Origin of the sequence: Micromonospora sp. NPDC048909, from assembly GCF_040649635.1 — a bacterium.
In the GTDB taxonomy this organism is placed as follows: domain Bacteria; phylum Actinomycetota; class Actinomycetes; order Mycobacteriales; family Micromonosporaceae; genus Micromonospora.
In genome coordinates, this window is the sequence record NZ_JBEZFU010000016.1 from 1 (window position 1) to 57,285 (window position 57,285).

Below are 57,285 nucleotides of genomic sequence, written 5' to 3' on the forward strand. Positions count from 1 at the left end.
TCAACCACACCCTCACCCGGGCCGCCCTGCGCGCCACCGAGGCCGGCGACTACGACGTCATCCACGCCCACGACTGGCTGGTCGCGCACACCGCGGTCACCCTCGCCGAGCATCTCGACCTGCCCCTGGTGACCACCATCCACGCCACCGAGGCGGGCCGGCACCAGGGCTGGCTGCCCGAGGAGATGAACCGCACCATCCACGGCGTCGAGCACTGGCTGAGCAACTCCTCCGCCCGGGTGATCACCTGCTCCGGCTACATGCGCGACCAGGTCACCACCCTCTTCGAGGTGCCCGTCGCACAGGTCGACGTGGTGCCCAACGGGGTCGACGACCGGGCGTGGCGGGCCCGCCCACGCGCCGTCGCCTCCGCCCGGGCCCGGTTCGCCGGGAACGGTCCGCTGGTCGGGTACGCCGGCCGGCTGGTCTACGAGAAGGGCGTGCAGCACCTGGTGCACGCCGTGCCGTACCTGCGGCAGCGGCACCCGGGGCTGCGGGTGGTGATCGCCGGGGACGGCCCGTACCGGGGCGAGCTGGAGGAGGAGGCCCGGCGGCTCGCGCTCACCTCGACCGTCCGCTTCGCCGGCTTCCTGGACACCACCCAACTGCCCGCGATGCTCGCCGCCACCGACGCGACCGTGGTGCCCAGCCTCTACGAGCCGTTCGGCATGGTCGCGTTGGAGGCGGCCGCGGCCGGCGCGCCGCTGGCGGTGGCCCGCACCGGTGGCCTCGCGGAGATCGTCGAGCCCGGCGTGACCGGGGTGACGTTCCCGCACAGCGACCCGGACGCGCTCGCCACCGCGGTCGACCAGCTCCTCGGCGACGAGGTCTTCGCCCGACGGGTCGCCCGGCGGGCCCGGACCATGGTCGGCGAGCGGTACGGCTGGGCGACCATCGCGGCGCGCACCGCCGGCAGCTACGCCGTCGCCCGACGGGAACACGGGTCGTTGCAGGCCCGCCGGGCCGCCGCCCGGCTGGCCGGTGGCCGTCCGCACCTCACCATTCCGGACGGAAACCTGCTCGTCCGCGACGGTACGGCCTGTTGACCGAGGCGTACGACCGATAGGTCACCTCCGATCCGCTGGCTAGGGTGTACATCGGACAGCGGCGGGGAGGAGCGTGCGGCAGGTGCTGATCGCCGGCCGGTACCGGCTGCTCGACCTGGTGGGCCGCGGGGGCATGGGACGGGTGTGGCGCGCCCGTGACGAGATGCTGCACCGTGAGGTCGCGGTCAAGCAGGTCGTGCCGCCCGCCTGGCTGGCCGACGACGAGCGGGCCGAGCTGCGGGCGCGCACCCTGCGGGAGGCGCGCACCGCGGCCCGGCTCAACCATCCCCGGGTGGTCCGGCTCTACGACGTGGTCCCGGTCGACGGCGAACCGTGGATCGTCATGGAGTACGTCCCGTCCCGGACCCTGCAGGACGTGCTGGACGCCGAGGGGCCGCTCGATCCGCCCCGGGCGGCCCGGATCGGGCTGGCCGTGCTGGCGGCGTTGCGCGCCGCGCACGCCGCCGGGGTGCTGCACCGCGACGTGAAGCCGCAGAACGTGCTCGTCGCCCACGACGGGCGGGTGATGCTCACCGATTTCGGGCTGGCCGTCTTCGACGGCGGCGACGGGGCGATGACGCGGCCCGGCATGGTGCTCGGATCGCCGCAGTACGTCGCCCCCGAGCGGGCTGCCGAGGGGGTCTCCAGCGTGGAGGCGGACCTCTGGTCGCTGGGTGCCACGCTGCACGCCGCGGTCGAGGGATGTTCCCCGTACGCCCGCAGCACCGCGATGGCCACCCTCAGCGCCCTGGCGAGCGCGCCACCGGATCCGGCGCCGCACGCCGGGGCGCTGGCGCCGGTGCTGGCCGGGCTGCTCCACCGCGACCCACGGCAACGGATCGACCACGACGAGGCCCATCGCCGGCTGACCACCGCCGCCCAGCGGGTCGGGCCGCAGGCGCCGGTGGCGGCCGACCATCCGACCGGCGACCGGCCGGGCTCCGCACCGGCCGACGGCTGGTCCCCGACGGCGCCCGTCGCCGAGCCGGGGGCGCCCGGCGGGGCCGGCGACGGGCGGCGTGCCGATGCTCCGGCGGAGCGGTCGCCGAGCCCGGCTGACACCGCCGACCGGCCGGCGGCGACCGGGGGTGGCGCGTCCGGACCGGCCGGAGGTGGCGCGTCGCCGGCTGGAGAGCTGGCCGGTGGAGACGGTCGGCGGCTGCTGCGTCGCGGCGCGCTGGTCGCCACGGCGCTGCTGGTGGCCGCGGCGGCGGGCATCGGCACCGCGCTGGCGGTCACCGGCGACGGACACCAGGAACCGAACGCCGCCGATCGACGCGACCCCGGCCCACCGCCCTCCGGGCCGTTCGACCGTGGACCGGACCGGCACCGGCCGCCGCCCGGCGGTCCCGGGGTGCCCCCGCCGCCGTTTCCGTGCGTCCGGCCGGACATCGTCGGCCAGCCGGTGCCGGCGGCCGGTCCGGCCGCCGGCGAACGGTTCCGGCCACCGCACGGCTGGCTCTGGCACGCCGACGCCCGCGGATTCCGGGTGGCCGTGCCGAGCGGGTGGCGGTACTCCCAGGACGGCCCGATCGCCTGCTTCCAGGACCCGGCGACCGGCCGGGCGCTCGGCGTCGCCGGGCCCGAGAGCGGCGACCCGGTCCCCCGGCTGCGCGCCGTGCGCGACGAGGCCGCGGAGACGGGCGCGCTGCCCGACTACGACGAGATGCGGCTCGCCCCGAGCGGCGCAGACACCGTGTGGGAGCTGCGCTGGGACACCCCGCACGGCGACCGGCTGCACGCCACCCAGACGGTGCCCGGGACACCGCCGGGCGCCGAAGGCTGGACGCTGGGCTGGATCGCCGGTGACTCGGACTGGGCCGCCGCCGGGGCGGACTGGTCGACGATCCGGGCCAGCTTCCGCCCGCCACCTTGACCGTCCACGGCGGATGAGAAAACCATGACCGGTGGCTATCGTGTAACCGGGAGTGACCGAGGGGGACGCGACCGTGCGGCAGCTGCTGATCGCAGGTCGGTACCGGCTGCTCGACCTGGTCGGCACCGGCGGGATGGGCCGCGTCTGGCTGGCCCGTGACGAGATGCTGCACCGCGACGTCGCGGTCAAGGAGATCGTCCCGCCCGCCTGGCTGGCCGAGGCCGAGCGCGATGAGCTGCGGCTGCGGACGCTGCGCGAGGCGCGTACGGCCGCCCGGCTCAGCCATCCCAACGTGGTCCGGATCTACGACGTCGTGCACGACCGGGACAGCCCGTGGATCGTGATGGAGTACGTCGAGTCCCGCTCGCTGCAGCAGGTGCTGGCCACCGAGGGCTCGCTGAGTCCACGGCGGACCGCCCGGATCGGGCTGGCCGTGCTGGCCGCGCTGCGCGCCGCACACGCCGCCGGGGTGCTGCACCGGGACGTGAAACCGCACAACGTGCTGATCGCCGCCGACGGGCGGGTGGTGCTGACCGACTTCGGACTGGCCACCTTCACCGGTGGGGACGGGGCGATGACCGGGCCCGGGATGGTGCTCGGCTCGCCGCAGTTCGTGGCGCCGGAGCGTGCCCGCGACGGGGTGTCCGATCCGCGTACCGACCTCTGGTCGCTCGGCGCGACCCTCTACGCGACTGTGGAGGGTAAATCGCCGTACGCCCGGTCCAGCGCGATGGCGACGCTGACCGCGCTGGCCACCGACCCGCCGGACCCGATGCGCCGGGCCGGGCCGCTGCGCCCGGCGCTCACCGGGCTGTTGCAGCGCGACCCGTGGCGGCGGCTCACCGCCGCCGAGGCCGAGCCGCTGCTGCGTGCCGCGGCGAGCGGGCCGGATGCCGCCACGCTCGGCCCGACGGCACCGCCGCCCGGGTTCGGCCTGCCGCCGCCCGACCTCTCCTCCGGCCGCAAGGGAGGCACCCCGCCGCCTGGATTCGGCCTGCCGTCGCCCGGCCACCAGCCGGAGCACCGGGACGAGCCGCCGGCGGCACGGTCACGCCCGGCCGCTCCCGACGCCGCGGACGGTCAGGTCGGTGGCGATCCGACCCTCGCGGGCGCCCCGGCGGGTGAAGATGCCCCGAGCGCGCAGGGCCGGCCGGAGGTGGCGGCGGGGTCGGTGGTGGTCGGCGTACCGGGGCGACCGGAGCGCGCGCAGGGCCGGCGGGGTCGAGGGCGCCGCCGACGGCTCGCGGTCACGGGTGCGGGGCTCGTCCTCGTGCTGCTCGCCGCCGCGGGTACCGCCGTGGCGCTGAACGCCCGGGGCGAGCCGCAACGACGACCGTCGGGCTCCGGCGGCGGGGACAGCTCCACCCGCCCGGCCACCTTCGCCTGCGCGACCCCGCCCCCACCGGCGGCGCACCCGGTGCCGTCGGTGCCGCCGCCGGAGGGGGCGCGGTTCCGGCTGGTGCCCGGCTGGACGTGGTACACCGACCCGACGGGGTTCCGGATCGCCGCTCCGGTCACCTGGCTGCGCTGGAACGAGGACGCGGTCACCTGTTTTCGCGAGCCCGGCGGCGCTCGGGTGCTCAGCGTCGAGGCGAGCGCCCGACACAGTGACCCGGTGGCCTGGTGGGAGGCCGAGGAGCGGCGGCTCACCGGCGACGGGACGCTGCCGGGTTACCACAAGGTGGACATATCCCGGATGGACATCTTCCACGGCGGCGCCGTCTGGGAGTGCGGTTGGGTCAATGCCGCGGGCGAGCGGATGCACACCGCCCGGCTGCTGGCGAACACCTCCGCCTACCGCGCGTACACCGTCTCATGGTTGACAAAAGAGTTCGACTGGCAGGTCAACGCGACATACTTCGCAATGATCCGGCAGAGCTTCACACCCGCCCCCTGAGACTCTCCTTTGTGGACCGTCCGGGTGATTGCCCGCACGGTCCCGCTTCTGACTAGAGTGACGGTGCTTTGGCGCTCAAGATCCCTGGGGAGGGTGAGCCGACATGATGGGACCATCGCACGCGCTGTCCGGCGCGGCGGTGTGGTTGGCCGGATCCTGGGCACTGGACCAATTCGCCGACTATCACCAGTCACCGCTCGCACTCGCCGTCGGCACCGCGGTCTGCGCCGGTGGCGCGCTCTTCCCCGACCTCGACCTCTCCGGCAAGGTGACCCGCAACCAGGGTGGCGCCACGGTGGCCCGGACCTTCGGCGTGGTCAGCCTCTTCTTCGCCGAGGTGATGGAGAAGATCTCCCTCGGCGTCTACTACGCGACCAAGCTGAGCCGGGACCCGAAGCGCAACAACGGTCACCGGACGCTGACCCACACCATTCCGTTCACCGTGCTGGTCGGCTGGGGCACCACCGCCCTCTGCGCGGCGTACGGCAAGTGGGCGGTCATCGGCATCCTGTTCTTCATGATCGGGCTGGCCCTGCGCGGCCTCTTCGACAAGTGGGCCGAGCGGGCCGGTTGGGTGATCGTCACCCTGGCGTCGCTGGCCGCCGCGTGGTTCACCTACGCGAACCTGCCGGGCGGTCGGGGCTATCCCCTGATCGGCACCGCGGTGGGGGTGGGCTGTTTCGTGCACATCCTCGGCGACATGATCACCCGCGCGGGCGTGCCCATTCTCTGGCCGATCCCGATCAAGCGTCGGATGTGGATGATGGTCGGCCTACCCAACGGCATCGCCCTGCGTACCGGCAGCAAGACCGAGGTGGTCGTGCTGCGCGCCGTGCTGACCGTGATCTCGATGCTCGCCACGGCCGGGCTGGTGGCGCCGTCGGTGCTGCAACGGTTCAACATCGAGATATGACCGGCCCGTCCGGCGCGCCCAGCGCCCCGGACGCCGACGCCGGCGTTCCGGCGTTCTGGCGGGGGCTCGACCTGCCCGGGCTGGCCGATGTGCACGTGCACTTCCTGCCGCCCCGGCTGCTGCGCCGGGTCTGGGCGTACTTCGACGCGGCCGGTCCGCTGGTCGGCACCGAGTGGCCGATCCGCTACCGGTGGAGCGACGCGGAGCGGGTCGCGCACCTGCGGCGGCTCGGGGTGCGCGCGTTCAGCGCGCTGGCGTACCCGCACCGGCCGGGGATGGCCGCCGAGCTGAACCGGTGGACGCTCGACTTCGCCCGGGCCACGCCGGGCTGCCTGCCCTCGGCCACCTTCTTTCCCGAGCCGGCGGCCCCCGGCTACGTCGCCGCGGCGCTGGACGCCGGCGCACGGGTGTTCAAGGTGCACGTTCAGGTCGGCGGATTCCCACCGACCGACCCGACGTTGGACGCCGTCTGGGGGCTGCTCGCCGACGCCGGTGTGCCGGTGGTGGTGCACGCCGGGCACGCCCCGGTCGGTACCGCGCACACCGGGCCGGAGCCGTTCGCCGCGCTGCTCGCCCGGCACCCGACGCTGACCGCGGTGGTGGCCCACCTCGGCGCACCCGACTACCGGGCCTTCCTCGACCTCGCCGAGTCCTACGAGCGGGTGCGGCTGGACACCACGATGGCGTTCACCCCGTTCTTCGACCGGTTCCTGCCCTTTCCCACTGAGGAGCTGCCCCGGCTGCGTGAGCTGGGGCTGGCCGGAAAGGTGCTGCTCGGCAGCGACTTCCCGAACATCCCCTACCCGTACGCCGAGCAGCTGACCGGGCTGGCCCGCCTCGACCTCGGCGACGACTGGCTGCGCGCGGTCTGCTGGCACAACGCCGCCGCCCTCTTCGACCTGGGCTGAACACGGCTGCCGGCCGGGCTGTGACCCACACCACCTTCCAGCCAACCCGCCCCCTCATTCGGCGGAGCAGCCGCCGGGCGCGTCGCCGGGCGGCGGGAAGGTCGTTTCGACCGCGTCGACGCACGCCGGACACCAACTATTGACGATCCCGTAACGCTGACCTACGGTTCTGTCGAAACGCTTAGTCGAAACGCTTCGACAAGCGCGATCAACGATGATCGACCAGCCGGCCGAAGGAGGTGCGGGGTGGCCACCATGCACGACGTCGCCCGCCTCGCCCGGGTCTCGGTCAGCACCGTGTCGTACGTGCTCACCGGCACCCGGCCGATCTCCCAGGCGACCCGGGACAAGGTCCTCGCGGCCATGGCCGAGCTCGAATACCAGCCGAACGCGATGGCCCGCGGGCTGGCCAGCCGGCGCAGCCGGATCGTCGGCCTGCTCATGCCGATGGACGAGCGCGGGCTGGGCGCCACCGAGACCGCCTTCGTCACCGGCGCGGCCGCCGCGGCCAGCGCCGCCGGCTATCACCTGGTGCTCTCCCCGGTCGGCGCCGCCGACTCCGACGACCTGCGCCGGCTGGCCAGCCAGCGGATGTTCGACGGCGCGGTGCTGATGGAGGTGCAGGTCGAGGACCCGCGGGTCACCGCCCTCCAGGAGGCCGGGGTGCCGCTGGTGCTGATCGGCCGCACCGGTGACACCGCCGGCCTCTCCTACGTCGACATCGACTTCGACCAGACCGTCCGGGACGCCGTCGACCACCTCGTCGAGCTCGGCCACCGGCGCATCGTCTACGTGAACCACTCGGCCGCCACCATCGAGGCCGGCTACGGCCCGGCGCTGCGTACCCGGGACTCCTTCGTCGCCGCGATGCAGGGCTACGACCTGGAGCCCCTGATGATCCCCGCCGAGGACAGCGCGGCCGGCGGTCGGGCCGCCCTGGCCGAGGCGCTGGCCCAGGCCCCCGACCTCACCGCCGTGCTGGCGATGAACGAGAGCGCGATCTTCGGCATCCTCGGCGGGCTGACCACCCTCGGCGTGGCCGTGCCCGACGACGTGTCGGTGGTGTCGATGGTGACCTCGGCCCAGGTGGCCGAGCTGGCCACGCCCGCGCTGACCGCGATGGCCTCGCCCGGCTCGGCACTCGGCCGGATCGCGGTCGAGGCCCTGCTGCGCCAACTCGAGGGGGCCGGCGGCGACCACCACCAGCAACTACTGCCCTGCGCGCTGGAGATCCGCGGGTCGAGCGGAGCGGTACGCCTGTCCGCCGGCCCCGGCGGCGACACCGGCCCGCCCGGCACCGGCCCGCCGGCCACCTCGACCGAGGGTGCCGACCACCGCGCTGCCACGCGGTAACGCGCACCAGGACCAAGAAACCCGCCACCGCGCTGCCACGCGGTAACGCGCACCAGGACCAAGAAACCCGCCACCGCGCTGCCACGCGGTGACGGGCACCACAAGTACCGACTCGATACTCACCAGGAGGATAGCAATGCACCGATTCGGCAGGCTGGCTGCTGCGGTGGCGCTGGCCGCGACCGCAGCGACGACCATCGTCGCGTGCGGCGATGGTGGCGGCGGCGACGGCAGCGAGGCCAAGACCCTCAAGCTCTGGCACTACGAGAGCGCGAACAGCGCCATGGGCATCGCCTGGGACCGGGCCATCCAGATCTTCAAGGACGAGCACCCCGGCGTCGAGGTTCAGTTCGAGCGCAAGGCGTTCGAGCAGATCCAGCAGAACGCGGGCATGATCATCAACTCGTCCGAAGGCCCGGACATCATGGAGTACAACAAGGGCAACGCGACCGCGGGCCTGCTCTCCTCCCAGGGGCTGCTGACCGACCTCTCCGCCGAGGCCGACAAGCGCGGCTGGGCCGGGAAGCTCAGCCCCAGCCTGCAGACCACCGCCCGCTATGACGACAAGGGCGTCATGGGCTCGGGCAACTGGTACGGCGTGCCGAACTACGGCGAGTACGTGACGGTCTACTACAACAAGGACCTCTTCGATAAGTACGGCGTCAAGGTGCCGACCACGATGGCCGAGATGACGGCCGCGATGGACACCTTCGTCGACAAGGGCGTCACGCCGCTGGGCATGGGCGGCGCCGAGTACCCGGCCGGCCAGCTCTTCTACCAGCTGGCGCTGGCCAAGGCGGACCGGCAGTTCGTCAACAACTACGAGCTCTACAAGAACCCGGTGGACTTCAAGGCCGACCCGCTGAAGTACGGCGCGGAGACCTTCGCCGACTGGGTGCGGAAGGGCTACGTCGCCAAGGACTCGGCGAGCCTGAAGGCCGAGGACATGGGCACCGCGTTCATCAGCGGCAAGGCCCCGATGATCGTCTCGGGTAGCTGGTGGTACGGCCGGTTCAAGGCCGAGATGAAGGCCAACTGGGACAGCTTCCTGTTCCCCGGCAACACCCTGCAGGCCGGCTCCTCCGGCAACCTCTGGGTGGTCCCGCAGACCAGCAAGGCCAAGTCGCTGGCGTACGACTTCATCGACATCACCCTGCGTCCGGAGATCCAGGACCTGATCGGCAACAACGGTGGCGTCCCGGTGGCCGGCGACCCTTCGAAGATCACCGATCCGAAGGACCGGAAGCTGATCGAGAACTTCAACACCGTCAGCGCGCAGGACGGCCTGGCCTTCTACCCGGACTGGCCGGTCCCCGGCTACTACGACGTGCTGGTCTCCGGCTTCCAGAGCCTGATCAACGGTTCCAAGTCTCCCGACCAGGTCCTCGACTCGATCGCCAAGCCGTACCAGGACGGCGTCAAGGAGATCACCGGCAAGTAGCACGGCGAGCGGCGGGCGGGACCGGCACCGTCGGCACGCCCGCCCGCCCCGCCGGGAAGGATCTTCCATGGCAGTCACCGAGACCGTGGCCACCCCGCACCAGACGGCCACCCCGACATCGCCCAGGCCCCGCCGCAGGCGCGGCGACCGCAAGGGGGCGTACTGGCTCTACCTGATCCCAGGGGCGGTGCTCTTCGCCCTCGTCATCGGCGCCCCGCTGCTCGGCACCGTCTACTTCTCCCTGACCAAGTGGTCCGGGGTTGGCGACCCCACCTGGGTGGGCCTGGACAACTACCAGCACCTGCTGCACGACCAGGTGTTCTGGGCGTCGTTCCGGAACACCCTCGCGATGCTCGTCGCCATGGTGGTCGTGCCCACGCTGCTCGGGCTGCTCCTGGCCGCGGTGCTCTTCGACGTCATCGGCCGCCGGTTCAAGCCGCGCACCGCCGCCGCGCTGCGGGCCGCGTTCTACCTGCCGCAGGTGCTGCCCGTCGTGGTGGCCGGCATCGTCTGGGGCTGGATCCTGCGCCCCGACGGCGCGTTGAACGGCCTGCTCGACTCGATCGGCCTCGGCGCGCTGCGCCATGACTGGCTCGGCGACCCGGGCACCGCCCTGCCCGCCGTCATGGCGGTGATGATCTGGGTGCAGATCGGCTATCCGGTGGTGGTCTTCATGGCCGCGCTGCAGCGGGTCGACCCCGAGCTGTACGAGGCGGCCGAGGTGGACGGCGCCACCTGGTTCCATCGGTTCCGGGCGATCACCCTGCCGCAGATCCGGCCGGAGACGTTCGTGGTGGCCCTGACCGCCACCATCGCCGCGTTGAAGGTGTTCGGGCCGATCTTCGCCCTGACCCGGGGCGGCCCGGAGAACGCCACCAACGTGCCGTCGTACTTCGCCTACTACACGTTCTTCAAGAAGCTCCAGGTCGGCTACGGCTCGGCGATCTCCACCGTGCTCACGTTGATCATCGTGGTGGTGGCCGTGCTGTTCATCTGGCTACAGGCCCGCAGCGAGCGCCGGGATCGGGGGATCTGAAATGTCCGTCACGCTCACCCCGGCCGAGGGCACGGTCACCCCGCGCCCGAGCCGGCCCGGTCGCGACCGACACCACCGCGGCGCCACCCGCTGGGTGGTACTCACCCTGGTCACGCTCGCCGCGCTGGCGATGCTGGTGCCGTTCGCGTTCATGCTGCTCAACGCCTTCAAGTCGCCCGGCGACTACTCGACGGGCGGCCCGCTGAGCTGGCCGACGGAGTTCTACACCAAGGGTCTGCGCACGTACTGGACCACGGTGAACTTCCCGCTGAAGCTGTGGAACTCGGCCCTCATCGCCGGCTCCGTCGCGGTGCTCGGCGTCGCCCTCTCGCTGCTCAACGCGTACGCCCTGGGCATCGGCCGGGTCCGCGGCCGGCTCTGGATCGTCGGGCTCTTCCTGCTGGCCAACATGCTGCCGCAGGAGGCGCTGATCTACCCGCTGTACTACGTGGCGAAGGAGATCGGGCTCTACAACACCCGGCTCTCGGTGATCATCATCTTCACCGTCATCCAGAGCGCGTTCGGCACCTACCTGCTCGCCTCGGTGATGAGCACGTTCCCGCGCTCGCTGCTGGAGGCGGCCTCGCTGGACGGCGCCGGCAAGTGGACGGTGCTGTGGCGGGTGGTCTTCCCCAACCTGCGGCCCACCCTCGCGGTGCTGCTCATCTTCTTCTTCATCTGGACCTGGAACGAGTTCCTGATCCCGCTGGTCATGCTGATCGACAACCAGACGCAGACCATCCCGGTCGCACTGGCCTCGTTGCAGGGTGACCGGCTGATGGACGCCCCGACCACCAACGCGGGAGCGTTGATCAGCCTGGTCCCGGCCATCCTCTTCTTCCTCATCTTCCAGCGCACCCTCGCGCGCGGCATCACAGCAGGAGCCGAGAAGTGAAGTTCACCGACGGGTACTGGCAAATGCGGCCCGGTGTCACCGTGCTGCGCCCGGCCACCGTCGAGTCGGTCGAGCCGGACGAACGCGGTTTCACCGTCTTCGCCCCGACCGCCCGGCTCACCAGCCGCGGCGACACCCTGAACCGGCCGGTCGTCACCGCCCGGTTCTTCACCCCGGCGCCCGGCGTCGTGGGCGTCACCATCAGTCACCACACCGGAGGCCGGCCGCCGCAGCCCCGCTTCGAGCTGAACACCCTCGACCGCCACCCGGTCACCGTCGACGTCACCGGCCTCAGCGCCTCGCTGACCACCGGCGAGCTGACCGCCCGGGTGTCGCTCATCGACGGGTGGCAGGTCGACTTCCTGCGCGGGGACCACCGGCTCACCTCGTCCACCGCACGCAGCGTCGGCGTCGTCACCGACGGCGAGGGCCGCAACTACGTGCACGACCGGTTGGAGCTCGGCGTCGGCGAGACGATCTACGGCCTCGGCGAGCGGTTCGGCGCGTTCGTCAAGAACGGCCAGGTCGTGGACATCTGGAACGCCGACGGCGGCACCGCGAGCGAGCAGGCGTACAAGAACGTGCCGTTCTACCTGAGCAGCGGCGGCTACGGGGTGTTCGTCGACCACCCCGAGCACGTGTCGTTCGAGGTCGGCTCCGAGGTGGTGTCGCAGACGCAGTTCAGCGTCGAGGGGCAGTCGCTCACCTACTACCTCATCGACGGGCCCACCCCGAAGGACGTGCTGCGCCGCTACACCGCCCTCACCGGGCGGCCGGCCCGAGTGCCGGCCTGGTCGTTCGGGCTCTGGCTGTCGACGTCGTTCACCACCTCGTACGACGAGAAGACGGTCACCGAGTTCATCGACGGGATGGCCGAGCGGAACCTGCCGCTCTCGGTGTTCCACTTCGACTGCTTCTGGATGCGGCAGTTCCACTGGGTCGACTTCGTCTGGGACCCGGCGACCTTCCCCGACCCCGAGGGCATGCTGCGCCGGCTGCACGAGCGCGACCTGAAGGTCTGCGTCTGGATCAACCCCTACATCGCCCAGCGGTCGTACCTGTTCGAGGAGGGCCGCGAGGCCGGCTACCTGGTCCGTAACCCCGACGGCTCGGTCTGGCAGTGGGACAAGTGGCAGGCCGGCATGGCCCTGGTCGACTTCACCAACCCGGACGCCGTTCGCTGGTTCACCGGCAAGCTCAAGACCCTGCTCGACATGGGCGTGGACTCGTTCAAGACCGACTTCGGCGAGCGCATCCCGACCGACGTCGTCTGGCACGACGGCTCCGACCCGCAGCGGATGCACAACTACTACACCCACCTCTACAACAAGGCGGTCTTCGAGCTGCTGGAGGCCGAGCGCGGCAAGGGTGAGGCGGTGCTCTTCGCCCGATCGGCGACCGCCGGCGGGCAGCAGTTCCCGGTGCACTGGGGCGGCGACTGCGAGTCGACGTTCGGTGCGATGGCCGAGTCGCTGCGCGGCGGGCTGTCGCTGGCCGCGTCCGGCTTCGGCTACTGGAGCCACGACATCGGCGGCTTCGAGGGCACCCCCGACCCGGCGGTGTTCAAGCGGTGGACCGCCTTCGGGCTGCTCTCCTCGCACTCCCGGTTGCACGGCTCCAACTCCTACCGCGTGCCGTGGGCGTTCGACGAGGAGGCGGTCGAGGTGCTGCGGCACTTCACCCAGCTCAAGATGAGCCTGATGCCCTACCTCGCGGCGGCCGCCGAGGAGGCGCACCGCGACGGCGTGCCGATGATGCGCCCGATGGTGCTGGAGTTCCCGGACGACCCGACCGCGGCCTACCTCGACCGGCAGTACATGCTCGGCCCGGACGTGCTGGTGGCGCCGGTGATGAGCGCCGACGGCCAGGTGACGTACTACGTGCCGGCCGGCACCTGGACGCACCTGGTCACCGGCGAGCAGGTCACCGGGCCGACCTGGGTGAGCGAGAAGCACGGCTTCGACAGCGTGCCGGTGCTGGCCCGGCCGGGCGCGGTGATCCCGTTCGGCGCCCGCACCGACCGGCCGGACTACGAGTGGGCCGACGACGTGCGGCTGCGGCTCTTCGCACCGACTTCGGGGCAACGTACCCGGGTCAGCATCCCGTCGCCCGGGGAGGGCCCCGGCGCGGAGTTCGACGTGCACTACGAGGATGGGACTGCCAGCGTCGAGCTGGTCGCCGGCGCCTCGTCGGCGTACACCTGTGAGGTCAAGGAGGCCCGGCGATGACGGCGCACACTTTCCCGGAGAGCTTCGTCTGGGGCTCGGCCACCGCGTCGTACCAGATCGAGGGTGCGGCGACCGAGGACGGCCGCGGGCCGTCCATCTGGGACACCTACAGCCACACCCCCGGACGGACGCTCAACGGCGACACCGGTGACGTGGCCGCGGACCACTACCACCGCTGGCCGGAGGACCTCGGGCACATCGCCGAGCTGGGCCTCGGCGCCTACCGGTTCTCGATCGCCTGGCCGCGGGTGCAGCCGGGCGGCTCAGGCGCGTTCAACCGGGCCGGCATCGACTTCTACTCCCGACTGGTCGACGGTCTGCTCGAGCGCGGGATCCGTCCGGTGGCCACCATGTACCACTGGGACCTGCCGCAGGAGCTGGAGGACGCCGGCGGCTGGGCCGCCCGGGAGACCGCGCTGCGCTTCGAGGAGTACGCGGCCGGCATCGTCGGGGCGCTGGGTGACCGGGTGCACACCTGGACCACGCTGAACGAGCCGTGGTGCTCGGCCTACCTGGGCTACGCCTCCGGGGTGCACGCGCCGGGGCGTACCGAACCGGCGGCGGCGCTGGCCGCGGTGCACCACCTCAACCTCGCGCACGGCCTGGCCGGCCGGGTGGTGCGGGAGCTGGCCCCGGCGGCCGAGCTGTCGGTGACGCTGAACCTGCACGTCATCCGGGCGGCCTCGGACTCGACCGCGGACCGCGACGCCGCGCGGCGTATCGACGCGCTCGCCAACCGGGCGTTCCTCGGCCCGATGCTGGACGGCGCCTACCCGGCCGACCTGCTGGCCGACACCGCACCGGTCACCGACTGGTCGTTCGTTCAGGAGGGCGACGAGAAGCTCATCGCGGTGCCGCTGGACGTGCTCGGAGTGAACTACTACTCCAGCACGCTGGTGCGGGCCTGGGACGGGGTGTCGCCCCGGTCCGACGCCGACGGGCACGGCGCCTCGACGTTCACGCCGTGGGTGGCCGCCGACAACGTCGACTTCCTGCCCCAGCCCGGTCCGTACACCGCGATGGGCTGGAACATCGACCCGCCCGCGCTGACCGAGCTGCTGCTGCGTCTGCACCGCGAGTACCCGGGCCAGCCGATGATGATCACCGAGAACGGCGCCGCCTTCGACGACGTGGTCTCGGCCGACGGCCGGATCCACGACGACCGGCGCATCGACTACATCCGCCGGCACGTGGCCGCGATGGCCGACGCCCGGGCACAGGGTGCGGATGTGCGGGGCTACTTCGTCTGGTCGCTGCTGGACAACTTCGAGTGGGGCTACGGCTACGACCGTCGGTTCGGGATCATCCGCGTCGACTACGACACCCAGGTCCGCACCTGGAAGGACAGCGCCCACTGGTACCGGCGGCTCGCCGCCACCGGCGAGCTGGACCAGCCGGCGAGCTGACCACCCCCGGCGCCGCCGTCGTCCCCCGGTGGCGACGCCGGGTCGGCCACGAGTGCCGGCACCGGACGCCGGCGGACACCAATCATCGCGAGCGTGATACCGCAGAGGCATATTGATGCCGCTGGGGTATCACGCTCGTGGCGCATACCGGCTGTCCCAGCCGGTCAGCGCGTCGCCGCCTCGGCCCAGCGGACCAGCAGCTCCAGCACCGGACGGCGGCCGGCCATGATCCCGGCCTCGTCGCGCCGGTCGTACGTCTGCCCGGTGGCGCCGCCGAGCCGGGTGAGCATCAGCGGGGCCAGCCAGACGTACTTCGCCACCCCGGTCAGCTGGACCGCCCGGGTGACCGTGGCCGGATCCACCCGCCCGCGCAGACCGGCCCGGTAACGCTCGACCACGATCTCGGCCACCTCATCGAGCAGCGCCACATCGACCAGCCCGTCGAAGAAGGTGTCCAGCACGAGGTTGGCGGCGTCCTCGCCGACCGGTCCCGGTCCGACGCCGGACCAGTCCAGCAGCACCGGCCCGGCGGTGGCGAACACCAGGTTCATCGGCCAGCAGTCGTGGTGGCACAGGGTCCGGGGCAGCGCGTCGGTGGCAGCGACGATCTCGTGCCGGCGCTCCCAGATCCTTCGCAGGCCGGCCCGCATCGGCGCCGGCCAGGCCGCGACGGCGACCGGATGCTCCCAGGGCACCGGCTCGGGCACCGGCCGACCGAGCGTGTAGTCGCGCAGCCAGTCGCGGGCCAACCAGTCCGGCGTCCGCCCGCCGCCCGGCCAGACCCAGCTGGACGGGTCGCCGAGCCACCGGGCGTGGCCAGCGCCGAGCCGGCCGGCCACCTCGCCGAGGTCCGCCGGGGAGCAGGTGGTGCCGGCCCGACCGGTCGCTTCCACCAGCCAGAGCGCCACCGTCTCGTCCGGCCGCTCATCGACCGCCAACAGCTCCGGCCCGGCCAGCCCGGGGTACGCCGTGGTGGCCAGGCCGCTGCGGTACGCCTCGATCTCCCGCTGCCAGTAGTTCCAGTGCCCCGGGTCGTCGCTGCCGGCCCAGTGGGTCGGGCCGGGGCGGCCGGGCGGGGCCAGCAGCTTGAGCACCGCCGGGCGACCGGCGCGGCGGGTCCGCCAGATCCCGCCGGTCACGCCGTTGAGCGTGTTGTGGGTCAGCGGCTCCGCCGGCACGTCGGCGGGCACCAGGTCCAGGGGCGGACGGAGCACCGGCCGAGCCTACCGACCAGGACTCGCCACCATGACGCATAGCTACCTGATGGGCCCGCTTCATCGCCGAGGCCAGGCTCTCCTTGCGGTGCCTGGGCGGTCAAGGCAGCCCTGCACGATGCCTGAAGCGCGAGATCGCGCGCGAAGCGAACACACTTCCAGCTAGCAGCGGACGGACCAGTTAGGGATCATGGGCATACACCCGGACAGCCCGGGTGCACAGGCGACAGGTCCGAGCCGACGGTGAGTTCATGAAGGCATTCCTGTACCCGGCGTTCGGTGAAGTTGACCTTTCTGGGACCGCCGGCGAGTATCACGCCCTCGCCGCGCTGGTCGCGGCCGGAAGTGGAACCCAAGCTGCAGAGCCTGACGCCACCGACGCCTTCGGCGGCACCGTCCTGACCCGGATCCAGGTCTCGACCTCAGCCAACAGCCTGGTACTGATCTCGGCAGGCGCGGACGGCATCCTCCAGATCTCCGGTGCCCCGGACCCGCTGGCCATCCTCGCGTCGAACTTCGAGGCGATGGCAACTGCCGAGAAGGCGGCCACCTACACGTCGACTACTTCCCAGATCACCCATACCTGGATCCAGGATCAGCGAGTTTGATTGTCAACAGCCCCCACGGCGGCATGCCAGCGGAGTAGCCGACGTTTGACGTGAGTAGGAGCATCCACATTGTCGGCAGCCGCCCGCCTCACTCCGGTTGACGCGCTACAGGTTGGCTTCACCTGAGCTGTCTGTGACCGAGTTCGACGAACGGATGTGCCCAGGCCCTATCCTCCCCGCATGCCGATCATCGCCGTGGCACGCCGACAGCGTGGCCGTCGCGACCTGTTTGCTCCTACTGCCCGCCCTGTCGAGTTGTTTTGACCAGGACCGACGCGGCGCTGGGTCACCGGGTAAAACCCCAGCGATAACCTTGCCTCCGCCAGCGGCGGAGGGCACACCCGCCGGCACACCCGCGCTGGCACCGACCCGGGTGACCGTGGCACCTATGTCCACGGCGACCACATCCTCTGAGGCGGCGGCACAGCAGGTACCTGTGATTCGGTCCATTGTCGCGACGCCGGACCGGGTGGATCGGTTCTCCTGTTCGCCTCCGGTCCCGCCAGAGCGGCCCGAGGTGGTCGTCCGGGTCGATGGGCCGGGTCTGGAACTCGCCGCCGTGGTGGTCACTCTCAGCTACGGGGCCTCTGGGGCGGAGTACCAGGGCGAGGTTCGGATGCGGTACGACAAAACCCGGAAGGCGTTCACGCACCGGTTGCCGCCGGTGAGCAGGGCGGCGTTCGGCGAGAGGGCACACGGCATCTGGCTGTCGGTCCAAGCCGCGAACACGTCCATTCAGCCATGGGTGCCGCCCCCGACGAGCGGTTGGATCGCCCTTGCCGGCCGGTGCACCGTCGTCCGGTGACGTCCGGGATGGCCCACCCCCCGACCCTCGACGTCCAGCCACCACACGTTCGGCGCGGTCGCGGTCTTTGGCGCTAGTGAGGGACTCGTACTCTGGCCGGCGTGTCTGCGTCCCTCGCCGCCATGGCCCGGCACCGCCGGGTAGTCCTCGCGGTTGCCCTGGCCCTATCTGCCGGCTACCCGGTAGGGCAATGGTTCGGGTCGGTGGGCGATGAAGCCCTCGGTGATCTATGGTTCTTCGGGCTTCTGGCAGTTCTGGTGATGTCGCTGGTGCTGCTGATCGTCTCTTCTCTGGCGCAGCGACCGGCGGTCTTCATGGTGCGGCCGGAAGAGTCGTCCTTCAGCACGCCGCCTAGCTCCCCGGTAATCGCTACCGCTCTTCTGTTCACGTTTGCGGCCTCAGGGCACGTCGCCTCGCTGGTCGTCTCGGTGAAGTCGCACGACCTGCCGCTTGAGAAGACGGTTCTCGCGGTCGCCTGGATAGCTGGGTCTTGCCTGCTCCTGGCCGGGGCCTGGCATGGATTGGGTGTCCACTTACGCCCTGAGGGCCTACGGTGGCGGGAGCTGACCGGGTCGGTGAGCGTGCTGTCGGAAGCGATAGCCCCTGGTCATCCGCTTCGGCCCGCGGTACGCGCCGGCACTCTGGCTCTCACTTATGGCCGCCTCGAACTGGTCCGTCGCCGCGGCCTGGTGCTGAGCCAGCGACTGCTGCGATCGACAATGTCCACGCCTGGTTCATCGCGGACGCTATCCAGCAATACGTGACGCACTCCGATCGTCGGGCAGCGATCGGCACGGAGGGCGAATACCGCCGCCTCCGCCACGCGATGCGCGACGAACTCGCCGAGCCGCCGGCCGGGCCCGGAACCCGAAAGCAAACCCATAGAGCCGCTGTCACGAAGGTGGTGGGACGGTTCCGACAACGGCATGCCTTGCCATCGCGGCCCTGGTCTCCGCTCACAAGCCCGTCAAGCAATTGATGCTGCCCTGGGCATGCGACGATGGTCAGCATGTCGAACCCGCGAAAGGACTATGCCGCGTAAGCGACCCGCGCAACTGCGCGCCGAATCGCTCTACCGGCGACCACTTGACGGCACGACCTCGGTCATACCTGGGCTCTCGCTCCAGGGCATGCAGGCCATCGCCTATCTCGAACGCACCCGCCTATGGGACCAGGCCGTGTCTGAGGCGTTGAGAACCTGGTCATGGTTCGTCCGCCATCCCTGGCACCGTTTGTGGGACCCGACGGCCGGCTGCGGGGTGATGAGGTGCTGTCCGAACCCGCCAGAGCTCCGCTGGGTCCTGGACGCCGCCGTAGCTGTTCTGCCGCCCAAGGACGCACGAGCCCTTCGTAAGCAGGTTGCCGCTCTTGATGAGCTGTGGTGACGCCGTCGCGCGGCAACGTCTCGCCTGGTGAAGGCAGCCTCTGATCACCTCGGTCAACGTTTGGCAGCCCATCGACGGCCCGGCGTCCGACTCCAGTCCGGCTAGCCAATTGAGGAGCCGGCGAGGCGGCCGCCGTGCCGTTGGGCCAGGGCGGACAGGGCTCTAACCCGTGCCTCGAACGCTGGGCTCGGAATGAGCTCGGGGAAGGCGACAACGAGCTGCCAATCGAGCCCAGCCGCAAGGTGCTCATTGCTCGTCATCAGACGTCCCGCCTCGCCTGGCCTGTACGTGGCCAGTCGCTGCGGGCTCAACTCCGTCAACTCTGCTCGGCATGCCTCCACGGCCGAGAGGCCCGGCAGGTCGATGTAGTACGTGGTCTGGCGTGCCGTCGCCTCCGGGTATTCGGCGCCGTACCCCATGGCCCAGTGAAGACGCTGCGCCAGGTCATGAAGGAAGAGACTGAGATCGCCCTCTGATGCCCCTGCTGGCAACGGCCCGTGCTCGGTCAACCGCCGGATCAGCCGCTGTGTCACGTCGGATGGAAGCTGGCCTGCCACCAGCGGCCCATGAAGAACCAAGCTCAGTCCGAGGAGCGCCGCCAGGTCCTGGTACGGCAGGGGCCGGATATCAGGCTTCACCTGGCCAACTTATCCGGCGTGGTTATGCAGGCGGGCGGTTGCGCCAGCGCGAATGAATGGCGCCTGGATGACGGATGCTTTCCATGCCAGCTCGTCTCACCCGAACGAGTCGCGGTTGTCGGCCTTCACCCGAACGCCGGCCCGTTCACCGCCTCTTGGACCGAACGGATACAGGTACAGCTCCGACGCCGCGAGCGTTTCGGCCCTCGGACAGCCCGCAGAACGCCAGCGACGCGCCGACGCTTCGATTGATCCCGGCGCTTCCGCAGGCCATGACAGCACTTCGGACTGCGCGACAGCGAACGGAAGATCCGGCCGTTGAAACGCCATCTCGGCGTCGGTCAACGGCTCCGAGCGGACACACGTAGCCTTCTCCATCAGCGTGGAAGTAGTGGCGACGTAGTCGTTGACCCGCCCCTTCTTGGCCTCGCGAAGGTTCGCCAGTCCCCGACTGCCGACGTGGGGCCATCGAAGTACGGCTCATGCCTGCACCCGCGCTGGCTCCACGTTCCGAAGCCTACGGTCACGACCGGTCCTGACTCACGTCATTGGTGGTGACCACCGACGTTTCAGGCTGTCTCGTGCCCCAGCCGTTTTCTAGAGTGGGCTGGTGCCGGATCCGCGCTTCGAGATGGTGATCTCCGAGGTTTTCCACATCACCGACCGCCCGGTGATCGTGTCCGGGCCAAGTAGTCCGACCGCGCTGCGTCAAGGCGAGTTGGTGGAGATTCTGTGTGACAACTACGTGTCGGCCACTACCCGCGCCTTCGTTGAGCTGCACACGCGTCCCGGTACCACGTCTCTCGTACTTCTCGACGTCGCAGCGTCTGACGTGGAACCAGGCTTCGTTCTTCGAGCGGCTGGGCGCTGAGGCCGGCAGCGACAGCCACGCCGTCCGCTTCAGGCTGGGGGTACGACCGCTCACAGCCCCAGCTGCGTAGGCAGCTGTCGGCTACCGAGCCTTCGCGCTATCCCGCCTCCCCCGGATCCAGGACCGGTCGAGCCGTGACCGCCTCGGCGATGCGGGTCAGCCAGTGCAGGTCGTTGGCGCGGGATTCGGGACTGGCCTCGGGCTTGAGGATGCTGGCCAGGAACGCGGCGACGTCGTCCAGGCGGCGCTCGCTGCGGTAGTAGCTGAGCAGGGCCTGGTCGGGCTCCGTCGGCCCGTAGCCCTGGCGGAAGAGTTCGGCGCGGTGCGCGTTGATCGGGTGGTCGCCGAAGTCGCCGCTGTAGACGAACATCAGGTCCCGCTCACGCGGCGCGAGGATCGGCCCGTCCCAGTCCACGACGTGCAGCGGGCCGTCGCCGTCGGCGAGCAGGTTGCCGGGGTGGATGTCGGCGTGGCAGATGACGTGCGGCGCTCCCGTCACGCGGGACGCGAGGTCGTCGACGGCTTCGGACAACTGATACAGCGCCGCCCCGTACCGCTGCCAGAAAGCGCCGAGGATGTCGCTCGCCGCGGCCCGGGGGCCGAGCGTCCGTAGCCGCTCGCCGGCGGTCGACCGGTAGGTCTCGACCGGCAGGGCCGCAGGGAGGTCCGCGCTCGGCGTGACCGTGTGCAGCCGGCTCAGGAAATCGCCGTACTCGATCCACTGGCGGTCGGTGAGGCCGCGGTGCCAGAGGCTGCCGCCGTCATGGAACGGGTAGAGCAGCAGCTGGTAGTCGCCGAACCCGTGAGCGGCCCCGCCGGCCGGCGGGTCGATCGGTGCCACGACCTGCGTGACGCCTCGGGCCCGGAGAAATCCGGGCAGCTGCACGGCTCCGGGGGTGAACTTCCCGCGGCGCAGCTTCAGGAAGTAGCGCTCGCCGTCGGACGTCTCGACGCGGTAGGCCCAGGCCTGCCCGTCCAGCCCGACCGGGAGGAACACGAGTCCGGTGACGGCCGAGCCCCACGCGTCGGCCACCTCTGCCGCCAGCAACCGCTCGTCAATGCCGGGCTTGTCGATCACAGCCGCGAGCGTTGCAGACCGCCGTGCGGGTGACAACGAGATTTGGCCTGCGCCGCCATGCCAGAGCCAGGTGCACGTCTCACCGAGCCACCGGGCGTGGCCGTCGCCGAGCTCCGGTCACGTCACTGAGCCATCGCGGAGCTATGACGGCAGACCCGGCGCCGGCCCTGGGGCTGCGGGGACGGCGTTGCGTCGTCGGACCAGCACCCGCGCCAGCAGCCGGCCGCCCTCGGCCGTCACGCTGTGGGCCGCCACCGGTCCCGCCACCGCCAACGCGCCGACCGCGCCCGCCAGCACGGTGCCACCCGCCGACACGTCCGTGGCGAGGGCGATCACCACCGCGCACAGCGCGGCCAGGACCATCGCGGCGGCGCAGGCGGTGACGATCCGGCGGACGCGTCCGCCGGTGCGCGCGGCGACCTCGCCGACCACGACGGCGGGTACGACCAGCAACGGCACCGCCACGGCGCCCAGCACCGCGGCGATCAGGACGAACACCGGACCGGCCAGCGGCCCGCCCGGGTCCGAGTTCGTGGCCAACGCGTACGCGAGCAGCGCGAGGTAGCCCACCAGACCCTCGAGAGTGAACGTCAACCAGGCGACCACCGCGCCCGCGACGTGTCGAGCGATCGTCCCGACCATGCCCACCATCCCCCGTTGCCGACGTGTCGGCCGGGGCGACTATATCCGGGCGGCCAGGAGCCGTGGGGCAACGTGCCGCGGGCTAGACGCCCACCCGCTGCGGCGGCACGGTCAGCCCGTAGAGCGCCATCAGCTCCGGCGAGTCGATCCGGCTGCCGTCGGCCACCGAGTCGCAGGCGATGTCGACGATCTGGTCCTTGTGCGCCAGCAGATAGGGCCGAGCGCCGACGTCGGCGCTGGCCAGGGTGGCGATGCCGGACCAGTGCCGGCGGCCGAAGAGCATCGGGTAGCCGCGCAGCCCGTCATAGGTGGCGCAGACGAGCACGTCGGGGTACGGCAGCGCGGCGACCCGGCGTACCGCGGCGACGGTGAGCCCCGGCATGTCGACCGGAACCACCACCACCGCCTCGATTCCCGCGTCGTCCAGCGCGGCCAGACCGGCGCGGATGGACGAGCCGACCCCGGTCCCCCACGCCCGGTTGACCACCACGGTGGCCCGGGCCAGGTCGGCCGTCTCGCGTACCTGGTCGGCCGCGGCGCCGAGCACCACCACGATCCGCTCGCAGCCCGCCTCGGTCATCGTGTCGATCATCTGGTCGACCAGGGGCTTCTCCCCCTGGTGCAACAGCGCCTCAGGACCACCGATCCGGCGCCCCCCGCCCGCGGCGATGATCATTCCTGCGATCCGGTTCAGCCTGCGCCCCCTCAAGTGTGGGACGGGCCGCTTCCGGCCCGTCCCGTCCTACCGACACTGCAACGAGGAGGGACAGCTACGGGTGGCGGTGCGAATAGGAGAAATAGTGCAACCGTTATACACCGGTCTTACTGATCCGACGATCAGGACGACAATCGCGCGGCGGCGACCGCGATCGCGAGGAAACCGGCCGCCGTCGTCGAGTAGATCGACATGAGCATGGCCGGCTGGAAGGGCAGCCGGTCCGCGGCGAACCCGGGAGTCGGCCGTCTCCTGACCCGGCGGGCGCTGGTTCAGGTCGCGTCGGCGTAGCAGTCGACGATGGACACGTCGAGCGGGAAGCGGACCGGGGTGTCGCCGAAGAGCAGTGCGGCGGCGCGCTCGCCGGAGCGGGTGACCGCTGCCGCTACCGCGTCGGCCTGCTCGGCCGGCGCGTGCACGACCACCTCGTCGTGCTGAAAGAAGACCAGCTCGGCGTCGGTGCCGGCGAGCTCCCCCCGGAGCGTGGCGAGCAGGGTTGAGGCCCACTCGGCGGCGGTGGCCTGGATGACGAAGTTGCGGGTGAACCGGCCGCGCGAGCGGGCGGCACGCGCCCTCGGCCCGTGCGGGTCGGCCGCACCGTCCGGATCGGGCGCGCCGTCGCCCGGATCGGCGAACCCTGCCGAGCCCGGCGGGCAGGTCCGCCCGAGCCAGGAGCGGACCAGGCCGCCGGCCTCACCGGTGCGCGCCGCCGCCTCGACGTAGCCGAAAGCGGTCGGGTAGCTGCGCTTCAGCACGGCCAGCGCGGGTACCGCGGCCCCACCGGTCTGGCCGTACATCGCGCCGAGCAGGGCCACCTTGGCCCGGGGTCGGTCGCCGCCGAACGAGTCCTCGGCCAGTGCGGCGTAGAGGTCGCCGGCGCCGCCGGCCGCGGCGAGCCGGGCGTCGCCGGAGACCGCGGCGAGCACCCGCGGCTCCAGCTGACCGGCGTCGGCGACCACGAACTGCCAGCCCGGGTCGGCCACCACGGCCCGCCGGATCACCTTGGGGATCTGCAACGCGCCACCGCCACGGGTGGCCCAGCGGCCGGAGACGACCCCGCCCGGGACGTACTCCGCCCGGAAGCGGCCGTCGCGCACCCACTGCTCGCGCCAGGACCAGCCGTGTGCCGTCCAGATCCGGTAGAGCTCCTTGTATTCCAGCACCAGCGGCACCGCCGGGTGGTCCACCCCGCGCAGCACCCAGGCCCGGGTATTGGGCAGCTCCACCCCGGCCCGGGCGAAGGCGCGCAGCAGCTCGGCCGGGGAGTCGGCGTGCAGTTGACGCACCCCGAACGCGTCGGCGATCCGGGCGGCCAGCTCGGCCAGCCGGCGCGGCGGGCCGCCGACCGGGGACGCCTCGCCGAGCAGGTCGGCGAGGATCGCGTCGTGTACGTCGACGCGCCAGGGCAGGCCGGCGGCGGCCATCTCGACCGCGATCAGGGCGCCGGCCGACTCGGCGGCGACCAGCAGCCGGAACCGGCCGGGGTGCTCGGCGCCGGCGATCCGGGTGAGCTGGTCGGCGTACACCTGGGCCAGGGCCTCGATGCCCAGCCCCGGCGGGCCGGACGGGGTGTCGAAGAGCGCACCCTGGCCGAGGCCGGGTGGCTCGGCCGGACGCGGCGGCGGGTCGGGCGGTACCGACCGGCCGGTCAGCCGGGCCCAGGCGGCGGCCGGCGAGCGCGGTTCGCCCCAGCGGCCGGCGTGACCGAGCAGCAGCGCCTCGGTCAGCTCCACGTCGTGGCACCGGTCGACCCGGACCCCGGCGCGCAGCAGCCCGGGGTAGCTGGTGGCCCCGGAGGCCCAGACCCAGCGCGGGCGCTCGGCGCGCTCCCGGACAGCGACCGCAGCGGGCAGGTCGGCCACCGGCTCGGGCGGGCCGGTGGGGCGGCCGGCGGCGTCGAGCGGCTGCAGCACGCCGCCGCTGCCGCTCTCGCTCGCCACCACCGCCACCAGCACAGACGTGATTCTGCCTCGGGCCACCGACATGCAGCCCGCCGCCCGCAGCGGCGGCGGGTCAGCCGGCCGGCGTGGGGTCGGTGTCGGCCCGCCACCGCCAGTTCTGCCGGACGTACTGCACGCGCAGACCAGCGCGCTCCAGGTTGACCAGGGACTGGTTCGTCGCGCCCTGCGCCGGGCGGACCGTCTCCGCGACCAGCCACCGGCAGCCGGCGGCCCGCGCCGCCTCGGCACGGGCCGCGATCAGCGCCGACTGTGCCCCGAGCTTGCGATGGCTGGGCAGGGTCGCACCGGCGTTGAGCGCACCGACCGGGCCACGCACGAAGAGGTTCGCGCCGGCGACCAGGTCGGGGCCGTCCCACACGCCGTACGGGTAAAACTGGGGATGCGCGACGCTCGCCGCCAGCATCTCGGCGAGCCCGTCGGTCGGCATGCCGAAGCCGCCCAGGACAACCTGCGCCCACTCGGCGGCGTCGTGCTCCCCCACCGGGCCGACCCGCAGCCGGCCGCCCACGCCCGGCCGGACCTGCTCGATCGGGGCCGCCAGCTTCACCCAGGACGTCGTCGGTTCGATGCCGTACGCGGCGCGGATCTCGTCCCACTCCGGGGGCAGCGCCGACGGCGCGATCTGGATCACCGCCTCCGGGGTGCCCTCGGCCCGGTAGAACGCGACGATCCGGTCCACCAGCTCGCGGGTGACCGGCTCGGTGAAGCCGAACCCGAGCGCCTTGCTCCAGTAGGAGACCGGGTCGTTGCGCATCGAGAGGACGACCCCGCCGCCGATCCGGTCGGCGGCCATGCCGAGCCGCTCCCGGGCCATCGGCGGCGCGCCCGTCTCGTACGCGTACATGAAATCGGCCTCGGCCGCCTCGGCCAGCGCGGGAGTCAGCTCCTCGCTCATGGTGTTCACGCAACCAGGATGCCGGGGTGCCCGGAGAGTTCGCCGGCGCCGCTGCGGCCTGGGTCACACCTCGGACGGCCGCCGCCGTGCGGCTCAGAGCGGATGGAGCAGCGCGTCCAGCGCGTTGGCGAGGACCCGCCGCAGCAGTTGCTCGTCGAGCGGCTCCTGCAACGCCAGCATGTGCACCACGATGATCGTGTTTCCCGCCGCGATCATGGCGTACGCGTTGCTGCCGGTGACCTCCGCGTGGCGTCAACGCAGCCCGCCTCGCCGGAAAAGCCGCGCGCCGCCCTCCGTCGACCTGAGGGCGGCGCGCGGTCGGGGCCTGGGTCTACTTGCCCACGCCGGCGGTCAGGCCGGACTGGACCTGGCGTTGGAAGACGATGTAGACGATGAGCACCGGCAGCATGGCCATGGTGACGCCGGCGAAGAGGCCGGACCAGTCGGACTTGTAGCCCTGGTTGACCGAGAGCTCGATCAGACCCTGGGCGATGACCTGGTTCTTCGGCTCCCCTGCCACCGACTGCATGAGCAGGGTCGGCAGGTACCACTGGTTCCACTGGCCCAGCACGTTGAAGATGCCGATGCTGATCAGACCGGGCTTGGCCATCGGCAGCATCACGCTGAAGAAGAGCCGGCTGTGCGACGCTCCGTCGACCATCGCCGCCTCGGCGATGGTCGTGGGCAGCGTCCGGAAGAACGAGTGCATGAAGAACACCGTGAACGACAGCGACCAGGCCACGTAGACCATGATCAGCATGACGTGCTTGTTCGGGCCGAGCAGCGGCAGGGCCACGCCCGTGTTGTAGACGCCCTTGAACAGCGGCACCGCGGCAAGGTAGATCGGCAGGGTGAGACCGGAGAGGAACATGTAGTAGATCAGCCGGTTGCCACGGAACTCGTAGCGGGCCAGCGCGTACGCCGCCATCGAACCGAGCAGCATGGTGAGGGTGACGCTGCCGACCAGCACCAGCAGGGTGTTGAGGAAGAAGGACCCGAGGTGCCCCGCGCCCCAGGCCCGGGCGAAGTTGTCCCAGTTCAGCTTCGCGGGGATAAGGGAGAGCGGCTCCCGGATGACCTCCGAGTCGCTCTTCAGCGCCGACATCACCACCCACAGCAGCGGGTAGATCACCATCACGGCCCAGACCACCAGGAACACGTGGGAGAAGCCGTTGAAGATCTTGCCACCGATCGCGGTGCGGACGCCGCCGCGCGGTGCGGGGGTGGATTGGGTCTCCGGGCCCTGATCGGGCCGGGTCAGACCACCGTGGGTCGCAGTGCTCATCGTCCAGCCTCCTCAGTACTCGATACGGTCGCGACGGGTGATCCTCAACTGCGCCGCGGCGAGCAGGATCGTGAAGATCGCCAGGGCGACGCCCATCGCGCAGGCGTAGCCGAACTGGCCCTTCTGGAACGCGGTGAAGTTGAGCACCGACGCGAAGATCTCACTGGCGTGGTTGGGCCCGCCCTGGCTGGGCGTCATCACGAAGACCAGGGCGTACATGTCCAGTGCGATGAAGCCGAGGTAGACCCAGGCCACCGAGACGGTGTCCCGCAGCAGCGGCAGCGTGATCCGGAAGAAGGTGTGGAAGCGGCTGGCCCCGTCGAGCAGCGCCGCCTCGTAGATGTCCTTCGGGATGGACTGCATCGCCGCGGAGAAGAGCACCATGTAGAAGCCGGCGCCGCTCCAGACCGCGATCAGCAGCAGCCACCACAGCACCGCCGGCACGCCGAGGAAGGGCTCCGGGTCGGCGGTGAAGGCGATCGGGTTGTCCGCGTCGACGAGCCCGGCCTTGATCAGCAAGCCGTTGATCAGGCCCTGACCGTCGCTGCGGTAGATCTGCTGCCACATCACGGCGATGACCACCAGCGACAGCACCTGCGGGAAGAAGAAGATGACCTTGTAGATCCCGGAGCCGAACACACCCCGGATGCCGGCCCTGTCCTCGCGTCCGCCCACATTGAGCAGGAACGCGAGGAACAGGGCCAGCGCGATGGTGAACAGCGGCACGGTGATCAGGAAGAAGACGTTGTGCCAGAAGGCCTTCCTGATCAACTCATCCGACAGCAGCCGGACGTAGTTGTCGAGACCGACGAAGTTCTGGGAGTCCGAGTACCCACCCCAGTCGGTCAGCGAGTATCCCGCCGCCTGCGCGAAGGGCCACACCACGTAGAAGAGGTACAGCGCAACCGGCAAGGCCAGGAAACCCGTGACGAAACGCGCAACACCGTGCCGCATGGTCACTCTCTCTAACTGATCGGGGTTGGTCAGGCCGCGCGGGTCTGCTTCTTGATCGAGGAGTCCTTCGCGACCTTGTTCGCGGCCGCCTGCATCTTGTCGACGAACTGCTGCGCGGTGAGCCGGCCGGCCATCAGCTCCTCGGCGAGGTTCTGGCTCTCCTTGTCCAGGTCGGCGTAGTAGTCCGGGAACTTGAAGGAGATCAGGTCCGTGCTGCCGCTCTTCATCAGCGTGTTGGCCGACGCCAGGGCGGTGTCCTGCACGTTGTCGCCGGAGCCCTTGGTGGAGGCGAGCGACTTGGTCAGCTCGGCGAACTTGGCCGAGCCGGCCTTGGACAGGATCGCCCGCAGGAACTCCTTCGCGGCCTCCTTGTTCGGCGCCTTGCTCGGCACCACGAAGCCCTCGCCGGAGGAGGCGAAGACGTCCTTGGCCGCCTTGTCGCCGGGCTTGCTCCAGTAGTCCGACAGGGTCATCTCGAAGCCCGGCGGGATGGTCGCGGTCATCTCGTTCTTCAGCCAGGTGCCGACCTGGATGAAGGCGGCCTTGCCGTCGAGCCAGGCCTGCTGCGACTGGGTGTGGTCGAGCTTGCCCGGCAGCAGCAGCTTGTCCTTGACCAGCTTCTCCCACGGCTCGAGCGCGGCGACGATGCCGTCGGCCTTCCAGGCGTTGTCCTTCAGGTTGTCGATGTCGATGACGGGCTGCTTGCCGACCGCCTTCCAGATGCTCGCGAAGAGCGCCCAGCGGGGGTAGTAGCCGTGGGCCGCGTCGTGCACGTACGGGGCCATGCCCTTGGCCTTGATCTTCGGCGCCAGGGCGAAGAACTCGTCCCAGTTCGTCGGCGCCTGCCAACCCTCCTTCTTGAACAGCGCCGCGTTGTACCAGTTGCCCCAGACGGTGTAGGCGACGTTCACCACGTAGAACTTGCCGTTCTGAGTGCCGTCGGTGACGGTCCCGGGCAGCAGGGAGTCGGCGACGGTCCCCTCGCTGTCCCAGGCCGGTGCGGTGAGCAGGTCGTCGAGCGGCTCGATCGCGCCCTCGTTGATCAGGGTGCTGCGGTCCATGATGTCCGCACCCGAGTTCATCACCAGGTCGCTCGGCTGGGTGGCCATCTTCGGCTGTTCTTCGGTCTTGATCTTCTGGGTGGAGCTCATGTTGACCGTGATGTTCGGGTGCTTGGCGTTGAAGATGACCTTGTCTTCCTTGGCCCACTGGTCACCCAGCCCGCCGTTGAAGACGACCACCTTGACGGCGCTGCCGTCCTTGACGCCGAACGGGTTGTCCTGGCTCTTCGCGCCGCCGGTGTTGTCGGACTTGCTCGGCTCGCTGCCGGCGCAGGCGCTGAGCAGGCCGACCGCCGGGGTGGCCAGCAGACCGGCCGCCGCGGCACGCCGCAGCAGGGTCCGCCGGCTCAGGTCACCGAAGTTCTCGGGGGTAACCGACATCTCTGACTCTCCTTGTGGTGTCGGGTCAGGCGGTCCGCCGGAGGCGCCCGGCGTACCGCGACTCGAGGGCGAGGTTGTGCTCGTCCCCACCGGGGACGTTGGCGGAGAGGTAGATAGGGGGCACCTCTCCGGCCTGGTGGAACCGTCGTACGACCTCCGCGGTCAGCAGCTGCGCCAGCAGCGCGGTGGTGACCGAGGAGACCGCACAGACCGCGCCGCCGCCCTCGAGCGGCAGCAGTGCGTCGCCGTACGGCGCGCCGTTGTCCAGCACGACGTCGGCGAGGTCGGCGAGCCGCCGCCCGGACGGGTGCCGAGGGGCGACCCGCGCGGAGTGCTCGACCGAGGTGACCGCGATCAACGGGTGACCGCGCCCGGTGACCAGCGCCGCGAGCTCGACCACCGAGCCGTTGATGCCGGACTGGGACGCCACCACGAACACGTCCCGCGGCTGGGGGGCCGCGAGCTCGTAGATCTGGTGGGCGATGGTGGGGTCGCGCTCCAGCTTCGGGTCGGCGAGCACGTCGCGCGGGGCGTCGCCGTGCAGCACCAGGTCGCGGACCGAGAGCCGGTTGGTCGCGACCAATCCGCCGGCCCGGGCGACCAGCTCGGCGGCGAACGCCTCGGAGTGCCCGGCGCCGAATGCCTGGAGCACGCCGCCGGCGCGCAGGCTGCTGGCGATCAGGTCGGCGGCGCGGGTGATCCCGTCCGCCTGGGTGTCGAGCAGCCGGTCGAGCACCGGGCGGACCGCGTCCGCGTACCGCTGAGCGCTGATCATGCGACGGCTCCCTTGGCGGCCTTGTGTCCGTCGACGGCCTGGGCGGTACGCCGGAAGGCCGCGTGGGCGCGGTCGTGGGTACGTTGCGCGACGGCGATGTAGAGCAGGTCGAGCACGACCAGCTGCGGATGGCGGGCGCTGAGCGCGTCCGGGCGGAAGGTGGTCGCCTGGCTGGCGGTGAGCAGCACGATGTCGGCCAGCTCGGCCAGCGGCGAGCGGGGGAAGCCGGTCAACGCCAGGGTGGTGGCGCCTCGGCTGCCCGCCTCGGCCAGCATCTCGATCGTCTCCCGGGTCTGCCCGGTGTGCGAGATGCCGAGGGCCACGTCGCCGGGGCGCAGCAGCGCGGCGCTGGCCAGCCCCTCGTGCACGTCGTTCCAGGCCCACGCGGCGACACCGATGCGGTGCAGGCTGAACTGCATCTCCTCGCCGACCAGGGCGCTGCCGCTGGCGCCGAAGATGTTCACCCGGTCCGCCCCGGCGATGGCGACCGCGGCCCGCTCCACCTCGGCCAGGTCGAGCAACGCGGCGGTGTCGTGCATGGCCCGGGTGTCCGCGGCCATGATCTGGTTCAGCACCCGGGCGAGCGGGTCGCCGGGCTGGATCTCCCGGCCGATGTCCACGGTCCAGCCGGCGGAGCGGGCCCGACCGGTCTCCGCGGCGATGCCGAGCCGCAGGTCGGCGTAGCCCTCGAAGCCCATCGCACGGCAGAATCGGGTGATGGTCGCCGGCGAGGTGCCGCTCCGCTCGGCCAGTTCCACGATGGTGGAGCGGGCGGCGGCCTCGGGGTCGCTCAGCACGTGCTCGGCGACCCGGCGCAGCGCCCCGGTCAGCTCGTCCAGGCCGCTACGCACCCGGGCCAGCACGCCGTCGGAGGGAGCCCCGAGCACGCCCCGTCGGTCGAACGCGTCGGCGTCGACCACCGCGGTCCCCGCGGAGGTGTCCACCTCGTGATCAACCATGGGTCGCCTTTCCGAAAAGCTTGTTAACTGTTAGTGGTAAAAGTTCTTACTGACGGGCCCTCTGTGTCAAGACTGTGGGCGAAGTTTTCAAACTGTTACCTGGCGCACAGGTCCGCCGCGCCGTACCGGCCTTGCCCGGCGGCCCCGGGCCGACCAGCATGAACGCACCGTCGCAGGCGCGATTCAGGGAGGTCCATGCGGATGTCCGGCACCGTCGTGGTGGGACTCGACGTCGGAGGTACGTCCACCCGGGCGGCCGCCCTCACCCTGGACGGGGAGCGGCTCGGCACCGGCCGGGCCGGCGGCGGCAACCCCACCAGCCACGGCGCCGAACGGGCCGCCGAGGAGTTGCTGGCGGCGCTGCACGGCGCGCTCGCCACCGTCGACCCCGGTCGGGTCCGGGCCGGCACGATCGGGCTGGCCGGGGCGGGCCGGCTGCTCGCCGACCCGGCCGGGCGGGCCGCCTTCGACCGGGCCTGGCACGACGCCGGCCTGCGCTGCCCGTACGCGGTGCACGGCGACGCGCTCGTCGCGTACGCCTCCGGCACGGCCGCGCCGGCGGGCACCGTGCTCATCGCCGGCACCGGCGCGATCGCCGCCGGCGTACGCGACCTGCGGCTCGACCGGGTCGCCGACGGCCACGGCTGGCTGCTCGGCGACGCGGGCTCGGGGTTCTGGCTGGGCCGTGAGGCGGTCCGCCGGCTCCTCGCCGACCTGGACAGCGGCCGCGCACCGGGAATCCTCGGCCGGCAGGTGCTCACCGAGCTGATGGGCACCGCCGAGGTGGCCGCCCGCCCTCGGGACACCGTCGACGCGCTGATCCAGGCGGTGACCCGACGCCCGCCGGTGGACCTGGCCCGGCTCGCCCCGCAGGTGGTCGCCGCCGCGGTGACCGGCGAACCGGTGGCCGCCGGGCTGATCACCGAGGCCGCCGGTCACCTCGCGGAGAGCGTGAGCCGGATCCGGCCGGCCGGGGCCACCACCCCGATCGTGCTCGGCGGCGGGCTGCTCACCGGCGACACCCCGCTCGCCGCCGCCGTGCGGGCGGAGGCCAGCCACCGCTGGCCGGACGCGCCGCTGTGCTCCGCCGGCGACGGCGCGGCCGCGGCGGCCTGGCTCGCCGCCCTCGACCTCCCCGAGGTCGACGACCCGGCCGCCCTGCACACCCTCCTCGTCCCCACCCCCACCTGACCCGCCCACCCCGCCCGCGCCCGATGCGCGGGCCCGCGCCCGCGCTGTTGATCAAGAGGTTTGCGTCAACATCCGCCCGGATCCTGACGCGAACCTCTTGATCAACTCGCACCGGCGGGCGGAGGCGGGTGGGAGGGGCCAGGGGGTGGCGGGGTCAGGGGGTGGTGGTGAGGAGGTGGTCCAGGCGGGTGAGGACGTGGCCGCGCCAGCCGCCGCCGAGCAGGTCGCGGGTACGGCGCTGCACCGGGTCGTCGGGGTCGAAGCCGGCGTGCCGCAGGAAGAGCCGGGTGCCCCGCCCCTCGGCGACGAGCGTCCAGCGCACCACCGTGTCCAGCCGTCCGCCGCGCCAGGCCCAGCTCAGCCGGTGCGGCGGGTCGAGGTCGAGCACCTCGCAGTGCACAGTGCCGTCGAAGTCCTGCCCGGGCCGGGGGTCGGTGTGGAAGGTGAACCGATGCCCGAGCACCGGGACGAAGTCGTTGGGCATGAGCCAGCGGGCCAACAGATCAGAATCGGTCAGCGCCCGCCAGACCTTCGCCGGTGGATGCGGCAGGTACTGATCCACCTCGACGGCGCTCGGGTCACTCATCGGGCAGCTCCGCCAGCACGTCGCGCAGCTCGGCCAGGCGGCCGCGCCAGAACCGCTCGTACGGGCCGAGCCAATCGGCGACCTCCCGTAACGGCTCCGGTCGCAGCGAGTAGAGGCGCTGCCGCCCGACCGGGTGCTCGACCACCAGACCGGCGTCCTTGAGCACCCGCAGGTGTTCCGAGAGGCTCGGACGGCGCATGGCGAAGTGGTCGGCCAGCCGCTGCACCGGCTGCTCGCCCTGATCCAGCAGGAGCCGGAGCAGCTCGCGGCGGGTCGGGTTGGCCAGTGCCGCGAAGATGTCGCCGGCACCGGGCCGCGGTTCGACGGGCGCCGGGTCAGACACGGGTGGACTGGAGCACGATGCCGTTGCCGTCCGGGTCGTCGAAGGTGACGTACCGCCCCCAGGGGGCGTCCTGGATCCCCCCGTCGGCGAGCACGACGCCGCGCTCCCGCAGCAGCGCGACGTCGCCGTCGAGGTCGTCGGTCTCGAACACGAGGCCCTTGAGCGAACCGGGCGGCATGCTGGGGAACCAGGTGACCAGGGTCAGGGCGGTGGCGGCGCCCTTGGGCGCGACCTGGACCCACCGGCCGCCGGGGCCCATCGGGTTGTCGAAGACCAGGTCGAAGCCGAGCACGTCGAGGTAGAAGTCGCGGGCCCGGTCCTGGTCGCTGACGGGTACGGAGACGAGCTGCACGTGGGTCACGGTCATGCCGCCACAATAGGTAGGAGATTTCCTACCGGTCAAGCCACCGTCCCGGGCCTCACTTGAGTTGACCGGCCGTCAGGCCCGCCTGGACCTGACGCTGGAAGACGACGTAGACGGCCAGCACCGGCAGCGTGGCGATGGTCAGGCCGGCGAAGAGGCCGCTGTAGTCGCCCTGGTAACCCTGACTGACCGCGAGGGCGGTGAGCCCCTGCGCCAGCACCCACTTGGAGTCGTCACCCTGCATCAGCACCTGCGGCAGGATGAACTGGTTCCAGTGACTGAGGAAGTTGAAGATCGCAACGCTGATCAGTCCCGGACGCGCCATCGGCAACATCACCCGGAAGAAGAGCCGGAAGTGCCCGCAGCCGTCGACCAGCGCCGCCTCCGCGACCGAGTTCGGCAGGGTGCGGAAGAAGGCCGTCATGAAGAAGACCGTGAACGGCAGCGAGTAAGCGGCGTACACCAGCACCAGCCCGGTCCAGGTGCCGAAGAGACCCGCGTTGCGCACCACGAAGAAGAGCGGCACCAGCGCGAGGAAGACCGGGAACATCATGCCGCCGACGAACAGGTAGTAGAGGACCTGCCGCCCCCAGAAGGTGTAGCGGGCGAAGACGTACGCCGCCGCGGAGCCCAACAGCATCGTGAGGGTGAGCGAGCCGCTCACCACGATCGCGCTGTTCAGGAAGTACCGGCCGATGTGCGCCTCGGTCCAGGCGCGCCCCCAGTTCTCGAACCGCAGCGCCCCGGGCAACCCCCACGGGTCGGACAGGATCTCCCCGTCGCTCTTGAAGGAGCTGAGGAACATCCAGAGCAGCGGCAGCACGGTCAGCGCGCCCCAGAGCAGCAGGAACCCGTGCGAGAAGACGTTTGCGACGCCGGACTCCCGGCGCAGCTTCCGCTGCGCCGGTGCCGGACCGGCGCCCTCGGCCGTGCCGTCCGGCGTCGCGGATCTGTCCAGGATGGTCACGAGTACTCGATCCGGTCACGTCGGGCGGTGCGCAGTGCCAGCACCGCCACCGACAGGGTCAGGAAGAACAGCACCACGCCGATCGCCGAGGCGTAGCCGAACTTGCTCTCGCTGCCGAACGCGGTCTCGTACATCCGCAGACCGATGACGTCGGAGGAGAAGTTGGGCCCGCCGTTGGTCATCTGCTGGATCAGGATGAACCCGTCCAGCGCCGCGATCGCCAGGTAGATCCAGGCGACCTGCACGGTGTCCCAGAGCAACGGGATGGTGATCCGGCGTACGGTGACCCACCGCGACGCCCCGTCGAGCATGACCGCCTCGTAGATGTCGCGCGGGATGGCCGACATGGCCGCGCCGAAGAGCACCACGTAGAAGCCCACGTTGCTCCAGACCATCACCGCCAGCACGCACCAGAAGGCCGTCCGGGGGTCGCCGAGCCAGGTCGGCGCGGGCAGGCCGACGGCACGCAGGGCGCCGTTGAGCAGGCCGCTGTTGGGGTGGTAGATCTCCTTCCAGAGCAGGGCGATGATCACCACCGAGAGCACCTGCGGAAAGAAGTAGACCATCCGGTAGACCGAGGTGCCGCGTACGCCGGTCACCCCGGCCCGGCCCTTGCGTCCGCCCATGTTGAGCATGGTCGAGAAGAACAGGCCCAACCCGATGGTCAGCACCGGCACCACGGCGAGCAGCCAGGCGTTGTTCTTGAGCGCGTTCCACACCCGCCCGTCGTCCAGCATCGCCCGGAAGTTGGCCAACCCCACCGGGTCGGCCTCCGCCGAGTAGCCGAGCCAGCCGGTGGTCGAGATCTGGAAAGCCTGCAGGTACGGCGAGAGCACGAAGACGCCGTAGAGCAGCAGCGGCGGCACCAGGAACGTGATGATCAGCGGATACTTGCCATGTCTCACGAGAAGGACCTACTCCCCCAGCGGTGGGCCGGTGGGGACGGGCCGCGCCCGCCCCCACCGGCCGGACGTCACGCGGCCCGCTTGTACTTCTTGATCGAGCTGTCCTGGGCGATCGAGTCGGCGCCCTGCTGGCACCGGTCGAGGAACTCCGCGGGGCCGATCCGGCCGCTGAAGAACTCACCACAGGCCGCGTCCACGAGCTCGCGCTCCAGCTTGCGGTAGTAGTTGTTGTAGACCCAGTTGAAGCCGTTGCTGCCGGACGCGTCCAGCCCCTTCACCACCGTGCTGAGGCCGAACGGCAGCTCGACGCCGTCGGTCGACCCGGCCACCACGGTCAGGCTGGACACCTTCTTCGTGAAGTCCTGGGCGCCCTTCTTCGACAGCATGACGCGGAAGTACTCCAGGCCACCGGCGAGGTTCTTCGCCTTGGCCGGCACCATGAACGGCTCACCGGCGGTGCCGCGGATCGCCTCGAACGGCAGCTTGTCGCCGGCGCCGAGGCTGGGCGTCGGCTGGATCGTCATGTTGAAGCCCTCGGGGGTGACCTTCTGTTGCTCGCTCTCCAGCCAGGAACCGCAGGAGATGAAGGCGGCCTTGCCCTGGCACCACGCGGTCTGGGACTGCACGTGGTCGAGGCCCGGCGAACCGTCGAGGATGTACTTGTCCTTGACGATCTGGTGCCAGGCGTCGGCCGCGGCCTTCATCGCGTCGGACTTCCACGCGTTCGGCTCGAGGTTGTCGATCGCGGTGGCGACGGACGGCCCGCCGAACTTGATGGCCGTCGCGATCAGCGGCCAGCTCATGTAGCGGGGGTGCTTGCCGGCGTACGTCCACGGCGCGATCCCGGCCGCCTTGATCTGCTTGCAGAGCGCGATGTGCTCGTCCCAGGTCTTGGCGTACTGCCAGCCCCGGTCGGCGAAGAGCTTCGTGGAGTGCCAGATGCCGTAGGCGGTGTAGGTGTAGTTCAACACCAGGAACTTGCCGTCGTAGGAGCCGACCTCGACCGCGCCGGGCAGCAGCGTGTCCTTGACCGTCTTGCCGGGGATGTCGAGGCTCGGGGCGGCGAGCAGCTCGCTCAGGTCGGCGATCGCGTTCTGGGAGACCAGGCCGTTGAAGTCGATCTGACCGGCGCCGGAGTTGTTCACCACGTCCGGCGGCGAACCGTCGACGAAACGGGGCTGGAGCGTCTTGTTGATCTCCTGCGTCGCGCTGTGCTTGATCGTGGCCTTCGGGTACTTCTCGGTGTACATGGCCTCGTGGGCCTTGGCGTAGTCCTCGCCGAACCCGCCGTTGAAGATCACCACCTCGAGCGGGGCGTCCTCCTTGACCCCGAGCGGGTTCCGCTCGCTCTTGGTGCCCTTGTAGCTGCCGGTGTCGCCGTCGTCGTCGCCGCCACCGGTCGCGCAGCCGGCCAGCAGGCCGGCGGCGGGGGTGGCCAGCAGGCCGGCGGCGGCGCTGCGCCGCAGGATGTCACGCCTGTTCATCACTTCTCCTCGGTTCGGGTACGGGCGGCCGGCCGAGAGTTGGGGGATGGCGACCGCGGCGTCGAGGCACGGGGGGCAAGTGTCGCTTGTCTTCACTTAATACAATGTTTCTGAAGAATTTCTACGGCAGTCCGGCGCGGACTTCAAGGCCCGGCGTCCGAACCGTTATCCACGTGGTCGCACCAGCGCTGGCATACCCTCGGGCCATGCGCCGTCTGGCCCAGCTCGCCGCGGCGACGCCGACCGGCCGGGAGCGTTACGTCGACCTGCTCCGCGCGCTCGCCATCGTCGTGGTCGTGCTCGGCCACTGGGCCGTCGCCGCCGTCAGCGAGGACGCCGCCGGCCGGCCCAGCGCCCGCTCCGCACTGCCCGACCTGCCCTGGGCGTACCCGCTGACCTGGGCGGCCCAGGTGATGCCGGTCTTCTTCGTGGTCGGCGGGTACGCGAACGCCGCCTCGCTGACCGCCCACCGGGTCCGGGGTGGGGACGCCACCGGCTGGCTGCTCGGCCGCAGCGCCCGGCTGCTGCGGCCCACCACGGCGCTGCTGCTGGTGCTGGTCGGCGCGGCGCTGGTCGCCCGGCTCGCCGGCGTGGCCGACCCGCTGATCCGGACCGTCGCCTGGTTCGCCACCATCCCGCTCTGGTTCCTCGCCGCCTACCTGCTGGTGGTGCCGTTGACCCCGGTGATGTGGGCGCTGCACCGGCGGTTCGGGCTCGTCGTACCGCTGGTGCTGGCCGGGTTGGTCGCCGCCGGCGACCTGGGACGGGCGCTGGGCCCGGCCGAGCTGGCAATCCCCAACTACCTCTTCGGTTGGTTGGCCGTCCACCAGCTCGGCCTCGCCTGGTTCGACACGCGCTCGGAAGACCGGGAGGCGGCCACCGGGAAGCAGTCCGTCCGGCGGGGCCGCCGACTGCCGGTGTCCCGCCGGGCCGGCTGGACGACCCTGCTCGCGGGACTGGCCGCGACGCTGCTGCTCACCGCCGGCCCCTACCCGGTCAGCATGCTCAACATCCCCGGGGAGCGGCTGGACAACGCGGCGCCGCCGAGCCTGGCGCTGCTGACGCTCACCACCGCCCAACTCGGGCTGATCCTGCTGCTGCGCGACCGCGCCGAACGCTGGCTGCGCCGTCCCCGACCGTGGCAACTGGTGATCGCGGTCAACGCGGTCGTGCTGACCGTCTTCCTCTGGCACCTGACCGCCGCGATCCTGCTGGTCGGCGCCCTGGACGCGGTGCACCTGCTGCCCACCGCGCCGGTCGGCTCGGCCGCCTGGCTGGCCTGGCGGCTGCCCTGGGTGCTGATGCTGGCCGTCGTGCTGACCGGCCTGGTCGCCGTGTTCGGGCGGATCGAGGCACGCGGCGGCCGCCAGCGCGGGCGGACCGCGGAGCACCGGTCGGACCGCGGCCGATTCCGGCCGACCGTCCGCAGCCTGCTCACCGCCGCCGGCTTCGTCGCCGTGGTGTACGGCCTGGTGGTCAACAGCGCGGCGCCGAAGGAGGCCCCCGAACCGCTTGGCGTGCCGGTCCCGGCCCTGGTGGCGTACCTGGCCGGCGCCGCCGTGCTGCGACTGCTCAGGCGTGGGTGGGGAAGCCCGGTTACTCGGGCCGCCGCGTCCGGGCGCGGACGCGACGCCGGCGCAGCGCCACGGCGATGAGGATCCCGGAGAGCACGCCCGGGCCGCAGTGCACCAGCAGCACACCGAGCAGGCTGGGCCCGCCCCAGTCGTTCCGGTAGGTGGCCGGGTCCGTCATGTCGATCACGAACGGCTCGACGATGGCGCGGGCCATCAGGTACAGGCCGACGACCAGGCCGACGACCGATGCAGTCCTACGCACGTTGGGCTCCGTTCGACGCGCCGAGGGTGGAGGGCCCCTGTCGGCGTCCATGCTGGTGCGGCCGTCGGCCCACCACATCGGACCGTGGGGTGGTTCGGCACGTCATACCTCGGTGCCAGGGCGCGGGCGCCGGGCCGGAGCGCGGACGGCGCAGCGCGTCGGCCCGGCCCTGGGGGACGGGGCCGGGCGACGCGCTGCGGGTCGCTCAGCTCTGGGTGGGGAAGCCCAGATTGACCCCGCCGTGGCGGGGGTCCAGCCAGCGGCTGGTGATCACCTTGCCGCGGGTGAAGAAGCGCACCCCGTCCTCGCCGTGCGCGTGCAGGTCGCCGAAGAGCGACGACTTCCAACCGCCGAACGAGTGGTACGCCATCGGCACCGGGATCGGCACGTTGATCCCGACCATGCCCACCTCCACCTCGTGCTGGTAGCGCCGGGCGGCGCCGCCGTCGTTGGTGAAGATGGCGGTGCCGTTGCCGTACGGGCTGGCGTTGACCAGCTCCAACGCCTCGTCGTACGAGCCGACCCGGAGCACGCTGAGCACCGGGCCGAAGATCTCGTCGGTGTAGATCGACATGTCCGGGGTGACGTGGTCGAAGAGGGTCGGACCGAGCCAGAACCCGCCCGACTCCCCGTCCGGCTCGACGTCGCGCCCGTCCACCACCGGCACCGCGCCGGCCGCCTCCCCCGATTCGACGTAGGAACGCACCCGGGCCGCGTGCTCGGCGGTGACCAGCGGGCCCATGTCGCAGCCGCGCCTGCCGTCCCCGGTGCGCAGCCCCGCCATCCGTTCGGCGATCTTCGCCACGAGCGCGTCGGCCACCGGCTCGACCGCGACCAGCGCGGAGATCGCCATGCACCGCTCCCCCGCCGAGCCGAACCCGGCGTTCACCGCCGCGTCGGCGGCCAGGTCGAGGTCGGCGTCCGGGAGCACCACCATGTGGTTCTTCGCCCCGCCGAGCGCCTGCACCCGCTTGCCGGTGGAGGTGCCGCGCTGGTAGACGTACCGGGCGACCGGGGTGGAGCCGACGAACGACACCGCCCGCACCTCCGGGTGCTCCAGCAGCGCGTCCACCGCCGCCTTGTCGCCGTTGACCACGTTCAGCACGCCGTCCGGCAGGCCGGCCTCGGCGAACCACTCGGCCAGCAGCAGCGCGGCGCTCGGGTCCTTCTCGCTCGGCTTGAGCACCACCGCGTTGCCGCAGGCCACCGCGACCGGCACGAACCAGAGCGGCACCATCACCGGGAAGTTGAACGGCGAGATCACCGCGACCACGCCGAGCGGCTGGCGCAGGGTGTACGAGTCCACCTCGGTGGAGACGTTCTCGCTGAACGCGCCGCGCAGCGCGGACGGGATGCCGCAGGCGTACTCGATCACCTCGAGCCCGCGCTGCACCTCGCCGGCGGCGTCGGCGAGCACCTTGCCGTGCTCGGCGGTGATCGCCTCGGCCAGCCGGTCCCGCCGCGCGTGCACCAGCTCCCGGAACGCGAAGAGCACCGCGCTGCGCCGCGCCAGCGAGGCGTCGCGCCAGACCCGGGCGGCTCGGGCCGCGGCCTCCACCGCCACCGCGACGTCCGCGGCCGAGGCCAACGCCACCTCGGCGCTACGCCGACCGGTGGCCGGGTCGAAGACGTCCGCGCGCCGCTCGGACGTGCCGGCGAACCGCTTGCCCTCGACGAAGTGACCGATAATGCTCATGCCTCCGCTGCGCTCCGTGCCACCATGAGGCACCTCCACACTGCGTCGATGATTCGCTCGCTGACGCTCGCTCATGCCGGCACCTCCGCCGCCGCGCGGATCGCGTCGACCAGGATGGTCAGGCCCTCCCGGGCCTCCGCCTCGGTGAGGGTGAGCGGCGGTCCCATCCGCAGCACGTTGCCGTAGAGGCCGCCCTTGCCGACCAGCAGCCCGCCGGCCTTGCACGCCTCGAACGCCCGCACCGTCCGGGCCCGGTCCGGTTCCCGCGTGCCCGGGTGGACGAACTCGACCGCGAGCATCAGCCCCTTGCCGCGCACCTCGGCGACGCAGTCCAGATCGGCGACCGCGGCGCGCAGGCCGTCGGCGAGGATCGCGCCGGTGCGGGCCGCGTTGGCCTGCAGGTCATGGTCGAGCAGGTAGTCCAGCACCGCGTTGCCGGCGGCGGTGGAGACCGGGTTGCCGCCGAAGGTGGAGAAGCTGATCGCGGGCACCGATTCGAGCACCTCGGCCCGGCCGACGACGCCCGCGAGGGCGAAGCCGTTGCCGATGCCCTTGGCGAACGTGAGCAGGTCCGGCGTGACGCCGTGCGCCTGGTAGCCCCAGAAGTGCTCGCCGGTACGCCCCCAACCGGTCTGCACCTCGTCGGCGATGAAGAGGATGCCGGTCTCGTCGAGCACCTTCTTCCAGGCGGCGAAGAGCCCGTCCGGCGGGTGCACGAAACCGCCGACACCCTGGATCGGCTCGGCGATCAGGGCGGCCACGTCCCCGGCGGTCTGGGTGGCGAGCACCTCGCGCAGGTCCTCGACCGCGGCGTCGACCTGCTCGTCGGCGCTGAGCCGGGAGAGCAGGCCGCGCAGCCGCTCGGCGGAGTGCAGCCAGGCCACCTGCAGCGGGTTCAGCGGGCTGGCCGACCAGCCTCGGTTGCCGGTCACGCCCATCGCCGCGTACGACCGGCCGTGATAGCTGTTGCGCACGGCCAGGATCTGGTGCGAGCGGCGGTGGTTGGTGGCGACCAGCAGCGCCGCCTCGTTCGCCTCGGTGCCGGAGTTGGTGAAGAAGACCCGGGCGTCCGGGATACCGGAGAGCTGGGCGATCTTCTCGGCCAGCTCGACCTGCTGGCGGATCAGATAGAGGGTGGAGCTGTGCACCACCCCGGAACGCAGCTGGCGCTCGACGGCCTCGCGGATCTCGGGGATGTCGTAGCCGATCATGGTGGTCAGCACGCCACCGAAGAAGTCCAGGTACGTCCGGCCCTGGGCGTCGGTGACCCGGCGTCCAGAGCCGGAGACCAGCTCGATCGGCTCGTCGTAGTAGAGCGGCATCCAGGACGGGAGCACGGCCCGGTGCCGGGCCAGCAGGTCGTCGGTGGTCATCGAAGCACCCTTCGCATCGCGGTTACCGCACGCTTTCACCGCTGCACCGCAGAGACAACTGTCAGCGTGTAGCGCGAGCATCCGCCCGGCCTGACATAACGTCAACGGGTCTGGCCGCGTTTTTCGTCGCCTGCTTGCGTTCAGAGCGCGCTTCCGGTGGCAAGATCCGCCTTCGACCGTCGTTTTCCGCGCCACTGCGCCGGTAGATGCAGGCCGGCCGCCACCAGCGCGAAGCCGGCCCAACCGGCGGCCAGCCCCACCGCCGGTGACAGGCCCTGACCGACGTGGACACCGCTGAGGAAGCCGACCAGGGCCAGGCTGTTGCGCGCGAAGTGCCGGCAGAACTGCGGCAGCTCCCGGCGGACCTCGACGGCCACCAGCACTCCGGCGTACGGGAAGGTCACCACCAGCCCGCGCAGCAGCTGGCCGAGCAGCCCGGTCAGCGCGGCGCCGCCGAGGATCAGCGGCAGCTTCGCCAGTGCGGGCAGGTTGCGCTCCGGTCCACCGTCCACCAGAGACGATGCTTTCCAGGCCGGTGCGGGCGGCGAGGGCTCGGCCGCAGCGGCGGCGCGCGCCGACGGAGCGGGTGCGGGGTCCGCCCCGGCGCGACCGGGATCGCTCCGGGGCAGGGTGCGGCCGCCCGGGCGGCGGTGCAGCACCAGCATGGCGAGCAGCCAGAGCGCCACCGTGCCGGCCAGCGCCGGCGCGAACGGCACGGCGAGCGGGCGCAGCGCGACCGCCAGCGCCAGGTAGCCGGCGACGCCGGCCACGTCGGCCAGGATGATCGGCCAGCGCATCCGGTGATGCGTGAGCGCGACCAGGCCGAAGAAGAGGTTGAGCCCGACAACCCCGAGCAGCTGCGCCCCGTCCACCCGGTACCCGGTGGCCAGCAGCGCGGCCGACATCGGCAACGGCAGGCTGGCGACGAACGCGCGCAGCCGCACCGAGCGGATCAGGCTGACCGCCCACACCACCGCCGTCACCAGCAGAACGCCCTGCACGGTCATCGGTCGCTCCCCGGGCCGATACCCGGTCAGGCCGGGAAGGTGGCGAGGGCGGCGCAGGCCTGGAACGTCTCGCCGGACCGGACGAGGTCGGTCGGGTTGACCGAGAAGCGGTTCTCGGTGATCTCCCCGTGCGCGCTCATCCCCGCCGTCCAGCAGGCCGAACCGTCCCAGCGGATCAGGTTGACGTGCAGCTCCGGGCCGGCCGCGCCGGAGGGCAGCAGCCCGACCCGTACGCCCGCCCGACGCTGGACCTCCACCAGCTCGGCCAGCTCGTCGGACAGCTCGACATAGGTGAAGATCCGGGTGATCCGCACCCCCCGGTCCAGCGCCGCCAGGTTCGCCGTCCAGTACTGCCGGCCGACGTCGCCGCGCCACCAGCTCAGCTCGCCGCTGGCGCGGGGCATCACGTTGGTCAGCGCGTCCAAGTGCCGTACGCAGTCCCGGGTCGCACCGATCAGGTCCTGGCAGTCCGGACCCGGCCGGATGATCCGGCCGTGCCGCAACTGCTCGACGTCGGCGTGGAAGCGCTCGAAGCGGCGTCGCGCCTCGTCGGCCACCCGGGTGCCCGGATGCCGGTCGACCGCTTCGCGGGCGCCGGCGACCACCTCCGGGACGGCCTGCACCAGCCACGACGGGCCCTCCAGCAGCGTCCGGAGGTGGAACCGACGCTCGGCGCGGGCGAGCGAATCCACCAGCAGCGAGATGGTGATACCCATCAGACCCGCGAGCAGGGACTCCACCCCGGTGGCGGCGTTGGTCAGGTCCAGCACCACGGAGAGCGAGATCGACAGCCCGATGCCGATCAGCGCGACCGGGTCGGTGTGCGCGACCAGCCGGGCGAACGCGAGCGGGGAGCCAGGCCGGCCGGCGCGCGGTCGGCGGAGCAGTTCGGCCATCGACGACCTCCCGGGTGCCGGCTGCCGTCAGGGTACGGTCCACCCGCCACGGCTCGGCTCCTCCGCAGGCTGTCGCCGCGCCGCGTGGCGGCTCCCCCACGATCGGCCGGTCCCTGATCCGCCGGCCGGTACCATCCGGACCGTGCCCGAGCGTCCCGTCCCACCGCCGCCCGGTGCCGCCCTCCCCCCGCCGGCCGCGGTCGCCTCCGTTCCGGTGCCGCTGCCCGGTGGCGCGTTGCCGGTTAACGGCACGGCGATCCTCGACGGCATCGCCGGCTGGATCGACGCCGCGCCGCTGCGCGGGTTGGTGACCCGCTTCGGCGGCGACTGGCCGGCCGGCGACCTGGCCGCCGTGCTGGCCGGGCTGGACGACTTCTCCGCGCGGCACTGGGACTTCCGGGGCGGCCGGGAACGGCCCGAGGCGTGCGAGCCGGCCCTCGACCCGGCCACCGCCGGGCAGGTCCACGCCGCCGCGAGCGCGCTCGGCCTGGTCCGGCCGGAGCCGCCGGCCCGGTCCGGGTACGCCCACCTGCTGGTGCTCGGCGGGCTGGCGCACGCCTGCGTGCGCCGGGTGGCGTACGCGGCGGACCTGCTGCGCCGGGGCGTCCGGGTGGCCGGCGAGGTGGCGGTGCTGGGCAGCTTCCGGCCACTCTCCGAGATGGAGCTACGCGCCCTGGCCGGTGCCGGGGTGACCGGCTGCGCGACCGAGGTGGACGCACTCGACGCCGGGGTCCGGCTCGTGTTCGGGGTGGACGCGCCGGACGACCACGACGGCCTGGACGCCGGCCACCCGCACCACTCCTGGTCGTCGCGAACCTACCGCCCGGCCGGCCTTCCGCCGGTGCGGGTGCTCGCCGCCCCGTCCGGCGAGCCTGAGCGGCGTCGCGCGCACACCGCGGACACCCAGCACTTCTGGGCCGGGCACGCCCGGCTCTCGGCCGGCGACGAGGTGCTGCTGGTCACCGCCCCGATCTACGTGCCGTTCCAGCACTGCGACGCGCTACGCACCCTGGCCGTGCCGTACGGCTGCGGAATCGACACCGTCGGCGTCGACCCGGCCCTGCCGGACCTGGCCCGGCTGCCCGAGCCGACCCTGACCCCGGGGCGCTACCTCCAGGAGATCCGCTCCGCCATCCGCTCCATGCGCGCGCTGCACACCACCCTCGCCTACGGGATGTGACACCCGAGGCGACACCCTCCCGGTGACCACGCTGCCGTTCGACCGCGTCAGGCGGTGTCGCGTACCGCCTCGGCGAAGACCTCGGAGCGGTGCTCGAAGTTGCGGAACCGGCCGTAGCTCGGCGCCGCGGGAGAGAGCAGCACCACCCCGCCGGCCGGGGTCAGCTCGCGGCCCAGCCGGACCGCGTCGACGAGGTCCTCGACCACCTCGGTACGCACCTTGGGCAGTCCGGCGAGCGCCTCGACGATGCGCGGGCCACTGTCCGGGATGCCGATCACGTTGATCTCGCGTTCGGCCAGGTGCTCACGGAGCGGGCTGTAGTCCAGCCCCCGGTCGCTGCCGCCGACGATCACGGTGAGCGGCCGCCCGTCGTACGCGTCGATGGCGTGCATGGCGGCGTACGGACTGGTGGCGAGGGTGTCGTCGACGAAGGTCAACCCGGACGGATCGACGATCTCGGTGAGCCGGTGGGCCAGCCCCTGGAACCCGGCGACCGCGACCGCGAGGGTGTCCTTGCGGGCCACCACGTCGACGCCGAGCGCGTCGAGCACGGCGAGCGCGACGCAGAGGTTGCCCTCGTTGTGCCGGCCGACCAGCGGCAACACCGTGCGCGGGAAGAGCGGCTGGTCGCCGAGGTGGAACCAGGGCGCGCCGTCCGGGCCGGCGGCCACGTTGGTGGTGTCCGGTGAGCCGGCGCGCACCGCTGGTCGGTCGCCCAGCTCGGCGGCGAGACGCGGGTCGGCGCCGTTGACGACCACGGTCTGCGGCTGGTGCGCCAGCAGGTTGAGCTTGTCCCGGTAGTACTCCCGCTCCCCGCCGTGCGCGTCCAGGTGCTCCGGGAAGAGCGCAGTGACCACCGCGACCCGGGGCGAGTCGGTCAGGTCGCTGCACTGGTAGCTGGAGAGTTCCAGCACGTACAGCTCAGCCTCGGGCAGGTCCAGCGTGGGCACCCCGATGTTGCCGCCGAAGACGTTGGGCCGGTCGACCGCCGCGAGCAGGTGGCTGATCAGGCTGGAGGTTGTGCTCTTGCCCTTGCTACCGGTCACCCCGACGGTGCGGGCCGCGTGGTCGGCCATCCAGAGCGCGGTGCCCTGGGTGATGGGCACCCCGAGCCGGCGCAGCTCGACCAGCCACGGGTGGGTCTGCGGCACGCCCGGCGAACGGACCACCACGTCGGCGGCGGCCAGCCGCTCGAACCCGGCCTCGCCGGTGACCAGCGGCGCCGCCTCGGCCAGCGGGCCGTCCCACGGCAGCGACAGGAAGTTGGCGCTGTCGTCGACTGCGACCAGGTCGGCCGGGCCGTGCGCGGCGATCGCGATCACCGCCGCCCGGCCCTCCCGGCCGGTCCCCCAGACGGCGACGGTACGTCCGCGCAGGTCAGACAGGCGCACTGGTGATCTCCTCCGGGCGGGACGGTCATCGACGGGCCGTTGCGCGGCCGGGTCCGGCACAGCCGGGCACGGCCGGACGAACCAGGGCCTAGTATGGCGTGTGCGCAACGAGCAGCTGCGGCGGATGGACGCCTTCACCTTTCCGTCCTACTCGATCGACCTCTCCACTGGTGAGGCCCTGTTCGACTACGCCCTGACCGGCCCCGCCGGAGAGCAGCGGTTCACCGAGGTGATCACCTTCCCGCTGCCGGAGGCGCCGCCGTCGGACGAGACGGTGGCCACCCTGGGCCGGGTTCTCGAAATCCTGCACGTGGTCGCCGGGGTCAGCTACTACAAGGCCGCCGCACCGGGCCGGCTGGTGCTGCCGGCGCCGCTCGGCCCGGCCGCCACCGAGCTGGTCACCGGCATCTACACCAAGGGCCTCGCCGAGTACGCCTACCGCAACCAGCTGCCGCACGTGTTGCAGCTGACGCCGGAGGTGCCGGCCGGCCGGGTGAAACCAGCCCGGGAGTACGACAACTCCGACCGGCGTCCGCTCTCGGCCGTCGGAGGCGGCAAGGACTCCATCGTCAGCCTGGAGGCGCTGCGCCGGTCCGGGTTCGACCCGGTGCCGTTCTCGGTCAACCCCAACCACGTGATCGTCTCGGTGAACGAGGCGTCCGGGCTCACCCCGCTGGCCGCCCGGCGGCGGATCGATCCGGTGCTCTTCGAGCTGAACGCCGCGGGCGCGCGCAACGGGCACATTCCGGTCACCGCGATCAACTCGCTGATCGCCGTCGCCACCTCGGTGCTGCACGGGCTCGGCCCGGTGGTGATGTCCAACGAGCGGTCCGCGTCCGACCCGAACCTGATCTGGGACGGTCACGAGATCAACCACCAGTGGTCCAAGGGAGTGGAGGCGGAGGGGCTGCTGCGAGCCGCGCTGGCCGAGCACGCCGGGCTCACCGAGCCGTACTTCTCGCTGCTGCGCTCGCTGTCGGAGCTGCACATCGCCCGGCTCTTCGCCGAGATCGACCGCTACGACGACGTGGTGACCAGCTGCAACGCCGCCTTCAAGCTGCGCGACGCGAGCGAGCGCTGGTGCCGGAACTGCCCGAAGTGCCGGTTCGTCTTCCTGGCCATGGCGCCGTTCATGTCCCGGGAGCGGATCACCCACATCTTCGGTGGCGACCTGCTCGCCGATCCTGACCAGATCCCCGGCTATCGGGAGCTGCTCGGCGTGGACGGGCACAAGCCGTTCGAGTGCGTCGGCGAGGTGGAGGAGTCGGTGGTGGCGTTGGGCCTGCTCGCCGAACAGGAGCAGTGGCGCGACGCCCCGGTGGTCCTCGCGCTCGTCGACGCGGTCCCGGAGACGGCATGGTCGACGGTGGCCACCTCCGACGTCTTCACCCCCGGCGGCGGCCCCAACCACATCCCCCTCACCTACGCCAAGGCCCTGACCGCCCTAACCTGACCCACCCCCCGAACGTTGACGTTGATCAAGAGATTCGCGTCAGAATCCGGCCCTAACCTGACGTGAACCTCTTGATCACCGGGGGCGGTCCGGAGGGCCGTCGGGGGCCGGGGGCGGCGAGGGGGTCAGGGGGTGCGGATGGCGTCCAGGGCCAGTAGGGCCACGTGCAGGGAGAGGCAGGCGTCGACCGAGTCCAGGTCGACGTCCAGCACCCGACCGATGCGGGCCAGCCGCTCGTAGAAGGCCGGCCGGGACAGGTGTGCCGCGGCGGCCGCCGCCGACTTGTTCCGGCCCTGTTCGAGGTACGCCCGCAGGGTGCCGAGCAGCTGCTCCCGGGGGTGCTGCGCGTCGTACGCCAGCAACGCGCCGAGTTCCCGCTCGACGAACGTCTGCATCCGGGGCTCGTCGCGCAGCAGGTGCAGCAGGCCGGCCAGCCCGACGTGCGGCAGCCGGAAGATGGGCAGGTCGCGCCGGTCCCGCCGGGCCGCGTCGGCGATCTGCCGCGCCTCGATCAGTGAGCGGCGTGCCTCGCGCAGGCTGCCGACACCCGAGCCCGCCGCGATGATCAGAGCCGCCGGCCGACCGGCTCCGCTCACCCGTCCGTCCGGCCGGCCCTGCCGGGGTACCGGATCCGGTCGCACCGCCGCATCCGCGCGCGGCGTCGCGAGCTCCGGCCTGGCGGCCCCGTCGTGCCGGCCCACCCCGTCGTGCCGGCCCACCCCGTCGAGGCGGGTCACGCCGTCGCGCCGCGGTGCGCCGTCGGGACGGCCCGTCGGGGCGTCCAGGCGGGCCCGGCGCAGTGCGGTGGCGAACGCGTTAAGCGCCCGCTCCTCGGCGGCCGCGTCGGGGAGCGCGAGCAGCGCGCCGACGGCATGGTCGTCCACCGCGCTGGTCAGCGCGGTCAGCTTCGCCTCGCGTAGCGCCTGCCCGACCGCCTCGGCGAGATCCCGCAGCCTCGCCGGGCCGGTCGCCGGGCCGGGCTCACCGAGGTCACCGGCCGGCCCGCTCTCCCCCGCCGGGTCGTCGGCGCGCAGCCGCACCATCACCCCGACCAGGTGTCGGCGTTCCAGGACCACGCCGAGCGCCTTGGCGCGCAGCGCCACCTCGTCCACCGGCCGGGCGTGGTCCAGCAGCGCGGTGAGCAGGGTCCGGTGGATCTGCCGCTCCAGCCCCTCGGCGTCGCGCCGGATCAGCCGGCCCAGCGCCAGGGTGGAGGCCGCCCGCTCGATCAGGATGGTCAGCCGGGTCGGTGGGACGGCGTCGGCCGTCGGGGCCGGCTGCCCGTCCACCGCCGGCTCGGCCTGCTCGGCGGACGCGGCGGCGGTGCTACCTCCGGGCGCGGTGCCATCGGTGGACGTGCCGTCGGGGCGGGCGGCGGGCGCGACGGTCGGCGCGGCGGCGGGGCGGGTGGCGGTTGCGACGGTCGGCGCGGTGGCGGGGCGGGTGGTGGCCAGGTCGCCCCCGGCCGGCCAGCGCAGCAGCAGCCGTCCCCAGTCCTGCCCGCGCGCGCCGACGGCGGTGACCAGCCACCCGCTGTCCGGGTCGTACGCGGTCCGCCCGGCGGGCTGGATCCGCCGGGAGTGCTGCTCCCAGCCGTCCAGCAGCAGCTCGGCGCTCTCCCCCGCCGGGTCGTAGGCGAGCACCTGCCGGGAGAGGTTCTCCAGCACCACCGGGCAGCCGGAGAGCTCGGCGGCCTGCCGGAGCACCTCGCCCGGACCGGCGCCCTCGACCGACAGCTCGGTGAACCGCTGGTGGATCTCCTCGGTGGCCCGCAGCTCGGTGAGCTGGGCGTCCACGATCAGCGCGTGCACCGCCTCGGTGATCCGCACGAACGGGGTGGCCCGCCGCAGCTCGACCAGGGGCAGCCCGCGTCGCTCGGCGGCGGCGGCCATCACCCGGGGCACCCCGCTGACGTACCGGCGGCCCAGCTCCACGACCAGGCCGGAGACACCGACGTCGGCCAGGTCGCCGATGAAGGCGCGCAGCCCCGCGTCGTCGCCGGGCAGCCCGATGCCGGTGGTGAGCACCAGCTCGCCGCCGCCGAGCAGGGGGGCGATGTCCGGCACCTCGGTCACGTGCACCCAGCGCACCGGCCGGTCCAGCCCGGCGTCCCCGGCGACCAGGCGCGGGGCGCCGTGGCGGACCGGGTCCAGGGCGAGGACCTCACGGACGGTAGGGAACACGGGCGACACGCTACCCTGCGTGACCCTGGAACTCGACGGACCCGGCCGTCAGGTCACAGCGGGTCGTCGCGTCCCAGTTCCCAGAACGCCACCGCCGCCGCGGCGGCCACGTTGAGCGAGTCCACCCCGCGCCGCATCGGGATCGCCACCCGTACGTCGCTCGCGCGCTGGGCCGCCCCGGTCAGCCCGGCACCCTCGGCGCCGAAGAGCAGCGCGGCGCGGGCCCGCTGGGCCGGTTCGAGCCGCTGGATCGGCAGCGCATCCGAGGCCGGGGTCAACGCCAGCACGGTGAAGCCGGCCGCCCGCACCTGGTCGAGTCCGCCGGGCCAGGGCTCCAGCTTCGCGTACGGGATGGCGAACACCTCGCCCATGCTGACCCGGACGCTGCGCCGGTAGAGCGGGTCGGCGCAGGTCGGCGAGAGCAGCACCGCGTCGATGCCGAGCGCGGCGGCACCCCGGAAGATGGCCCCGAGGTTGGTGTGGTTGTTGACGTCCTCCAGGATCACCACCCGGCGGGCGGCGGCGAGCACCTCGGCGGCGGTGGGCACCGGCCGCCGGCGGAACGACGCCAGCACCCCCCGGTGGACGTGGAACCCGGTGGCCTGTTGCAGCACCTGCGGGGTCGCGGCGTAGACCGGCGCGTCGCCGGTGTCCAGGTCGGCGAGCTGGTCGACCCGCTTGGCGTCCACCAGGTACGACCGCGCCGGGTAGCCGGCCCGCAGCGCGCGGCGCAGCACCAGCTCCCCCTCGGCGATGAACAGCCCGTGCGGCGGCTCCCAGCGGGTACGCAGCTCGACATCGGTCAGCGCGCGGTAGTCGGCGATCCGCTCGTCGTCGGGGTCGGTGATCTGGTGGACGGGCACCCGACGATTCTGCCGGATGCGCGTCCGGGCGCTGGACGGCCCCGGCGGGGGCGCACCGCCACCGACCGACGTCGATTTCCGGAAGTTGTCCGGTCGGCCCGCCCGCCCCGCTCGCTGTTGTCGATCACCTGCGGGCCAGCTCACGCCCGCGCACCGTCGCCGGTCGCCGGACGGGCATCGGCCTGAGCCGTCCGGCGGGGCTTGAACCTTCCGGAAAACCAGGGCTAACATCGACCCGCGCGGATGAGTTTGGGTGATGAGCCGGAGTACGCGAGCGACAGGGCATCCGGTGCTGCCTGCACGGCCGGGCTTCGGCGCATTGGGCGGCGCCGGGCCGGGGCCGTGGCCAATCATCGCCAAACTCGAAAGGCATTCAGATGATCAACTCTCCGGTCCGGCCGGACCGACCGGCCCGCGCGCGAACCCGACGGCGCCTGGCGCTGGTCCTCGCCGCGACGGGCGCCCTCGTCGCCGGTGCGACGATCGCCCTGGCGCCCAGCGCCAGCGCCGGCACCACGCTCGCCGCGTCGGCCGCCGAACAGGGCCGCTACTTCGGCACCGCGGTGGCGGCCAACAAGCTCTCCGACACCACCTACGTGGGCATCCTCAACCGAGAGTTCGACATGGTCACGCCGGAGAACGAGATGAAGTGGGACGCGACCGAGCCGTCGCAGAACAGCTTCACCTTCGGCAACGCAGACCGGATCGCGAACCACGCCCAGGCCAACGGGATGCGGGTACGCGGTCACGCCCTGGCCTGGCACTCACAGCAGCCGGGCTGGGTGCAGAACCTCTCCGGCAGCGCGCTGCGCTCGGCGATGGTCAACCACGTCACCCAGGTGGCCACCTACTACCGGGGCAAGATCCACTCCTGGGACGTGGTGAACGAGGCGTTCGCCGACGGCGGAACCGGGGCCCGGCGCGACTCGAACCTGCAGCGCACCGGCAACGACTGGATCGAGGTGGCGTTCCGCGCCGCGCGGGCCGCCGACCCCGGCGCGAAACTCTGCTACAACGACTACAACACCGACGGGCAGAACGCGAAGAGCAATGCGGTGTACGCCATGGTGCAGGACTTCAAGGCGCGCGGCGTACCGATCGACTGCGTCGGGTTCCAGTCCCACTTCAACGCCCAGAGCCCGGTGCCCGCGGACTACCAGGCGAACCTGCAGCGCTTCGCCAACCTCGGCGTCGACGTGCAGATCACCGAGCTGGACATCGAGGGCTCCGGCAGCGCGCAGGCCGACAACTACGGCCGGGTGGTGCGGGCCTGCCTCGCGGTCGCCCGCTGCACCGGCATCACCGTCTGGGGGATCCGGGACAGCGACTCGTGGCGGGCCGGCGGCACCCCGCTGCTCTTCGACGCCGGCGGCAACAAGAAGCCGGCGTACACCGCCACGTTGAACGCCCTCAACGGCGGCAGCACGCCGCCGCCGACCACCACCCCGCCGCCCACGGGTGGCGGCTGCTCCGCGTCGGTCACCCTAAACTCGTGGACCGGCGGCTTCGTGGCGACGGTGCGGGTGACGGCCGGCGCGGCCGGCGCCAACGGCTGGACGGTCGCCCTGACGCTGCCCTCCGGGGCGACGGTGGTCAACACCTGGAACGCCACGTCCAGCGCCGCCAGCGGCGCGGTCCAGTTCCGCAACGTCAGTTACAACGGCCGGCTCACCGCCGGTCAGACAACCGAGTTCGGGTTCCAGGCCAACGGCACCGGCACCGGCCTCACCCCCACCTGCACCGCGAGCTGAACCCGCGGCGCCGGTGCGGAGGGCAGATTTCCGCGCCGGCGCCCGGCTCGGGTCAGCCGCGTCCGCCGAGCCAGCGCTCCAGCAGCGAGCGAGGGTCGTCGTCGGGGGTCCGCGGCCGTTCCTGGCGCGCCGGCGGCCGCTCCACCGGGCGGCGCGGCTCGCCGGCCAGCTCCCGGCTGGGCGCGGTGAAGCTCTTCTCCGGCTGCCCCTTGACCGCGGTCGCGATCACCCGGGCCACCGCGTCGATCACCTTGGCCTGCACGGCGGAGCCGACCGAGTCGGTGGGGTCGTCCGGGTTGGCGGCGATGCCGGCGACCGCGACCTGGGGGGTGAAGCCGACGAACGTCTCGGTGGCGTTCTCCTCCGAGCTACCGGTCTTGCCGGCGACCGGTCGGCCGTCCAGGATCTCGTTCACCGAGGTCGCCGTGCCGCCGTTGCACTGCCCGTACGGCGACTGCTGGCCCACCGGGCAGCGCGCCGCGTCGGTGGCGGCCCGGGCGACGTCGGCGTCGAGCACCCGCTTGCAGGACGGGTCACCCACCGGCACCTGCTCGCCGGTCGGGGTCCGCACCGAGACCACCGGCAGCGGCGTGCACAACGTCCCCTCGGCGGCCACCGTGGCGTACGCGTTGGCCAGGTCGAGCGGGGTGGTGGCGGCCACGCCGAGGGTGAACGAACCCCAGTCGGCGGCGTCATTGCGGGCGAACGCGGCGTCCGAGTCGGCCCGGAAGGTGATGCCGAGCCGCTGCGCCATCTCGACCACCTTGTCCTGGCCGACCTGCTCGGCCAGCCAGACGAAGTAGGTGTTCACCGAGCGGCCGAAGCCGTCCCACATCATCCGGTAGCCGTCCATCCAGTCCGGGTTGGCGTTGGCCGGGCACCAGTGCCCGTCGCAGCTGCCCTCGCCTTCGGCGGGGTACCGGGTGGGGAGCTTGCTGGGTGCGTCGAAGCCGGTGGAGAGGGTCTTGCCCGACTCCAGGGCGGCGAGCATGGTGAAGAGCTTGAAGGTCGAGCCGGCCTGGTAGCCGTCGACGCTGTCGCCGCCGGAGATCAGCGGGTTGACGGTGTTCGGGTGGTTGTTCTGCCCGGCCGGGTTCGAGGCCAGGCTGTAGTGCCGGTTGACCGCCATCGCGAGCACCCGGCCGGTGCCCGGCTCGACCGCGGCGATCGGCAGCGCGCGCTTGTTGCCGTACCCGTACACCGCGGTGGCCTGCTGCTGCGCGGTGGCCTGGACCTGCGGGTCCAGCGAGGTGACCACGGTGTAGCCGCCGCGACGCAGCGCCTGCTCCCGCTCCTCGGCGGTGGCGCCGAACGCCGGCTGGGTCAGCCACCACTGGCGCAGGTAGTCGCAGAAGTAGCCCCAGTCGTCGTGGCCCTGGGCCACCGCGGTGCAGCCGTTCGGCTGCGCGGTCGGGTGCAGGGTCAGCTTCTCGGCCTTGGCCTGCGCGGCCTGCGCGGCGGTGATCGCCCCGGTCTCGACCATCGAGTCGAGGACGTACGCCCGGCGGGTCAGCGCCGCGTCCCGGTCACCGTCGATCGGGTTGTACGCCTCCGGGGACTGCACCAGACCGGCGAGCAGGGCCGACTCGGCGAGGGTCAGCTGGGCCGGGGCCTTGCCGAAGTAGCGCTGGCTGGCTGCCGCCACGCCGTAGGCGCCGGAGCCGAAGTAGGCGATGTTCAGGTACCGGTTGAGGATCTCGTCCTTGCTGAGGCTCTGCTCCAGCGCGGAGGCGTACCGGATCTCCTGGAGCTTGCGCCCCACGTTCTGGTCGGTCGCGGCCTGCCGCTCCTCGGCGGTGCGGCTCGGGTCGGTCTTGAGCACGTTGCGGACGTACTGCATGGTCAGCGTCGAGCCGCCCTGCTCGGTGCCGCCGCCCTTGACGTTCGCGACCAGCGCCCGGGCCAGCCCGCGCAGGTCCGCGCCGCCGTGCGAGTAGAACCGCCGGTCCTCCGCCGCCACGATCGCCTGCCGCATCACCGGGGCGATCTCCGACAGCGCGACGTCCGTGCGGTTCACGTCGTAGAACGTGGTGATCAGCGTCTTGCCGTCGTTGGCGTAGAGGTAGGAGCGCTGCGGGGTGGCCGGAGTCTTCAGCGCCGCCGGCAGCGCCGCGTACGAGCCGAGCGCCGACTTGGTGACCACCCCGAACAGCAGGTTGCCGGGGAGCGCGGCCACCGCGAGGGCGAGGCCGGCGAGCAGGCCGGCGAGCAGCACGGTGAACAGCCGCGACAGCGGCGGGCGGGGTGGGGCCATGGTCCCCAGGATTGCCATGAAAGCCGCCAACCGACCAGCCCCCGCGCCGTTTTGTCAGCAACTTCACCGCCCCTCACCAGCAACTTCCCAACCTGGCGGGCTGGTGGGTCAGGCGGGAGAGAGGGGGCCACCGGGGGTGGCGGGAGGCGGCGGCGCGGCGGTGGCGACGCTGGCCGAGGCCGCGTCGCGGGCGATGTCGCGCGGCACCAGACGGCCGGAGCGGTAGCCGATGCCGATCCCGGCGATCAGCACGAAGATCGCCCCGAAGGTCTGCAACGAGCCGACCAGCGCGCCGCCGAGACCGAGCAGTGGCGCGGCGATGATCAGCATCACCCCGTCACCCATGCTGAACATGCCGGAGCGGGCCACCGCCCAGCCGGTGAGGAACCAGCCGATGCTGTAGCAGGTGGCGCCGACCAGCACGAGGGCCCGCGCGGAGGTACCGAAGACCGGGGTCTGCTCCTCGAGCCCGGCGAAGGGCAGCATGAGCACCGTGCCGGCGATGCTCACCAGCAGCCCGGCGGCGGCCGCCCGGCGGCTGCGGGTGGCGGCGAGCAGCCCGGTGAGGGCCAGCAGCGCGAGCAGGCCCAGCCAGACCGCGGCCACCCAGCCGACCAGGTAGAGCGGCCGCCCGTCGGCCGGGTACGGGTCGTTGCCCACCCCGCCGTCGCTGGCCATCGCCACCACGCCGTAGAGGACGGCGTACGCGGGGAGCAGCCACACCGCGGCGCGGGCGAACCGGCGTACCGACCAGGCCCAGCTGGCGTTGGTCGCCGGACCGGCGGGCGTCGGCTCGCCGACGAACGGCAGCACTCCGAATCCGCCTCCGGTACTCCGGGAGCCGAGTGGACCGGTCGGATCGTGCGCGCCGGGGACCGGGGCCGAGGACCAGATCCGATTCGCCGGGTCCTTCATGCGTCACCTCGCTCTTCCGACAAAGCGGTGCGGGACGCGCCGGGGCGCCCCGAAGCCTGGTCACCACCCGTCCTAGGACCGATGGTGGCAGGCACCGGAGCGCCCCATGAGTCTTTCTCGCATTTACCCCACGCCGGCCGACTCAGTCGACGACCGGCCGCCGGACCGGGTCGGCTCAGCCGCGCTCGCGCTGGTCGGCCGGATCGTTGACCAGGCTCGCCGGGGAGACCGGCTCCGGCGCGGGCAGACCCTGCGGCGTGCCGCCGGTGGCCTGCGCCTCGGCGACGCGTACCTCGTCGTGGATCTGCGCGGCCGCGTCGGCCGCCGCCTGCGCGGCCTCCGCCGCCTCGCGCTCCACCTGGCTGGCGTGGTCGGCCGCCTCCGGCGCCGGCTCGTCGCCGACCATGCGGCTCAGCCCGCCGAGCGCGCCGCCCATCCCTTCGAGGGCCTTGGTCAGCTCGGCCGGCACGATCCAGACCTTGTTGGCGGTGCCGTTGGCGATCTGCGGCAAAGCCTGCAGGTACTGGTAGGCCAGCACCTTCTGGCTCGGGTTGGCCTGGTGGATCGCGTCGAAGACGGTCCGGATCGCCTTCGCCTGGCCCTCCGCCTGGAGGATCCGGGCCTGCCGGTCACCGTCGGCCCGCAGCACGGCGGACTGCTTCTCACCCTCGGCGGTGAGGATCTGCGACTGCTTGTGTCCCTCCGCGTTGAGGATCGCCGCCCGGCGGTCCCGCTCGGCGCGCATCTGCTTCTCCATCGAGTCGCGGATGCTGGCCGGCGGCTCGATCGCCTTGATCTCCACCCGGGTGACCTTGATGCCCCACCGGCCGGTGGTCTCGTCCAGCACCCCGGAGAGGTGTCGGTTGATCTCCTCGCGGCTGGTCAACGCCCGCTCCAGGTCCAGCGAGCCGATGACGTTACGCAGCGTGGTGACGGTCAGCTGCTCGATGGCCTGGAGGAAGTTCGAGATCTCGTAGGTGGCCCGGACCGAGTCGACGACCTTGAAGTAGAGCACCGTGTCGATCGAGACGACCAGGTTGTCGGAGGTGATCACCGGCTGCGGCGGGAAGCTGACCACCTGCTCCCGCATGTCGACCTTGGTACGTACCGCGTCGATGAACGGCACCAGCAGGTTGAGCCCCGGGTTGAGGGTGCGCTTGTACTTGCCCAGCCGCTCGACCACGTCCTGGCGCTGCTGCGGCACGATCCGTACGGCCTTGGCCAGCGTCACCACGGCGATCAACGCCACGGCGATCACCAGCACCGTTATCGCTGTCATCCCGTTCACCCTCTCGCTTCCGGCAACCCGCCGGCGGAAGAAACATCGTCCTGCCAGACCAGGGCGGTCGCGCCCCGGACCTTTATCACCCGTACCCGTTGACCGGGGTCGAACGACTGCGTCGCGTCGTACGGCCGCGCGG

The 57,285-nt window shown here is 72.0% G+C and carries 52 protein-coding genes and 1 pseudogene (1 of these 53 only partly in view); 20 read left to right on the plus strand and 33 right to left on the minus strand.

What is annotated here, in order from left to right:
- The 11 genes from AB0C04_RS29330 to AB0C04_RS29380 all read left to right on the plus strand — a co-directional run.
- The coding region (locus tag AB0C04_RS29330; protein WP_357060842.1) for a glycosyltransferase family 4 protein at positions 1–1,046 on the plus strand (1,046 nt) is incomplete at its 5' end.
- 73 nt (positions 1,047–1,119) lie between these two features.
- The gene (locus tag AB0C04_RS29335; protein WP_357060845.1) at positions 1,120–2,922 is read left to right on the plus strand and encodes a serine/threonine-protein kinase; all 1,803 of its coding nucleotides are present in this window, start codon (positions 1,120–1,122) and stop codon (positions 2,920–2,922) included.
- Positions 2,923–2,974: 52 nt separating this feature from the next.
- On the plus strand, positions 2,975–4,819 hold the full coding sequence (locus AB0C04_RS29340) for a protein kinase (RefSeq protein ID WP_357060848.1): 1,845 nt from the start codon (positions 2,975–2,977) through the stop codon (positions 4,817–4,819).
- A gap of 103 nt (positions 4,820–4,922) precedes the next feature.
- Entirely contained in the window at positions 4,923–5,732 is an 810-nt protein-coding gene (locus AB0C04_RS29345; RefSeq protein WP_357060851.1) for a metal-dependent hydrolase, read from the plus strand.
- Positions 5,729–6,640 (plus strand): amidohydrolase family protein, encoded by a 912-nt coding sequence (locus AB0C04_RS29350; protein ID WP_357060854.1) that lies wholly within the window; start codon positions 5,729–5,731, stop codon positions 6,638–6,640. The genes AB0C04_RS29345 and AB0C04_RS29350 overlap by 4 nt, the downstream gene beginning before the upstream one ends.
- Before the next feature lie 255 nt (positions 6,641–6,895).
- Positions 6,896–7,993: a LacI family DNA-binding transcriptional regulator gene (locus AB0C04_RS29355; protein WP_357061068.1), complete on the plus strand. Its 1,098-nt coding sequence runs from the start codon at positions 6,896–6,898 to the stop codon at positions 7,991–7,993.
- A gap of 136 nt (positions 7,994–8,129) precedes the next feature.
- A complete protein-coding gene (locus tag AB0C04_RS29360) occupies positions 8,130–9,434 on the plus strand; it encodes an extracellular solute-binding protein (protein WP_357060856.1) in 1,305 nt (434 codons plus the stop codon).
- A 67-nt stretch (positions 9,435–9,501) separates the two neighbouring features.
- Positions 9,502–10,470 carry a sugar ABC transporter permease gene (locus AB0C04_RS29365; protein WP_357060859.1) on the plus strand — a complete coding sequence of 323 codons (969 nt, stop codon included), beginning with the start codon at positions 9,502–9,504 and terminating at the stop codon, positions 10,468–10,470.
- 1 nt (position 10,471) lies between these two features.
- Positions 10,472–11,365: a carbohydrate ABC transporter permease gene (locus AB0C04_RS29370; RefSeq protein WP_357060861.1), complete on the plus strand. Its 894-nt coding sequence runs from the start codon at positions 10,472–10,474 to the stop codon at positions 11,363–11,365.
- Positions 11,362–13,593 (plus strand): alpha-xylosidase, encoded by a 2,232-nt coding sequence (yicI, locus tag AB0C04_RS29375; protein WP_357060864.1) that lies wholly within the window; start codon positions 11,362–11,364, stop codon positions 13,591–13,593. Before AB0C04_RS29370 ends, yicI begins: the two co-directional genes overlap by 4 nt.
- Positions 13,590–14,999 carry a GH1 family beta-glucosidase gene (locus AB0C04_RS29380; protein ID WP_357060867.1) on the plus strand — a complete coding sequence of 470 codons (1,410 nt, stop codon included), beginning with the start codon at positions 13,590–13,592 and terminating at the stop codon, positions 14,997–14,999. Before yicI ends, AB0C04_RS29380 begins: the two co-directional genes overlap by 4 nt.
- Before the next feature lie 164 nt (positions 15,000–15,163).
- On the opposite strand, the gene AB0C04_RS29385 is transcribed toward AB0C04_RS29380, so the two are convergent.
- Positions 15,164–16,213 (minus strand): phosphotransferase, encoded by a 1,050-nt coding sequence (locus AB0C04_RS29385; protein WP_357060870.1) that lies wholly within the window; start codon positions 16,211–16,213, stop codon positions 15,164–15,166.
- A 251-nt stretch (positions 16,214–16,464) separates the two neighbouring features.
- Between AB0C04_RS29385 and AB0C04_RS29390 the strand changes: the two genes are divergently transcribed.
- From AB0C04_RS29390 to AB0C04_RS29400, 3 genes are all read left to right on the plus strand, one after another.
- Positions 16,465–16,821 (plus strand): hypothetical protein, encoded by a 357-nt coding sequence (locus tag AB0C04_RS29390; protein WP_357060872.1) that lies wholly within the window; start codon positions 16,465–16,467, stop codon positions 16,819–16,821.
- A 388-nt stretch (positions 16,822–17,209) separates the two neighbouring features.
- A complete protein-coding gene (locus AB0C04_RS29395; RefSeq protein WP_357060875.1) occupies positions 17,210–17,626 on the plus strand; it encodes a hypothetical protein in 417 nt (138 codons plus the stop codon).
- Between the two features lie 101 nt (positions 17,627–17,727).
- Positions 17,728–18,390, plus strand: a complete 663-nt coding sequence (locus AB0C04_RS29400) for a hypothetical protein (RefSeq protein WP_357060877.1) — start codon at positions 17,728–17,730, stop codon at positions 18,388–18,390.
- A 722-nt stretch (positions 18,391–19,112) separates the two neighbouring features.
- Here AB0C04_RS29400 and AB0C04_RS29405 read toward each other — a convergent pair.
- A complete protein-coding gene (locus AB0C04_RS29405; protein ID WP_357060880.1) occupies positions 19,113–19,649 on the minus strand; it encodes a hypothetical protein in 537 nt (178 codons plus the stop codon).
- Positions 19,650–19,745: 96 nt separating this feature from the next.
- Positions 19,746–19,994, minus strand: coding sequence for a hypothetical protein (locus AB0C04_RS29410; RefSeq protein WP_357060883.1), 249 nt, complete (start codon positions 19,992–19,994; stop codon positions 19,746–19,748).
- A 265-nt stretch (positions 19,995–20,259) separates the two neighbouring features.
- On the opposite strand from AB0C04_RS29410, the gene AB0C04_RS29415 reads away from it, so the two are divergent.
- Positions 20,260–20,520: a hypothetical protein gene (locus tag AB0C04_RS29415; RefSeq protein ID WP_357060886.1), complete on the plus strand. Its 261-nt coding sequence runs from the start codon at positions 20,260–20,262 to the stop codon at positions 20,518–20,520.
- Between the two features lie 97 nt (positions 20,521–20,617).
- Here AB0C04_RS29415 and AB0C04_RS29420 read toward each other — a convergent pair whose 3' ends face one another.
- The 11 genes from AB0C04_RS29420 to AB0C04_RS29470 form a co-directional block, all read right to left on the minus strand.
- Positions 20,618–21,598, minus strand: coding sequence for an aminoglycoside phosphotransferase family protein (locus tag AB0C04_RS29420; protein ID WP_357060889.1), 981 nt, complete (start codon positions 21,596–21,598; stop codon positions 20,618–20,620).
- Between the two features lie 141 nt (positions 21,599–21,739).
- Entirely contained in the window at positions 21,740–22,240 is a 501-nt protein-coding gene (locus AB0C04_RS29425) for a hypothetical protein (protein WP_357060892.1), read from the minus strand.
- An 82-nt stretch (positions 22,241–22,322) separates the two neighbouring features.
- Positions 22,323–22,916 (minus strand): NTP transferase domain-containing protein, encoded by a 594-nt coding sequence (locus tag AB0C04_RS29430; protein WP_350872884.1) that lies wholly within the window; start codon positions 22,914–22,916, stop codon positions 22,323–22,325.
- Between the two features lie 311 nt (positions 22,917–23,227).
- Positions 23,228–24,940 (minus strand): bifunctional 3'-5' exonuclease/DNA polymerase, encoded by a 1,713-nt coding sequence (locus tag AB0C04_RS29435; protein WP_357060896.1) that lies wholly within the window; start codon positions 24,938–24,940, stop codon positions 23,228–23,230.
- A gap of 28 nt (positions 24,941–24,968) precedes the next feature.
- On the minus strand, positions 24,969–25,820 hold the full coding sequence (locus tag AB0C04_RS29440; RefSeq protein ID WP_357060900.1) for a GNAT family N-acetyltransferase: 852 nt from the start codon (positions 25,818–25,820) through the stop codon (positions 24,969–24,971).
- Between the two features lie 84 nt (positions 25,821–25,904).
- Positions 25,905–26,027, minus strand: a complete 123-nt coding sequence (locus AB0C04_RS29445; protein ID WP_357060903.1) for a hypothetical protein — start codon at positions 26,025–26,027, stop codon at positions 25,905–25,907.
- A gap of 115 nt (positions 26,028–26,142) precedes the next feature.
- On the minus strand, positions 26,143–27,096 hold the full coding sequence (locus tag AB0C04_RS29450) for a carbohydrate ABC transporter permease (protein ID WP_357060906.1): 954 nt from the start codon (positions 27,094–27,096) through the stop codon (positions 26,143–26,145).
- A 12-nt stretch (positions 27,097–27,108) separates the two neighbouring features.
- Complete coding sequence (locus AB0C04_RS29455; protein ID WP_357060909.1) at positions 27,109–28,050, minus strand: sugar ABC transporter permease; 942 nt, start codon at positions 28,048–28,050, stop codon at positions 27,109–27,111.
- Positions 28,051–28,079: 29 nt separating this feature from the next.
- Positions 28,080–29,492, minus strand: coding sequence for an N-acetylglucosamine/diacetylchitobiose ABC transporter substrate-binding protein (ngcE, locus tag AB0C04_RS29460; RefSeq protein ID WP_357060912.1), 1,413 nt, complete (start codon positions 29,490–29,492; stop codon positions 28,080–28,082).
- Positions 29,493–29,517: 25 nt separating this feature from the next.
- Complete coding sequence (locus AB0C04_RS29465) at positions 29,518–30,267, minus strand: SIS domain-containing protein (RefSeq protein ID WP_357060915.1); 750 nt, start codon at positions 30,265–30,267, stop codon at positions 29,518–29,520.
- Positions 30,264–31,226: a MurR/RpiR family transcriptional regulator gene (locus AB0C04_RS29470; protein WP_357060917.1), complete on the minus strand. Its 963-nt coding sequence runs from the start codon at positions 31,224–31,226 to the stop codon at positions 30,264–30,266. Before AB0C04_RS29470 ends, AB0C04_RS29465 begins: the two co-directional genes overlap by 4 nt.
- 201 nt (positions 31,227–31,427) lie before the next feature.
- Here AB0C04_RS29470 and AB0C04_RS29475 point away from each other — a divergent pair, with 201 nt between their 5' ends.
- Positions 31,428–32,417 carry a BadF/BadG/BcrA/BcrD ATPase family protein gene (locus AB0C04_RS29475; RefSeq protein ID WP_357060920.1) on the plus strand — a complete coding sequence of 330 codons (990 nt, stop codon included), beginning with the start codon at positions 31,428–31,430 and terminating at the stop codon, positions 32,415–32,417.
- A gap of 154 nt (positions 32,418–32,571) precedes the next feature.
- Here the strand turns inward: AB0C04_RS29475 and AB0C04_RS29480 are convergent, their stop codons facing one another.
- The 6 genes from AB0C04_RS29480 to ngcE (AB0C04_RS29505) all read right to left on the minus strand — a co-directional run bounded on the left by AB0C04_RS29480 (position 32,572) and on the right by ngcE (AB0C04_RS29505) (position 37,066).
- On the minus strand, positions 32,572–33,003 hold the full coding sequence (locus AB0C04_RS29480) for an SRPBCC domain-containing protein (protein ID WP_357060923.1): 432 nt from the start codon (positions 33,001–33,003) through the stop codon (positions 32,572–32,574).
- Entirely contained in the window at positions 32,996–33,346 is a 351-nt protein-coding gene (locus tag AB0C04_RS29485) for a metalloregulator ArsR/SmtB family transcription factor (RefSeq protein WP_357060926.1), read from the minus strand. Before AB0C04_RS29485 ends, AB0C04_RS29480 begins: the two co-directional genes overlap by 8 nt.
- Positions 33,339–33,713 carry a VOC family protein gene (locus AB0C04_RS29490; RefSeq protein WP_350872866.1) on the minus strand — a complete coding sequence of 125 codons (375 nt, stop codon included), beginning with the start codon at positions 33,711–33,713 and terminating at the stop codon, positions 33,339–33,341. Before AB0C04_RS29490 ends, AB0C04_RS29485 begins: the two co-directional genes overlap by 8 nt.
- A gap of 52 nt (positions 33,714–33,765) precedes the next feature.
- Entirely contained in the window at positions 33,766–34,677 is a 912-nt protein-coding gene (locus AB0C04_RS29495) for a carbohydrate ABC transporter permease (protein WP_357060929.1), read from the minus strand.
- Complete coding sequence (locus AB0C04_RS29500) at positions 34,674–35,582, minus strand: sugar ABC transporter permease (protein ID WP_350872863.1); 909 nt, start codon at positions 35,580–35,582, stop codon at positions 34,674–34,676. The genes AB0C04_RS29495 and AB0C04_RS29500 overlap by 4 nt, the downstream gene beginning before the upstream one ends.
- Before the next feature lie 68 nt (positions 35,583–35,650).
- On the minus strand, positions 35,651–37,066 hold the full coding sequence (ngcE, locus tag AB0C04_RS29505) for an N-acetylglucosamine/diacetylchitobiose ABC transporter substrate-binding protein (protein ID WP_357060933.1): 1,416 nt from the start codon (positions 37,064–37,066) through the stop codon (positions 35,651–35,653).
- Positions 37,067–37,272: 206 nt separating this feature from the next.
- On the opposite strand from ngcE (AB0C04_RS29505), the gene AB0C04_RS29510 reads away from it, so the two are divergent.
- Complete coding sequence (locus AB0C04_RS29510; protein WP_357060935.1) at positions 37,273–38,721, plus strand: acyltransferase; 1,449 nt, start codon at positions 37,273–37,275, stop codon at positions 38,719–38,721.
- Here the strand turns inward: AB0C04_RS29510 and AB0C04_RS29515 are convergent.
- The 5 genes from AB0C04_RS29515 to AB0C04_RS29535 all read right to left on the minus strand — a co-directional run bounded on the left by AB0C04_RS29515 (position 38,663) and on the right by AB0C04_RS29535 (position 43,874).
- Complete coding sequence (locus AB0C04_RS29515; protein ID WP_357060937.1) at positions 38,663–38,902, minus strand: hypothetical protein; 240 nt, start codon at positions 38,900–38,902, stop codon at positions 38,663–38,665. The two genes, AB0C04_RS29510 and AB0C04_RS29515, sit on opposite strands and share 59 nt — an antisense overlap.
- 205 nt (positions 38,903–39,107) lie before the next feature.
- Positions 39,108–40,598, minus strand: a complete 1,491-nt coding sequence (locus tag AB0C04_RS29520) for a CoA-acylating methylmalonate-semialdehyde dehydrogenase (RefSeq protein WP_357060940.1) — start codon at positions 40,596–40,598, stop codon at positions 39,108–39,110.
- 71 nt (positions 40,599–40,669) lie between these two features.
- On the minus strand, positions 40,670–41,971 hold the full coding sequence (locus AB0C04_RS29525; RefSeq protein ID WP_357060943.1) for an aspartate aminotransferase family protein: 1,302 nt from the start codon (positions 41,969–41,971) through the stop codon (positions 40,670–40,672).
- A 140-nt stretch (positions 41,972–42,111) separates the two neighbouring features.
- Positions 42,112–42,978, minus strand: a complete 867-nt coding sequence (locus AB0C04_RS29530; RefSeq protein ID WP_357060946.1) for a hypothetical protein — start codon at positions 42,976–42,978, stop codon at positions 42,112–42,114.
- A 26-nt stretch (positions 42,979–43,004) separates the two neighbouring features.
- Positions 43,005–43,874: a hypothetical protein gene (locus tag AB0C04_RS29535; protein ID WP_357060949.1), complete on the minus strand. Its 870-nt coding sequence runs from the start codon at positions 43,872–43,874 to the stop codon at positions 43,005–43,007.
- 142 nt (positions 43,875–44,016) lie between these two features.
- Here AB0C04_RS29535 and AB0C04_RS29540 point away from each other — a divergent pair, with 142 nt between their 5' ends.
- Positions 44,017–45,054: a hypothetical protein gene (locus AB0C04_RS29540; protein ID WP_357060951.1), complete on the plus strand. Its 1,038-nt coding sequence runs from the start codon at positions 44,017–44,019 to the stop codon at positions 45,052–45,054.
- A gap of 47 nt (positions 45,055–45,101) precedes the next feature.
- Here AB0C04_RS29540 and murD read toward each other — a convergent pair whose 3' ends face one another.
- Positions 45,102–46,445 carry a UDP-N-acetylmuramoyl-L-alanine--D-glutamate ligase gene (gene murD, locus AB0C04_RS29545; protein WP_357060953.1) on the minus strand — a complete coding sequence of 448 codons (1,344 nt, stop codon included), beginning with the start codon at positions 46,443–46,445 and terminating at the stop codon, positions 45,102–45,104.
- A 100-nt stretch (positions 46,446–46,545) separates the two neighbouring features.
- Here murD and AB0C04_RS29550 point away from each other — a divergent pair, with 100 nt between their 5' ends.
- Entirely contained in the window at positions 46,546–47,898 is a 1,353-nt protein-coding gene (locus AB0C04_RS29550) for a hypothetical protein (protein ID WP_357060956.1), read from the plus strand.
- Between the two features lie 125 nt (positions 47,899–48,023).
- Here AB0C04_RS29550 and AB0C04_RS29555 read toward each other — a convergent pair whose 3' ends face one another.
- The 3 genes and pseudogenes from AB0C04_RS29555 to AB0C04_RS29565 form a co-directional block, all read right to left on the minus strand.
- A complete protein-coding gene (locus tag AB0C04_RS29555; protein WP_357061071.1) occupies positions 48,024–48,293 on the minus strand; it encodes a helix-turn-helix domain-containing protein in 270 nt (89 codons plus the stop codon).
- Positions 48,294–48,686: 393 nt separating this feature from the next.
- Positions 48,687–50,081: pseudogene (locus AB0C04_RS29560) on the minus strand (PucR family transcriptional regulator ligand-binding domain-containing protein); the annotation flags it as partial.
- A 53-nt stretch (positions 50,082–50,134) separates the two neighbouring features.
- Positions 50,135–50,962 (minus strand): RNA methyltransferase, encoded by an 828-nt coding sequence (locus AB0C04_RS29565; protein ID WP_357061074.1) that lies wholly within the window; start codon positions 50,960–50,962, stop codon positions 50,135–50,137.
- Between the two features lie 359 nt (positions 50,963–51,321).
- Here AB0C04_RS29565 and AB0C04_RS29570 point away from each other — a divergent pair, with 359 nt between their 5' ends.
- Positions 51,322–52,695, plus strand: a complete 1,374-nt coding sequence (locus AB0C04_RS29570) for an endo-1,4-beta-xylanase (RefSeq protein WP_357060959.1) — start codon at positions 51,322–51,324, stop codon at positions 52,693–52,695.
- Between the two features lie 52 nt (positions 52,696–52,747).
- Here the strand turns inward: AB0C04_RS29570 and AB0C04_RS29575 are convergent, their stop codons facing one another.
- The 4 genes from AB0C04_RS29575 to AB0C04_RS29590 form a co-directional block, all read right to left on the minus strand.
- Positions 52,748–54,949, minus strand: coding sequence for a transglycosylase domain-containing protein (locus AB0C04_RS29575; RefSeq protein WP_357060961.1), 2,202 nt, complete (start codon positions 54,947–54,949; stop codon positions 52,748–52,750).
- A 108-nt stretch (positions 54,950–55,057) separates the two neighbouring features.
- Positions 55,058–55,864, minus strand: a complete 807-nt coding sequence (locus AB0C04_RS29580; protein WP_350872841.1) for a hypothetical protein — start codon at positions 55,862–55,864, stop codon at positions 55,058–55,060.
- 175 nt (positions 55,865–56,039) lie between these two features.
- On the minus strand, positions 56,040–57,143 hold the full coding sequence (locus AB0C04_RS29585) for an SPFH domain-containing protein (protein ID WP_350872839.1): 1,104 nt from the start codon (positions 57,141–57,143) through the stop codon (positions 56,040–56,042).
- Between the two features lie 5 nt (positions 57,144–57,148).
- Positions 57,149–57,285, minus strand: the 3' portion of a protein-coding gene (locus AB0C04_RS29590; protein ID WP_357060964.1) for an NfeD family protein. Its footprint extends 337 nt past the window's final position; the window shows 137 of its 474 coding nt (coding positions 338–474); its start codon lies off the right edge, out of view; it ends in the stop codon at positions 57,149–57,151.

Excerpts from the sequence above, each read along its gene's own strand:
- AB0C04_RS29345 (WP_357060851.1), top strand. The coding sequence starts at position 4,923 with ATGATGGGACCATCGCACGCGCTGTCCGGCGCGGCGGTGTGGTTGGCC.
- AB0C04_RS29350 (WP_357060854.1), top strand. The coding sequence starts at position 5,729 with ATGACCGGCCCGTCCGGCGCGCCCAGCGCCCCGGACGCCGACGCCGGC.
- AB0C04_RS29355 (WP_357061068.1), top strand. The coding sequence starts at position 6,896 with ATGCACGACGTCGCCCGCCTCGCCCGGGTCTCGGTCAGCACCGTGTCG.
- AB0C04_RS29360 (WP_357060856.1), top strand. The coding sequence starts at position 8,130 with ATGCACCGATTCGGCAGGCTGGCTGCTGCGGTGGCGCTGGCCGCGACC.
- AB0C04_RS29365 (WP_357060859.1), top strand. The coding sequence starts at position 9,502 with ATGGCAGTCACCGAGACCGTGGCCACCCCGCACCAGACGGCCACCCCG.
- AB0C04_RS29370 (WP_357060861.1), top strand. The coding sequence starts at position 10,472 with ATGTCCGTCACGCTCACCCCGGCCGAGGGCACGGTCACCCCGCGCCCG.
- AB0C04_RS29380 (WP_357060867.1), top strand. The coding sequence starts at position 13,590 with ATGACGGCGCACACTTTCCCGGAGAGCTTCGTCTGGGGCTCGGCCACC.
- AB0C04_RS29390 (WP_357060872.1), top strand. The coding sequence starts at position 16,465 with ATGAAGGCATTCCTGTACCCGGCGTTCGGTGAAGTTGACCTTTCTGGG.
- AB0C04_RS29395 (WP_357060875.1), top strand. The coding sequence starts at position 17,210 with ATGTCCACGGCGACCACATCCTCTGAGGCGGCGGCACAGCAGGTACCT.
- AB0C04_RS29425 (WP_357060892.1), bottom strand. The coding sequence starts at position 22,240 with ATGGTCGGGACGATCGCTCGACACGTCGCGGGCGCGGTGGTCGCCTGG.
- AB0C04_RS29430 (WP_350872884.1), bottom strand. The coding sequence starts at position 22,916 with ATGATCATCGCCGCGGGCGGGGGGCGCCGGATCGGTGGTCCTGAGGCG.
- AB0C04_RS29435 (WP_357060896.1), bottom strand. The coding sequence starts at position 24,940 with ATGTCGGTGGCCCGAGGCAGAATCACGTCTGTGCTGGTGGCGGTGGTG.
- AB0C04_RS29445 (WP_357060903.1), bottom strand. The coding sequence starts at position 26,027 with ATGATCGCGGCGGGAAACACGATCATCGTGGTGCACATGCTGGCGTTG.
- AB0C04_RS29450 (WP_357060906.1), bottom strand. The coding sequence starts at position 27,096 with ATGAGCACTGCGACCCACGGTGGTCTGACCCGGCCCGATCAGGGCCCG.
- AB0C04_RS29455 (WP_357060909.1), bottom strand. The coding sequence starts at position 28,050 with ATGCGGCACGGTGTTGCGCGTTTCGTCACGGGTTTCCTGGCCTTGCCG.
- ngcE (WP_357060912.1), bottom strand. The coding sequence starts at position 29,492 with ATGTCGGTTACCCCCGAGAACTTCGGTGACCTGAGCCGGCGGACCCTG.
- AB0C04_RS29465 (WP_357060915.1), bottom strand. The coding sequence starts at position 30,267 with ATGATCAGCGCTCAGCGGTACGCGGACGCGGTCCGCCCGGTGCTCGAC.
- AB0C04_RS29470 (WP_357060917.1), bottom strand. The coding sequence starts at position 31,226 with ATGGTTGATCACGAGGTGGACACCTCCGCGGGGACCGCGGTGGTCGAC.
- AB0C04_RS29475 (WP_357060920.1), top strand. The coding sequence starts at position 31,428 with ATGTCCGGCACCGTCGTGGTGGGACTCGACGTCGGAGGTACGTCCACC.
- AB0C04_RS29480 (WP_357060923.1), bottom strand. The coding sequence starts at position 33,003 with ATGAGTGACCCGAGCGCCGTCGAGGTGGATCAGTACCTGCCGCATCCA.
- AB0C04_RS29490 (WP_350872866.1), bottom strand. The coding sequence starts at position 33,713 with ATGACCGTGACCCACGTGCAGCTCGTCTCCGTACCCGTCAGCGACCAG.
- ngcE (WP_357060933.1), bottom strand. The coding sequence starts at position 37,066 with ATGAACAGGCGTGACATCCTGCGGCGCAGCGCCGCCGCCGGCCTGCTG.
- AB0C04_RS29510 (WP_357060935.1), top strand. The coding sequence starts at position 37,273 with ATGCGCCGTCTGGCCCAGCTCGCCGCGGCGACGCCGACCGGCCGGGAG.
- AB0C04_RS29520 (WP_357060940.1), bottom strand. The coding sequence starts at position 40,598 with ATGAGCATTATCGGTCACTTCGTCGAGGGCAAGCGGTTCGCCGGCACG.
- AB0C04_RS29525 (WP_357060943.1), bottom strand. The coding sequence starts at position 41,971 with ATGACCACCGACGACCTGCTGGCCCGGCACCGGGCCGTGCTCCCGTCC.
- AB0C04_RS29530 (WP_357060946.1), bottom strand. The coding sequence starts at position 42,978 with ATGACCGTGCAGGGCGTTCTGCTGGTGACGGCGGTGGTGTGGGCGGTC.
- AB0C04_RS29535 (WP_357060949.1), bottom strand. The coding sequence starts at position 43,874 with ATGGCCGAACTGCTCCGCCGACCGCGCGCCGGCCGGCCTGGCTCCCCG.
- AB0C04_RS29555 (WP_357061071.1), bottom strand. The coding sequence starts at position 48,293 with ATGCAGACGTTCGTCGAGCGGGAACTCGGCGCGTTGCTGGCGTACGAC.
- AB0C04_RS29570 (WP_357060959.1), top strand. The coding sequence starts at position 51,322 with ATGATCAACTCTCCGGTCCGGCCGGACCGACCGGCCCGCGCGCGAACC.
- AB0C04_RS29575 (WP_357060961.1), bottom strand. The coding sequence starts at position 54,949 with ATGGCCCCACCCCGCCCGCCGCTGTCGCGGCTGTTCACCGTGCTGCTC.
- AB0C04_RS29580 (WP_350872841.1), bottom strand. The coding sequence starts at position 55,864 with ATGAAGGACCCGGCGAATCGGATCTGGTCCTCGGCCCCGGTCCCCGGC.
- AB0C04_RS29585 (WP_350872839.1), bottom strand. The coding sequence starts at position 57,143 with ATGACAGCGATAACGGTGCTGGTGATCGCCGTGGCGTTGATCGCCGTG.